The following is a 56,922-nucleotide window of genomic DNA, read 5'->3' on the forward strand; positions in this document are numbered from 1 at the left end:
TGGGTCGGGCAGGCCACACGCACGATCTGGCAGCCCGACGCCGTCAGCTCGGCGATCTGCTGGAGCGTCGCCCCGATGTCGGAGGTGCGGGTGGTGGTCATGGACTGCACCGACACGGGGGCGTCGCCGCCCACCGCCACGGGCCCGACCTGGATCTGCCGGCTCTTGCGGCGCTCCGCGAGCCTGGTCGGAACGTCCGGCATGCCGAGAGAAATCGCAGTCATCTGCTGTGCAACCCCAAGTCGTGGATCAAGGTCCGGCCCCGTTCAGCGGCGGGCTCCGGCATTCGAGATTACGGCACCGACATGAACACCGGGCACGCGGCGTACGGCGGATGCACCCTTTGGCGTCCATCTGCCGGGCGAGCGGAGTGAAGCCCGGTCCGGAGGGACATGCTCTCCGGATCGGGCTTCACATCGGATCGGCGGACGGTCCGCGGGACGGGCCGTCGCTCCCGGGGCCGCGGACGGCCGGCGTCAGGTTATCCGCACGGGGTTGACGACGTCCGCCACCAGCACGAGCAGCGTGAAGCAGACGAAGACGCCCGCCACCACGTAGGCCACCGGCATCAGCTTCGCCACGTCGAAGGGGCCCGGGTCGGGCCTGCGCAGCACCTTGGCCGCGGCGCGGCGCAGCGACTCCCACAGCGCGCCCGCGATGTGGCCGCCGTCGAGCGGCAGCAGCGGGAGCATGTTGAAGAGGAACAGGGAGAGGTTGAAGCCGGCCACCAGCATGACGAACATGGCGAGCTGCTGGGTGGGCGGGATGTCCAGGGTGGCGATCTCGCCGCCGACGCGGGCGGCGCCGACGACGCCCATCGGGGAGTCGGACTCGCGGGGCCCGTCGCCGAAGGCCGCGTCCCACAGGGCGGGGATCTTTGCGGGCAGGGCGGCGAGGTTGTCGACGGCGTCGCCGATCCGGTCGCCCATCCAGGTCACGGACTGGCCGAAGTCCTGTTTCACCACGCCGGTGGCGGAGCTGAAGCCGAGGAAGCCCGCGGTGACGTACTCGCCCTGGACGATCTGACCGTGGGAGTCCTTCTTGGCGACCTTGTTGGTGGCGATGGTCGCGTGGAGGGTGATCTCCTCGCCCTTGCGCTCGACGACGACCGGCACGTCGTCGCCGGGGTTGGCGCGGATCAGGTCGGACAGCTTGTCCCAGTCGTCGGTCCGTACGCCGTCGAAGGCGAGGATCTTGTCGCCGGCCCTGAGGCCCGCCGCGGCGGCCGGGGAGGCGGGGTCGGACTTGGTGCAGTCGTCGCGGTTCTCGCTCTGCGAGATGACGCACTGCGAGACGGAGCTGACGGTGGTGGTCTGCTGCGAGATGCCGAAGCCCATCAGCACCGTGAGGAAGAGCACCACCGCCAGGACGAGGTTCATGAACGGCCCGGCGAACATGACGACGACACGCTTCCACGGCTTGCGCGTGTAGAAGAGGCGCTTCTCGTCTCCGGGCTGCAGTTCCTCGAAGGCGGCCGAGCGGGCGTCCTCTATCATCCCGCGCCAGGGCGAGGTGGAGCGCGCCTCCATGCGGCCGTCGGGGCCGGGCGGGAACATGCCGATCATGCGGATGTAGCCGCCGAACGGGATGGCCTTGACCCCGTACTCGGTGTCGCCCTTCTTCTTGGAGAAGATCGTCGGTCCGAAGCCCACCATGTACTGCGGCACCCGGATGCCGAACATCTTGGCCGTGGACAGGTGGCCCAGCTCGTGCCAGGCGATGGAGAACAGCAGGCCGACGGCGAAGAGGACTATGCCGAGGATGAACATCAGGGTCGTCATGCACGGGCCTCCGCCGTCTGTGCCGCCAGTTGCCGGGCCCGGGCGCGCGCCCAGGTCTCCGCTTCGAGGACGTCCGCGACGGTGAGCGAGGTTCCCGCACGGGGGGTGCCGTGCTCCTCGACCACCCGCGTGACGGTCTCCATGATCCCGAGGAACGGCAGCGCACCGCGGCGGAACGCCTCGACGCACTCCTCGTTGGCGGCATTGAACACCGCCGGGGCCGTGCCCGCGAGCCGCCCTACATGCCGGGCCAGGTTCACCGAGGGGAAGGCCTCGTTGTCGAGCGGGAAGAACTCCCAGGTCGAGGCCTTGCTCCAGTCGAAGGCGGGCGCGGCGTCGGGGACGCGTTCGGGCCAGCCGAGGCCCACGGCGATGGGCCCGCCCATGTCGGGGGGCGTGGCGTGGGCCAGTGTCGATCCGTCCGTGTACTCGACCATCGAGTGGACATACGACTGCGGGTGCACGACCACCTCAATGCGGTCGAAGGGAATGTCGTAGAGGAGGTGGGCCTCGATCACCTCCAGGCCCTTGTTGACGAGGGTGGCGGAGTTGATCGTGATCACCGGGCCCATGGCCCAGGTGGGGTGGGCGAGGGCGTCCTCGACGGTGACCGCGGCCAGCTCGTCCCTGGTACGGCCCCGGAACGGGCCGCCGGAGGCGGTGACGACCAGCTTGCGCACGTCGGCGCGGGTGCCGGCGGCCAGCGCCTGGAAGAGGGCGGCGTGCTCGGAGTCGACCGGGATGATCTGGCCCGGCTTGGCGAGCGCCTTGACCAGCGGTCCGCCGACGATGAGCGACTCCTTGTTGGCCAGCGCGAGGGTGCGGCCCGCCTCCAGGGCGGCGAGGGTCGGAGCGAGGCCGATGGAGCCGGTGATGCCGTTGAGCACGGTGTGGCAGTCGGAGGCGGCGAGCAGGGTGGCCGCGTCCGGTCCGGCGAGGACCTCGGGCAGCGGCTCGCCGGTGCCGTACTGGGCGCCGAGCGCTTCCCTGAGGGCCGGTACGACGTCCTCGCGGGCGACGGCGACGGTCCGCGCCTTCAGCCGGTACGCCTGCTCGGCGAGGAGGGCGACCCGGCCGCCGTTGGCGGACAGGGCGGTGACCCGGAAGCGGTCCGGGTTGCGCAGCACGAGGTCGATGGCCTGGGTCCCGATCGACCCGGTGGACCCGAGGACCACCACGTCCTTCGGGCCGTCGCCCGCCACCGGGTCGTAGACGAGGTGGGGGTCGGCGAGTGGGGCTGGACTGTCGCTCATCCCCCCATTGTGTCCGCAACGGCCCTCCGTGAGGACAGCGCGTCCCTCGGTCGGGTGTCGTGCGCCCACGGGAGGACCGCCGGGCCGGCTCCCCCGGCCGGCTGCTGCCGCCGGGACCCGGCCTCCCGCCGGGCGGCCCGGCTGCTGCGCAGCGGCCCGCCCGAGGGCAGGCCGGCCAGGGCGCGGCGGTGCGCCCGGCGCCGTCTCCGGGCCTGGCCGGGCCCGCGGGTCAGCCGATGGCCCGGCGGACGTTCTCCTTGGCGCTCGCGCCCGGTGTCGCGTCCGCGATCCACGGGCCGTCGCCGGACGGGTCGACGACGCCCTGCTCCAGCCACTCGTACGCGCCGCCCAGCACGCCCTTGACGACCTTGCGGTCCAGGTCGTCGGTGTTGCTCCACAGGCGGCCGAAGAGTTCCTCGACGCGGATGCGGGACTGGTGGCAGAAGGCGTCGGCGAGCTGGTAGGCCTCGCGGCCGTGGTCGTCCTTGGCGCGCAGGTGCTCGGCGCGCACACAGGCTGCGCTCATCGCGAACAGTTCCGCGCCGATGTCGACGATCCGGCCAAGGAAGCCCTGCTTGGTCTCCATCCGGCCCTGCCAGCGGGACATGGCGTAGAAGGTGGAGCGGGCGAGCTTGCGGGCGGTGCGTTCGACATAGCGCAGGTGCCCGGAGAGATCCCGGTGGCCGGCCGGGTGGAAGTCGGCGTACGAGCGCGGGAGTTGGCCGGGTCCGGCGACGAGCTTCGGGAGCCACTTGGCGTAGAAGACGCCGGCCTGCGCGCCCGCCTTCGCCTTGTCGGAGAGGGTCTTGTCGGGGTCGATCAGATCCCCGGCGACCGAGAGGTGGGCGTCGACGGCCTCGCGCGCGATCAGCAGGTGCATGATCTCGGTGGAGCCCTCGAAGATCCGGTTGATCCGAAGGTCGCGCAGGATCTGCTCGGCGGGGACCGCGCGTTCGCCGCGGGCTTCGAGGGAGGCGGCGGTCTCGAAGCCGCGGCCGCCGCGGATCTGGACGAGTTCGTCGGCCATCAGGCAGGCCATCTCGGAGCCGTAGAGCTTGGCGAGGGCGGCCTCGATGCGGATGTCGTTGCGGTCCTCGTCGGCCATCTGGGAGGAGAGGTCGAGGACGGCTTCGAGGGCGAAGGTGGTGGCCGCGATGAAGGAGATCTTGGAGCCGACCGCCTCGTGCAGCGCGACCGGCTTGCCCCACTGCTCGCGCACCGCCGACCACTCGCGGGCGATCTTCAGGCACCACTTGCCGGCGCCGACGCACATGGCGGGCAGCGAGAGGCGGCCGGTGTTGAGGGTGGTGAGGGCGATCTTGAGGCCGGCGCCCTCGGAGCCGATGCGGTTCGCGGCGGGCACACGGACCCGGTGGAAGCGGGTGACGCCGTTCTCCAGGCCGCGCAGGCCCATGAAGGCGTTGCGGTTCTCGACGGTGATGCCCTCGGAGGCGGCCTCGACGACGAAGGCGGTGATGCCGCCCTTGTGCTCCTCGGACTTCGGGACCCGGGCCATGACGACGAGGAGGTCGGCGACGACGCCGTTGGTCGTCCACAGCTTCACGCCGTCGAGGACGTAGTCGTCACCGTCCCGGACGGCGGTCGTGGCGAGGCGCGCCGGGTCGGAGCCGACGTCGGGCTCGGTGAGCAGGAACGCCGAGATGTCGGTGCGGGCGCAGCGCGGCAGGAACGTGTCCTTCTGCTCCTGGGTGCCGAACATCTTCAGCGGCTGCGGCACGCCGATCGACTGGTGGGCCGAGAGCAGTGCGCCGATCGCGGGGTTCGCGGAGCCGACCAGGGCGAGGGCCTTGTTGTAATAGACCTGGGTCAGGCCGAGGCCGCCGTACTTGGTGTCGATCTTCATGCCGAAGGCGCCCAGCTCCTTCAGCCCGGTGATCACGTCGTCGGGGATCCGCGCGTCGCGCTCGATCACCGCGCCGTCGATCTTCGTCTCGCAGAAGTCGCGCAGTTTGGCGAGGAACTCCTCGCCGCGCTGGACGTCCTCGTCGGCCGGGAGCGGGTGGGGGTGGAGGAGGTCGAGGCGGAAGCGGCCGAGGAAGAGCTCCTTGGCGAAACTGGGCTTGCGCCAGTCCTGTTCCCGGGCCGCCTCCGCGACCTGTCGGGCCTCACGTTCGGTGACGGTGGGTCGGGAGGAGGGGGTGGGTGGTGCGGACATGGGGCTCACCTCGCCGCGATTCGTCCTGCACGAACTTGCGGACGTACGTTACTAGTCGGTGCTACCCGATCGTATGTACCCGATCCCGGGCGACCCAGCCACCGTTCGTGCGGCCGTTCGGCCGATACTGCGTGGGGAGGCCGGAAGACGGAAAGCCGGAGGAGAAGACTGTCGAAGCGCTTCGACAGCCTATGGACACCCATCCTCGCTGCGGCTACTGTCGAACCACCCTCACCCACCTGCATTGGCCCCGCGCGCTGTCGAAGCGCTTCACACAACTTGGAGAGCTGGATGGTCACCCTCGCCGAGGTCGCCCAGCACGCCGGAGTCTCGGCCAGTACGGTGAGCTATGTCCTCAGCGGCAAGCGGTCCATCTCCACCACCACCCGGCAGCGGGTCGAGGAGAGCATCCGGAAGCTCGGCTACCACCCGAACGCGGGCGCCCGCGCCCTGGCCAGCAGCAGGTCGAACATCATCGCCCTCATGATCCCGCTGCGCACCGACATGTACGTGCCGGTGATGATGGAGATCGCCATCGCGGTCGCGGCCGGCGCGCGCACCCACGGGTACGACATCCTGCTGCTGACCGGCGAGGAGGGTCCCGACGCGGTGCGCCGCGTCACCGGCAGCGGACTCGCCGACGCGATGATCCTCATGGACGTCGAACTCGACGACGAGCGGCTCCCCCTGCTGCGCGACACTCACCAGCCGTCCGTCCTGATCGGCCTCCCCGCCGACACCGAGGGCCTGACCTGCGTCGACTTGGACTTCCGGGCGACCGGCGCGCTGTGCGTGGAGCATCTGGCGCAGCTCGGGCACCGCGACATCGCCGTCATCGGCGAGGCCGCCGCCGTCTACGAACGGCACACCGGCTTCGCCGAGCGCACCCTCGACGGGCTGCGCTCCCGCGCGCGGGAGCTGGGACTGCGGCTGCTGCACCGGCCCTGCGAGGGCGGGTACGACGCGATGGCCGCGACGCTGGCCCGCGTCTTCGACGAACGCCCGGACACCACGGGCTTCGTCGTCCAGAACGAGTCGGCGGTGGAACCGCTGCTCGCCCTGCTGCGCCAGCAGGGCCGGGCGGTGCCGGAGGACGTGTCGGTGGTCGCGGTCTGCCCCGAGCAGGTCGCCACCCAGGCCTCGGTGCGGCTCACCTCGGTCGCGCTGCCCGCGCAGGAGATGGGGCGACGGGCCGTGGAGCAACTGGTCGCCAAGCTCGACGGGCGCGGGAGCGACGAGGTCGTGCTCCTCGCGCCGGAACTGACCGTCCGGGCCAGCTCGGGACCGGCGCCCGTCCGGCCGTAGTTCACGCCGCTCCGCGCGCGGCCGCCGGTGGTGGCCCCGGCGGAGTGAGCGCGGGGGGCCGGTCCCGGACCGGCCCCCCGCGCCGTGGCGTACCGCGGTCAGCCGCCGCTGACCGTCAGGTTGTCGGTGCGGAAGTCCAGACCGCCGGCGGACGAGGTGATCTCGTAGCCGAACTGCACGTCACCGATGGTCTCGTTGCCCATCCAGCCCTTGGTGTCCTTGATCCACTTCAGGATCGGGAGGATGTTCACCGTGCCGGAGCTGGAGTCCGAGGTGCGCAGGAACGAGAAGACCTCGTTGGCGCCGTTGTCCCCCTTGTAGACGTTCCAGGTGTGGCCGCCGAGGCTGACGGTCCCCTGCGAGGTGCCGAGGGGGCCGACGGCTCCGTTGTGGTTGACCCAGAGCATGATCTCGTAGTCGTAGTCCGTGTCCCAGATGTCGTACGACGTGTTGTACGCGCCGGACGACGGGACCGTGACGGCGTAGCTGCTGGTGAGCGAGGAGAGGGAGGAGATCGGCTTGTTGATCACCTTCTTGGCGTTCGGGTAGGACTTGATGCCCCCGGTGTTCGGGTGGTCGGCCCAGACGCCCCAGTCGGTGCCGGAGTTGGCCCACACGCACTGGCTGCCGGCGCCGGAGCCCCAGATGTTGTTGTAGAGGGTGTAGCCGTTCAGGGTGGTGTTGCCCCACTGGTCGCAGGAGTTCCAGACGGCGGCCTGGGCGGGGGCGGAGGCCAGGCCGACGGTGGCGCCGAGCGCGAGGGCCGGGGCGAGGAGAGCGGTCAGGGTGCGGGTGCGGGCGGTGCGCGTGCGTGGTGCCATGGCTTTTCCTTCCATGGGTGGGGGGAGGTGCGCTGGTGTTACCGCGCCTTGACGCTGATGACGCGGTCCTCCCCGGCGACGAGGTCGAGCGGTTCGGCGCCGGAGGGAGTCCGGAGTTCGACGCGGTGGGTCCGGTCCGGGTGCAGGACGGCCCTCGCGCCGCCGTCCGGTGTCCAGGCGAGGTCGAGCGATGCCCCGAACCTGGTGCGTACGCCCCTGAGTTCGCCCTGCCGGCAGGAGGGCGGGAGGGCGGGCAGCAGGACCAGCCGGCCGGGGGTGGACTGGACGAGCATCTCGATCAGCACGGCGGGCAGGGTGTGCGCGGCGTCCGCGTTGTAGACGTCGCGGCGGGGGTAGTGCGCGCTCATCAGGGAGGCGTGGAAGTAGTCGCCGTCGAGCACCCGGCCGAGCGCGTGGGCGACGCGGGCGCCGTCGCGGAGCCTCGCCGCGACGAGGGCGTGGTGGAGGTGCCCGTGGGCGGAGTCGTTCTCGGCGCCGCGCAGTTCGAGGGCGCGGCGGGCGGCCTCGGCGAGGTCGGGGGTGTCGTAGGGGCTGATCTCGTCGAGCGGCCAGACGCCGTAGAGGTGGCTGAGGTGGCGGTGGTCGTAGGTGTCCACCAGGCCGGGCCACGCCCATTCCGCGAGGGCGCCGTCGGCGTTGACCCGGTGGGCGGGGAGGCGGCCGGCGAGGGCGCGCAGGCGGTCGGCGTGCTCGGGGAGGCGGTCGGCGGCGGTCAGCAGGGCGTGCCGGGCGGCGGAGAGGTCCATGGCGGCGTTCAGCGCGCCCCAGCTCGCGTTCGCGGGACGGTTCTCGGGCGAGTAGGAGGGGACGACGACCAGGTGTCCGTCGTCGTCGGTCCGGGTGAGGAAGTCCTCGTAGAAGAGGGCGACTTCGGCGAGAGCGGCGGTGGTGCGCGGGTCGCGCGTGCCGTAGGTCTCGTCGTGGTCGACGAGGGGCTTGAGCAGCCAGTCGGCGCCCGCGGTCCACAGGTGCAGGGGGTACTCGCGGCTGAAGTGGTACGTGTGGCCGCTCTCGCCGTCGGTGTGCGAGGGCGCGACCGCGCCCCGGGTGCCGAAGACCGCGCGTGCGTTGTCCCGCCAGTGCGGGAGCTGGCGGTGGACCAGGGCGGCGTGGGCCCCGGTGACCTCGGGGAGCGCGGCGGCCGCTGCCGAGGCGGTCTGGAGGTTGAGGTTGGCGTTGGTGGTGAAGGCGCCGGACCAGGCGGTGTTCCAGTCGCCGGTCCACAGACCGGTGAGGCGGGGCGGGAGCAGGCCGCTCGCCGACAGCAGGTGGTAGCGGCCGGCGGCGAAGAGCCGTTCGAGGAGGGCGGCGCTGTCGGGCCGGGTGAGCAGGTCCGAGCCCGGCAGGGCGCGTTCGGCGGGGTCGGCGGCGAGGTCGAGGGTGACGCGGTCGTAGGCGGTGCGGTGGTGGGTCAGGTGCCGGGCGAGGAGGTCGTCGTACGAGCCCGCGTACGGCGCCGCGTCCAGCAGGTCGCGCAGGGCGCGGCTCTCGGCGACGGTGTCCAGCTCGCCGGTGTGGCGGTGCACCCGGGTCAGCAGCAGCACCTCGGTGGCGCCCTCGGTCAGGACGCCGGGCGGCGCGAGCCTCGTGGTGCCGCCGGTGACGGCGACGAGGGTGACGCCCGTGTAGGCGAGGTCGCTGCCTGGGTAGCGGGCGCGCAGGGTGAGCAGGGCGCCCTCGGGGGTGAGGACGGCACCGTGGCCGATGCCCAGTCCGGCGGGGGCACCGGGGAGGTGGGGGTCGAGGGACAGGTCGAGGGTGAGGTGCGGGGCGGTGACGTGCTGGACGATCACGTCGTCGGCGCGGGAGACGAAGACGCGGCTGGTCCAGCCGGCGCGGATGGCGGTCGTCTCGCCGGTGGTGAAGTCGACGGCGCGGCGGTAGGGGGCGTGGGTGTCGTCGCCGGACGGCCGGTTCAGGCGCAGCTGGAAGGCCGGGTGGAAGGGGCGTACCCATCGCAGCGGGCGGCCGTCGGTGAAGGTTTCGGCGGCCGCCGTGTCGCCGGCCAGCAGGCGGTCCTGGAGGGCGGGGAGTTCGGCGGCGAGGGCGGGTGGGCGGCGGTGCGCGTCGTCGCCGTCCGGGCGGACGAGGGTGTGGTGGGTGACGATCACCCGGTCGTTGTCCGGGTCTCCGTGCACGAGGGCGCCGTGGTGGCCGTTCCCGCTCAGGAAGGCGTCCTCCCAGCGGGCGGCGGGCTCGGGCTCCCAGGTGCCGTGGACGGGCGTGGCGTTCATGGTCCCAGCACCGCCACGCCGTAGCGGCCCAGGGTGATCCGGTCGGTCGCCTTCGTCTCCGTCAGCAGGTCGTGGTGGGTGCCCGGGAGGTCGACGGTGACCGGGTCGCGGCCGTGGTTGAGCAGGAACAGCCGGTCGCCGCGCCGGACCGCTTCGACGCCGTCCGGGAGTCCGTCGAGCACCGGACGGACGCCCGCGCCGGCGGCGACGCGGGCCAGCAGGGCGCGCAGCGCGTCCGGCTCGGGGAGCGTGGAGACGTACCAGGCGCGGCCCTTGCGCAGTACGGCCGGCAGTCCGTCGAGTTCGCCGCCCCGGTAGGCGACGGTCTCGTCGGCGGTGCCGTCGGGCTCCAGCTCCTCGGACCACAGGGTGCCGCGCAGGCCGCCCTCGCACTCGGCGCTCTCGCCCGGCCGCAGCGGCCACCACTCGTGCAGGGTGCGGATGCCGAACAGCTCGCGCAGCCGGGCGTCCATGGCACCGGGCCGTACCCGGTCGTCCTGGTCGGCGACGCCGGTCAGGAAGCCGCAGACGAGGGTGCCGCCGCCGCGGACGTAGGCGAGGAGGTTGTCGACGGCGGCGTCGGTGAGGAGGTAGAGCTGGGGGGCGACGACGAGGCGGTAGCCGGTCAGGTCGTGTCCGGGGTGCGCGAAGTCGGTGGTGAGGTGGGCCTGCCAGAGCGCGCGGTGCCAGGCGCCGAGCACGTCCGGGTAGTCGACCTCGCGGGAGGGCCGGGCCTCCTGGTCGCCGGCCCACCAGGAGTGCCAGTCGTGCAGGACGGCGACGTCGGCGTGGACCGCGCCGCCGGTGATGTGCGGGGCGATCCGGGCCAGGTCGGCGCCGAGCTGCCTCACCTCCTGGTACGTGCGTCCCCGCTCGCCCGCGTGGGAGACCATCCCGGAGTGGAACTTCTCCGCGCCCTGCCGCGACTGCCGCCACTGGAAGTGGCAGACGGCGTCGGCGCCGCGGGCCACCGCCTGCAGCGACCAGAGGCGGGCCAGGCCGCGCGGCTTGGGGTGGTTCACCGGGCGCCAGTTGACGGCCCCGGCCGCCTGTTCCATGAGCATCCACGGGCCGCGTGCCTGGGAGCGGGTCATGTCCTGGACGAGGGCGCCGTGCTGGGCGGCGAACGGGTCGCGCGGGTCGGGGTAGAGGTCGACGGAGACGACGTCCTCCTCCTCGGCCCAGCGCCAGGCGTCCTGACCCGACCACAGCGGCATGAAGTTGGTGGTGACCGGGAGGTGCGGGGTGTGGCGGCGGACGATGTCGCGCTCGGCGGTGCAGCACTCCAGGAGCATGTCGGAGGTGAAGCGCCGGAAGTCCAGCACCTGGGCCGGGTTCTTGAGGTAGTGGGTGCGGCGGGCCGGCAGGATCTCCGCCCAGTCGCCGTAGCCCTGGCTCCAGAAGGCGGTGCCCCAGGCCGCGTTGAGGGCGTCGAGGGTGCCGTAGCGGTCCTGGAGCCAGCGGCGGAAGCGGGCGGCGGCCTCGTCGCCGTGGTCGTGGGTGCAGTACTCGTTGTTGATGTGCCACATGAGGAGGGCCGGGTGGCGGGCGTAGCGGGCGGCCAGGGCCTCGGTGACGGCGGCGGCGTGGCGGCGGTAGACGGTGCTGGAGTGCGAGAAGTGCTGCCGGCCGCCCCACCACTCGGTGCGTCCGTCCTCGTCGCGGGGCAGGGTGTCGGGGTGGAGCCGGCCGAGCCACGGCGGGGGCGAGGCGGTGGGGGTGGCGAGGACGACGCCGATGCCGTTGGTGTGCATCAGGTCCATGAGCCGGTCCAGCCAGGCGAAGTCGTGGACGCCGGGGCGTGGTTCGAGCTTCGACCAGGAGAAGACGCCGAGGGTGACGGAGTTGACGCCGGCGGCCTTCATCAGGCGTACGTCCTCGGGCCAGGTCTCCTCGGGCCACTGCTCGGGGTTGTAGTCGCCGCCGTAGAGGATGCGCCCGCCGGTGGCGTCGGACAGGTTCGGCATCAGCCCTTCACCGCCCCGGTGAGCATGCCCTTCCTGAAGTGGCGCTGGACGAACGGCGACAGGACGGCGACCGGCAGCAGGGCCATGACCATGACGGCCATCTGCACGGCGAGGCCGGACAGTTCACCGGTCTTGATGGCCTGGCCGAGGCCGACCGGCGCCTCCTGCTTCTGCACCAGCTGGATCATGACGTTCTGCAGGGGCAGCATGTCCTGGTCGTTGAGGTACAGGGAGGCGTTGAACCAGGCGCTCCAGTAGCCGACGGCGTAGAACAGCGTGATCACCGCGACGACCGCGCGGGACAGCGGCAGCACGATCTGCCACAGGATGCGCAGGTCACCGGCGCCGTCGATGCGGGCGCTGTCGACGAGTTCCTGGGAGATGCCCATGAAGAAGCCGCGCAGCACGAGGATGTTGAAGACGCTGATCGCGCTGGGGAGGATCAGCGCGAGGTAGCTGTCGGTCAGGCCGAGGGACTGCACCAGCAGGTAGGTGGGGATGAGACCGGCGCTGAAGAACATCGTGGCGAGCAGCACCATGAGGATCCAGCGGTGGGCGAGGGAGCCGCTGCGGGAGAGCCCGTAGGCGCACAGCACGGACACCGCCATGGAGAACAGGGTGCCGACGAGCGTGACGCCGACGCTGACGAGCGCGGCGCGGGTGACCTGTCCGCCGCTGAGCAGTTCCCGGTAGGCGACGAAGGTGAGGTCCTTGGGGATCATCACCAGGCCGCCGGCCTCGTCGATGGACTTGCGGGTGGACAGGCTGGTGACGATCACGATCCACAGCGGGAACAGGATGCCCATACAGGCCAGGACCAGCACGAGGCCCTTGCCGGCGAGCCCGGCCCGGCCGGGTTTCTCCTCCCACACGGGGCGGGGCGGGGCCGCCCACCGGCGGGGCGGGCGCACGGGGGTGCCGGCCGCACGGGTCGCTGTCGTTTCCTGCACGGCGGTCACTTCTTGTACACCCCTTGCTCGCCCATGAGGTGGGCCACCTTGTTGGCCGCGAGGACCAGGCCGAGACCGATGACGCCCTTGACGAGGCCGGCGGCGGCCGCGTAGCCGAAGTCCTGGTTGCGTACGCCGTTCCACCACACGAAGGTGTCCAGGACCTCCGCGGCACCCGGTCCGACCGCGCCGCGTTGCAGGAGGATCTGTTCGAACCCGACGGTCAGCGCGTCGCCGACGCGGAGCACCAGCAGCAGGGCGACGACCGGCCGCAGGGCGGGCAGGGTGACGTGCCACATGCGGCGCCAGCGGTTCGCGCCGTCCATCGCGGCCGCCTCGTACAGGTCGGGGCTGACCGAGGCGAGGGCGGCGAGGAAGACGATGATCCCCCATCCGGCGTCCTTCCACACGCTCTGCGCGGTGATCAGGAACTTGAAGGTGTCGGGGTCGGTCATGATGTCGAGCCCGTCGTACCCGTGCTGCCGCAGCAGCTGGGAGAGGAGCCCGGCCCCGCCGAGGAGCTGCTGGAAGACGGCGACGACCAGCACCCACGAGAAGAAGTGCGGCAGGTAGAGGATGGCCTGCGAGACCGCCCGCACCCGGGGCCTGACCACGCTGTTGATGAGCAGCGCGAGCAGGATCGGGATGGGGAAGTACAGCAGGAGCTGGAGGACGAAGAGCACGAGGGTGTTCCGGACCGCGTTCCAGAAGGCGGAGTCCTCGAAGATCCGCTGGAAGTTCTCCAGGCCCACCCACGGGCTGTGCAGGACGGAGACGACGCCGTTGTCGCTGAGGTAGGGGTCGTACTCCTGGAAGGCGACGACGTTGCCGAGGATCGGTACGTAGTTGAAGACCAGGAGCAGCACGACGGCCGGCAGGGTCATCAGCAGCAGCACACGGTCGCGCCGGAACCTCAGCCGCAGGCTCAGCTTCCCGGTGGGCGGCCTGTCCGGGGCGCCCGTGCCGCCGCCGTGCGCCTTCGGGGGCCTCTTCTTGACTTCTTCGGCCTCGGTGTCGGTCCGAGGCACCGTGCTGTGGGACACGGCGGTTCTCCTTGCCTCGGTACCTGGTCAGCCGGCCGCCGAACCGTTCTCGTCGAGGATCTTCCGGTACCAGTCGCGGAGCTTGTCCCCGCCCTTGCTCTTCCAGTCGGAGACGGCCTGCTGCACGTCGCCGATCTTCTTGCGGCCGCGGACGACGTCGTCCTCCAGCTGCTCGAAGTCGTTGGAGAGGTTGGTCCAGCGGGCCGGCTCGGTGATCTGCATGCCGTAGAACGCGGGCTTCCTCGTGACGGCGCCCATGCGCTGCTGCCACTCGACCTGTCCCTTGGCGACCTCGGGGAAGTCGGGGTGGGCGATGGTCGCGGCGGGGCTCGCCACCATGACGTAGGCGTTCATCACGTCGATGTTGCCCTGGTCGGTCTTGGTGGGCACGCCGTCCTCGACGGTGTAGTGGGTGCCCTCCACGCCGTAGTTGGTGGCCATGTACTCCTTGGTGCCGTACGGCGCGGCGGTGACGTTGGCGACGGCCAGCACGTCGCGGATCACGGCCTCGGACGCCTTCTTGTTGACGAAGGCGAAGATGCCCGCCGGGTTCTGCGCCCACAGGGTGGGGGCGCCGCCGTCGTGGCCCCAGATGTCCATGCCCCAGATCTCGAACTCGGGGTTCTGGGTCGCCTGTTCGGCGGTGCGGCTCCACCACTGGGAGGAGTCCTGGTTGTAGATCAGGAACTCGCCGGCGGCGAACTTCGGGCCGGGGTCGGCGGCGTTGGACTTGCCGAGCTCGGCGTCGGGGTGGACGACGCCGGCGGCGAACAGCTTGCGCGTCCACTCCAGGGCCTCGAGGTACTCGTCGGTCTCGATACGGTGGACCAGCTTGCCGTCGACCTCGTTCCAGCCGAGGGACTTCTCGTTGCCGGAGAGCACGCCGAAGGCGTTGAACGCGGTCCACTTCATGTCCAGGCAGGCCCAGCGCTTGGCCCTGGCGTTGGTGGCGTCCTTGGCCAGGGCCATGAACTCGTCGCACGAGCGGGGGACTTCGTAGCCCTGCTTCTCGAAGACGTCCCGGCGGTAGAGCGGGACGATGCCGGTGACGTACGAGGACGGCATGGGCAGGCCGCGCAGCTTGCCGCCGAAGATGGACCGCTGCCAGGCGTCGGTGGGGATCGCGGCGAGGTTCGGGTACTCCTTGACCGCGTCGCCGGAGAGGTAGGGGCCGAGGTCGGCGAACTTGCCGATGATGGCGCTGGGGATCTTGCCGGTCATGTTCCAGCCGGGCACGACCACCACGTCGGGCACCTCGCTGGAGGCGAGGACGGCGCCGAGCTTCTGGTCGTAGGTGTTGCCGTCCTGGTTCTGCCAGACCACGTCGACGCCGATGAGGTCGTTCATCGCCTTGTAGTAGGCGTTGTCCTCCTTGGGCGGCGAACCCCAGAACGGCGACATGACGGTGACCTCGCCGCCCTTGCCGAGCTTCTTGGGCACCGAGGTCTTCAGGCCGGCCAGGTCCAGCTTGCCGGTGAAGCCGACCGCGGATCCGTTCTTGCCGGGGATGTCGGGTGTGACCACGTTGCTCGCCACGTAGGCCGGAAGGATCTTCTTGGCGTCCTTGCCCGACGTGGTGCCGTCGCGCGAGCCTCCGTCGGAGCCGCCGCAGGCGGTCAGCAGCGGCACCCCTCCGGCCACCGCTGCGGTGGCGACCGCGGTGGAGGCGAGGAAACTTCTCCGGCTGGGGCCGGAGGCGGCGTTCGGCGTCATTTGCGTCAACCCTTCGTGCCTTCGTGGCGCACCGGGACACCCGACGGCGGCCGTCGGGTGCGGTGTCTTGAGAGAACTGGGACCAGTTCGTGTCGAAGCGCTTCGATGTTGCAGCGAGGTTAAGTTAACCCCTCGGGGGGCACAAGAGCCGTTCCCAAGATTCCTGCCCGGCGCCGCCGCAACGGGACTTGGCCGGGCATCCGTTCTCCACGTTGCAATGCGGCACGGGTTGGGTCGCGAACCCCCGCAGCGTCTTGACACCCGCCGGGGCCTGCACAGAGCATCGAAGCGCTTCGACGTCCTGCCCGCTCCATCCCGAGGGGACCTCCACGTGACCGCACCCACGCCGCCGTTCCGTGATCCGCACCTGCCGTTCACGAAGCGCGTCGACGACCTGATGTCGCGGCTCACGCTCGACGAGAAGACCGCCTTCCTGCACCAGTTCGCGCCCGCGGTCGAGCGGCTCGGCATCGCGGCCTTCCGCACCGGCCAGGAGGCGCTGCACGGTGTGGCCTGGATGGGTCCGGCGACCGTGTTCCCGCAGGCCGTGGGACTGGGTGCCACCTGGAACGAGGACCTGGTGCGCCGCGTCGGCGAGGCGGTGTCCAAGGAGGCCCGGGCGATGCGCGCGCGGGACGAACGCGTCGGTCTCAACGTCTGGTCCCCGACCGTGAACCTGCTGCGCCACCCCCTGTGGGGCCGCAACGAGGAGGGTTACTCCGAGGACCCGGGGCTGACCTCGGCCATCGCCACCGCGTACACCCGGGGACTGCGCGGCGACCACCCGGTGTACTGGCGCACCGCGCCCGTCCTCAAGCACTGGCTCGCGCACAACAACGAGACCGACCGGGACACCTCCTCGTCCTCGGTCCGTCCGCGCGTCCTCAACGAGTACGACCTGCGGGCCTTCCGCGAGACGGTCGAGGCGGGCGCGGTGGCCGGGGTGATGCCGGCCTACAACCTGGTCAACGGCCGTCCCAACCACGTCTCCCCCCACCTCGGGCGGCACCTGCGCGCCTGGACGGAGGAGGAGCTCCTGGTCTGCTCGGACGCGGGCGCCCCCTCCAACCTGGTCGACTCGGAGCACTACTTCGACACCCACGAGGAGGCCACCGCCGCCGCGCTGCGGGCGGGGGTGGACAGCTTCACCGACCACGGCACCGACTCCTCGAAGATCGTCGCGCGGGTCCGGGGCGCCCTGGAGCAGGGCCTGCTGACGGAGGCGGACGTGGACGCGGCCGTGCGGCGGCAGTTGTCGGTGCGTTTCCGGCTCGGCGAGTTCGACGCCGGGCACGACCCGTACGCGGTGGCGGCGGACGGTGCCGCGGACTTCGACACGCCGGAACACCGGGCGCTCGCGCAGGAGGCGGCCGAACAGGCGGTGGTCCTGCTCAAGAACGACGGCGTGCTGCCCCTGGCCGCCGACACGCGCGTCGCCGTCGTCGGGCTGCTCGCCGACGAGTGCAAGCTCGACTGGTACAGCGGCACGCTCATCCACCGCTCGACCCCGCTGGAGGGCCTGTACGAGCGGTTCGGCGCCGACCGGGTGACCTTCGCGGAGGGCGTGGACCGGGTCAGGCTGCGCACGGCCGACGGTTCGTTCCTGCACGTCCTGCCGTCGGACGACGCACCCGCCGGCGCGCGCGGCACGGAGGGCGCCCTCGACCCGGCCCTGCTCGCCGGCCGCACCGACCTGCCGCCCCTGACCACCGACGCCGTCGGCACCGAACTGGCGCTCGTCGACTGGGGCGAGGGCGTGCTGACCCTGCGCGCGCCCGACGGACGCTACCTGTCCGTCGCCGGGGACGGCTTCGTGCGCGCCTCCGCCGACCAGCCCGGCGGCTGGGTCGTCCAGGAGACCTTCCGGCTGGAACCCCATGGGAACGGTCACCTCCTCAGGCACACGGGAACGGGTCGCCTCGTCCAGGTCGCCGCCGACGGCGTGAAGGTTGCCGACGCCTCGCACGACGCGGACCCCGAGGTCTTCGGGCTGGTCGTCGCCGAGCGCGGCGAGGACGCGGTGACGCGGGCGGCGGCCGGGGCGGACGTGGTCGTGGTGGTCGCGGGCAACGACCCGCACATCAACGGCCGCGAGACCGAGGACCGTACGACGCTGCGGCTGCCCGGCCACCAGGAGCGGCTGCTGCGCGCGGCCCGCGCCGCCAACCCGGCGACCGTCCTCGCGCTGGTGTCCGCCTACCCGTACGCGGTCGACGTCCGCACACTCCCGGCGGTGCTGTGGAGCGCGCACGGCGGCCAGGCGACCGGCACCGCGCTGGCCCGGGTCCTGGCCGGGGACGTCTCCCCGGCGGGCCGGCTCCCGCAGACCTGGTACGCGGACGACGCCGACCTGCCGGATCTCCTCGACTACGACGTGATCGGCGGCCGCCAGACCTACCTGTACTTCGAGGGAACGCCGCTGTTCCCGTTCGGGCACGGCCTGTCCTACGCGTCCTTCGGGTACACGGACCTGACGGCACGGGTGCGGGAGGGGGCGGTGTCCGTGTCCTTCACGGTCGTCAACACCGGTCAGGCGGCCGCCGACGAGGTGGCCCAGCTCTACGTCCGCGCCGCCGAGCCGTCGGTGCCGCGCCCGCGCCGGGAGCTGCTGGCCCACCGCCGGTTCGCCCTGGCCCCGGGCGCCTCGGCCCGGGTCTCCTTCGAGGTCCCGCCGTCCGCCCTGGCGTTCTGGGACGTGGCGCACGGCCGGTGGCGGCTGGAGCCGGGCCCGTACGACCTGCTGGTGGGTGCCTCCAGCGAGGACGTGCGCCTGTCGGCGACCGTCGACATCGACGGCGAGCCCGCCGCACCGCGCCCGGTCGGCGAACGCGGCCTGGAGGCGGCCGACTTCGACGAGCAGAGCGGCACGGAGATCGTCGACCGGACGAGGACGGTGGGCGACGCGGTGACCCCGGCGGCCGGAGGAACCGGCGAACTGCTCTACCGTGCCTGCGACTTCGGCAGCGGTGTGCGGCGGGTGACCGTGTCGGTCGCGGGCGGCGGAACGGTCGAGGTGGCCCTCGACGGGGGCCCGTGGGCGGCGGCGCTGTCACCTGCCGAGCCGACCGCGGGGCCGTACGACTACGTGGAGCTGGACGGAGCCCTCGCCGCCGAGGGCGTCCACGATCTCCGCGTCAGGCTGCGCGGCTCACTGCGGCTCGCGCACGTCGGCTTCTCCGGTTGAGGGTCCGGAGACGGCCGGCACCGGACGGGGTCCGGCACCGGTGGCGGAGCTACCGGTGCCGGACCCCCGACTCGCGGCCCGCCCTGACCAGGCCCAGTTCGTAGGCGACGATCACCGCCTGGGCGCGGTCACGCAGTTCCAGCTTGGCGAAGAGCCGGTTGATGTGGGTCTTCACGGTGTGGTCGGTGATGGTGAGACGCCCCGCGATCTCCGCGTTGGACAGGCCACGCGCGATCAGGGTCAGCACCTCCGTCTCCCGGGCCGTGAGGTCACCGGCCGCGGGGACGGGCAGCCGTGAGCCGCGCGCGTGCACGAACTCGGCGATCAGGCGCTTGGTGATCTCGGGCGACAGCAGTGCGTTGCCGCTTGCCACCACCCGTACCGCGTGCAGCAGTTCGGGGAACGTGGCGTCCTTGAGCAGGAAGCCGCCCGCCCCGGCCGCGAGCGCGTCGTACACGTACTCGTCGAGGCCGAAGGTCGTCAGCATCAGCACCTTGGTGGCGCCCGCGGACGCGGCCAGGATCTCCCGGGCCGCGTCGATGCCGTTCTTGTGCGGCATGCGGATGTCGAGGAGCGCCAGGTCGGGGCGGGTCTCACGGGCGGCCAGCACCGCCCGCGCCCCGTCCTCCGCCTCGGCGACGACCTCGATGTCCTCCTGGGTGTTCAGGAGGTTCACGAACCCGGTGCGGACGACCGCCTGGTCGTCGGCGACCAGTGCCCTGATCACGCGCGGCTCCCTCCCTCGTTCCACACGGCCCGTCCACTCCCCCACGGAAGCTCCGCCTCCACCAGGAAGCCGCCGTCCGGTCCCGCCCCCGCGCTGAGCCGGCCCCCGACCAGGGCGGCCCGCTCCCGCATGCCGGTCAGCCCGTGGCCCGTACCCGGTCCGGAGCCGGGGGCCGCGACGGGGACGGCGTCCGGACCGGAGCCCTGTCCGGTGCCCGTCCCGGCCCCCGGGCCGTCGTCGCGGACGCGGAGGGTGAGCATCCGGTCGGTGCCGTAGTCGACCTCCACCACGGTACGGGCGCCGGGGGCGTGCTTGCGGGCGTTGGTCAGCGCCTCCTGCGCGATCCGGTAGGCGGACAGCTCCCACGCGGCGGGCAGCGCCACCCGCTCCCCGGTGATCCGCAGCTCGGCCGTACCGCCCACCGCCCGGTGCTGCTCGACCAGTTCGGCCAGGTGGTCCAGGGTCGGCTGCGGGGCGGTGAGCGCGGCTTGGCCGGTGTCGCCCTGGGGCGTGCGCAGGACGCCGAGCAGGCGGCGCAGTTCGGCCATCGAGGAGCGCGCGGTGCCGGCGATCTGCTGGAAGCCGTCGCGGGCCTCGGGTGTGAGTCCGGGGGTGGTGTACGTGGCGCTCTCGGCCTGTACGGCGATCATCGACACCGAGTGGGAGACGATGTCGTGCAGTTCGCGGGCGATCGCGGCGCGCTCGGCCTCGGCGGCCTGCTGCCGTTCCATGGCTATCAACTTGGCCTGTGCCAGGCTCCGTTCGGTGCGCGTCTCCTCCCGGGAGCGGACCGCGTCGCCCATCATCACCGCTCCGAAGACGACCACGGTCAGCAGGAACGACTCGGCGAACAGGCTCAGCGACCCCTTCTCCCACAGCGCGGGCACCGGCAGGTCCATCCGCGACCAGGTGTTGATGTGCACCAGGTTCACGCACAGCGCGCCGAGTGCGCCGCCCGCGACGGTGAGGGCCGGGTGCAGTACACGGTTGCGGCCCAGGGAGTAGCAGCCGGTCAGTCCGCTCACCATGATCGAGACGTACAGGTTGACGTCCCCGGCGAAGGCGATCAGTCCCGCCGCTACGGTGAGCATCGCGACGGGCGGGAAGGAACGCCGCCACATCAGCGAGGCGGCGGACACCAGCACCCCGACCGTGGTCGTGACGCCGCCCGGAATGGCGATCAGCTCCACCACCGCGCCCGCCGTCACGGCGCCGCCGGTGATCCAGGGGTAGGCGGGCGCCGCGATCCGGTCGCGCAGCCGCTGTTGGGGCGACGTACTCATGCCCCCATGATCCCGGCCGGGGCGAGGAAGCGCGTCACCGCTCGGGTGGAGTCCGGGACCGGATGTCGTACCACGGGTTGAGTCCCGGGTGCGGAGCCTCGGTTGACGCCCTTCGGCCTGCGGATTCCTAGCGTCGACGGACATGAGGAAGACCTTTGGGGAGCGGGTCGCCGGGTACGCCCGGTGGCCCGTCGAACGGATCGCGTGGGCCGGGTGCGCGGTGGTGGCGACGGGCTTCGCGCTGGTGTCCGACCTGGCGACGCACCGGATGTGGGGATGGTCGGCCGGGGCGGGGTACGCGCTCGCGGCGTTCCTGTCCTCGGGGCCCGCTCAGCGCCGGGCGGCTCGCGCGGTCGCGGTGGCGGGGGCCGTCGTACTGCCGCTCGTCAGCCTGGTGGCGGCGGGGCTCGGGCAGTCGGAGGTCGCCGTGGTCGAACGGTCGGGGCGGCTGCTGGCCGCCACCGGGAGCCCGTACGTCACGACTCCCTCGGCCGTGGGCGACTTCAATCCCTATCTGCCGGGGATGGCGCTCTTCGGCGTCCTGCCGGGCGACCCGCGCTGGTGGCTGGGCGGCGCGTTCGTCGCGTCCCTGGCCGCCGCGGGACTGCGCCGCGCCGGGCCGCTGCTCGCCTGCCCCCTGGTCGCGCTGCCCCTCGCGGTGGGCGGCGTCGACCTGCCGGTGGCCGGCCTGATCTGCCTCGGCCTCGCACTGGCCGGGCGGGGCCGTCCGGGGCGGGCCGGTCTCGCGCTCGGGGCCGCCGCCGCCCTCAAGTGGACCGCCTGGCCCGCGCTGCCGGTGGCGCTGGCCCTGGTCGCCGTACGCCAGGGCGGCCGGCCCGCGTTGCGGTGCGCGGGCGTGGGCCTTGGCACCGGGACGGCCGTGGTCCTGCCCTTCGCGCTCACCGATCCCGCCGGCTTCTTCCGCAACGTCGTGGCCTTCCCGTTCGGGCTCACCGCCACCGCCTCGCCCGCCGGCAGTCCGCTGCCCGGTCATCTGCTCGCGGCTCACGTCCCCGGCGGCACGCTGATCGCGCTGGCGCTCCTCGCGGCCGGCGCGCTGCTGATCGGTGCCTCGCTCGCGGTGCGCCCCCCGGACACGCTGCGGGCGGCGGCCGGACGGCTCGCGCTGGGCCTCGGCCTGGCGACGGCCCTGATGCCGGCGACGCGCTTCGGCTACCTGGTCTACCCGCTGGTCCTGGCCGCGCTGGCGCACGGTACGGCGCACCGCGCCCCCGAGGTCACCGACCATCCCGTCGAGAGGACGTCCGCATGACGAGCGACACCCGCGCCCGGCCCCGCACACTGATCGTCGCCAACGACTTCCCGCCCCGGCAGGGCGGCATCGAGACCTTCGTCCGGGAACTGGCCGACCGCTTCCCGCCCGACGAGGTGGTCGTCCTCACCTCCGCGCCGCCCGCCGCGGCGGAGCCCGGCGAGCCCCGCCCGTACCCGGTGGTCCGGCATCCGGCCCGCACGCTTCTGCCGACTCCCCGCGCGACCGCGCACGCCGCGGCGGTGGCCCGCCGCTACGGCTGCGACCGGGTGTGGTTCGGCGCGGCCGCGCCCCTCGCGCTGATGGCGGGACGGCTGCGGCGCACGGCGGGGATCCGCACCGCGGTGGCCACGACCCACGGCCACGAGGTGTGGTGGGCCCGCACCCCGGGCGCCCGGGGCCTGTTGCGCCGCATCGGCACCGAGGTGGACGCGCTGACCTGGCTGGGCGAAGGCACCCGGGGTCCGATCGAGGCGGCCCTCGCCCCCGGCACCCGCACCGCCCGCCTGGTCCCCGGCGTGGACACCGGGGCCTTCCACCCGGCCGTCGACGGCAACCCGGTCAGGACGAGGTACGGCCTGGGTCACCGCCCCGTGGTCCTGTGCGCGTCCAGGCTGGTCCCGCGCAAGGGCCAGGACACCCTGATCAGGGCGCTGCCCTGGGTGCGCAGAGCGGTCCCCGACGCCGTGCTGCTCCTGGTGGGCGACGGCCCCTGCGCGTCCCGCCTGCGTCAACTGGCCCTGCGCGAGGGCGTCATGGACTCGGTCTTCTTCACCGGCGGCCACCCCCACCACGCGCTGCCGTCCTTCTACGCCGCCGCCGACGTCTTCGCCATGCCCTGCCGCACCCGCAGGGCCGGACTGGAGGTGGAGGGTCTGGGGATCGTGTACCTGGAGGCCGCCGCGTCCGGTCTGCCGGTGGTCGCGGGCGACTCGGGCGGCGCGCCCGACGCGGTGCGGGACGGCGAGACGGGGCACGTCGTCGACGGCCGCTCGGTAGCGGCGACGGCGGACCGGCTGATCCGCCTCCTGCGCGCTCCCCGGCCGGCCCGCGCCATGGGCGACAGGGGCCGCCACTGGGTGCGTACGGCGTGGTCGTGGGACCGCTCGTACGCGACGCTGCGCGACCTGCTGGACGGACGTACGGCGGGCTGCCGCACAGCGGGACTCGGGACCCCGCCCCCACACCGGCCGCCCGCACACCGGCCGACGGCCCCCGGACCGACGCCGCCCCGCACCTGACCGCCCGCCCCGGCTGCCCGGCCGGCGGCCGCGTCCTGGCGGTCACCGGCGCCGAGCCGCCTCCCGGGACGTACGTGTCCGGACGGTTCACCGGCTCGGCGCCGGGCGGAACGAGGAGTCAGAGCGCGAGCCCCGTGAGGACCAGTACCCGCTCGTAGGTGTAGTCGTCCATCGCGAACCGCACGCCCTCGCGGCCCACGCCGGACTGCTTGGCGCCGCCGTACGGCATCTGGTCGGCGCGGTAGGAGGGGACGTCGCCGATGACGACGCCGCCGACCTCCAGGGCGCGGTGGGCGCGGAAGGCGGCCTGGAGGTCGTGGGTGAACACGCCTGCCTGGAGGCCGTACTTGGACTCGTTGACGGCGGCGAACGCCTCGGCCTCGCCGGTCACCTTCTGCACGCTCAGGACGGGGCCGAAGACCTCCTCGTGGGCGAGGGTGGTGTCGGCGGGCAGGTCGGTCAGGACGGTCGGGGCGTAGGAGGCGCCGTCGCGCTTGCCGCCGGTGAGGAGCCTGGCGCCCGCGGTGACGGCCTCCTCGACCCAGGACTCCACGCGCTCGGCGGCGGCCTCGCTGACCAGCGGGCCGACGTCGGTCGCGTCGTCGTTCGGGTCACCGGTGACCTGGGCCTCGACGGCGGCGACGACGCGGGGCAGCAGGCGGTCGTAGACGGCGGCGTCGGCGATGACGCGCTGCACGGAGATGCAGGACTGGCCGCCCTGGTAGTTGGAGAAGGTCGCGATGCGCGCCGCGGCCCGGTCCAGGTCCTCGTCGCTCGCCCAGTCGGCGAGGACGACGGCCGCGCCGTTGCCGCCCAGCTCCAGCGTGCAGTGCTTGCGGGGCACCGAGTCCATGATCGCGTAGCCGACGGTCTCGGAGCCGGTGAAGGAGATGACCGGGAGGCGCTCGTCCTGGACGAGGGCGGGCATGCGGTCGTTGGGGACCGGGAGGATGCTCCAGGAGCCGGCGGGCAGGTCGGTCTCGCCGAGGAGTTCGCCGAGGATCAGGCCGGACAGGGGGGTGGCGGGGGCCGGCTTCAGGATGATGGGGGCGCCTGCCGCGATCGCGGGGGCGATCTTGTGGGCGCAGAGGTTCAGCGGGAAGTTGAAGGGCGCGATGCCGAGGACGACGCCCTTGGGGAAGCGGCGGGTGAGGGCGAGGCGGCCCTGGCCGCCGGCGTCGGTGTCGAGGCGCTGGGCCTCGCCGCCGTTGAAACGGCGGGCCTCCTCGGCGGCGAAGCGGAAGACGGAGACCGCGCGGCCGACCTCGCCGCGGGCCCACTTGACCGGCTTGCCGTTCTCGGCGGAGATCAGGCGGGCGATCTCCTCCGTGCGCTCCACCAGGCGGCGGCTGACGTGGTCGAGGGCGGCGGCGCGGGTGTGGGCGGGGGTGGCGGCGAAGTCCTCGCGGACGGCGTACGCGGCGGCCACGGCCTCCTCGACCTGGGCGTCGGTGGGCAGGCTCACCGTGCCGACGGTGGTGCCGTCCCAAGGAGAGGTGACGTCGAAGCCGGACTCGCCGGTGGCCTGGCGGCCGGCGAGCCAGAAGGCGTGGGTGGAAGTCATTGTCGGGTCCCGGCCCTTCCGCGTTGGGGGTGTTGGTGGTGGTGGCGATGCGGGTGCGGGTCCACGGTAGGGCGGGGTGGGGTGGGGGGCGTTTGTCCGGGGTGTAGTGGTGGGGGTGGGGTGTTCGACGTGGTGGCCAGGTGCGGGAGGGGTGGGTCCCGGGAGGGGTTTCGCCCCCGCCCCCTTCCCTTCCCGTCCCTGGGGGCTGCCGCCCCCAGACCCCCGCTTTCGGCCTGGACGGCCTCGTCCTCAAACGCCGGACGGGCTCACTCGGGGCCCGTTGCCTTCAGGGCCAGCCACAGCTCCATGCGGACGTCCGGGTCGTCCAGGGAGCGGCCGAGGATCTCCTCCACGCGGCGCATCCGGTAGCGCAGGGTGTGGCGGTGGACGCCGAGGTCGGCGGCGGCCGCGTCCCACTGGCCGTGGCGGGAGAGCCAGGCGCGCACGGAGGCGACCAGGTCGCCGCGGCCGGTGGCGTCGTGGTCGCGCAGTGCCCGCAGGAGGCCGTCGGCGAAGGCGCGGACCGCGTCGTCGGCGAGGAGCGGCAGGACGGAGCCGGCCGCCAGGTGTTCGTGCTCGACGCAGACGCGGCCGCGCCGGCGGGCCACCGACAGGGCCTGTTCGGCCTGTTTGTAGGCGGCGGACGCGGCGATCGGCCCGGACGGTGCCGACAGGCCGACGACCAGGCTCTCGTCGTCGCCGCCCGCGAGGGACTCGGACGCCGGGCGGGCGGCCTCCAGGGCGGACGCGTACTCCACGCAGGCGGCGACGGCCGCGCCCCCGTCGGTGGCCAGCGCCACCAGGCGTTCGCCCTCCGGGACGACCAGCACCGCCTCGCCGGAGCGGGCGGCCGCGGACTCCACGATCTCCGTGAGGGTGCCGAGGGGGTCCCCGCCGGTGTCGCCGCCCGGGTCTCCTGCGGACTGGGCGGTGCCCAGGGCCCTGCTCCTCCCCGCCGACTCCGCGACGACGATCCGGAACGGCGCGTCCAGCAGGCCGCCGTACAGGCTGCCGGCGACCGTGCGCGCGTGGTCGGGCTCGCCGGCCAGCAGCATGCGCAGTACGGCCGCGTCGATGCGGAGCCCCGCCTCGTGCAGGGAGCGGGAGCGTTCCGTGGTGAGGGTCAGCAGGGCGATGGCGGAGTGGACGGCGTACCGCTCTGCGGTGCCGAGGGCGGCGGCCGTGCCGACGGCGAGAGCCGAACGGGGCCTGCGGGAGGTGCCCAGGGAGTGCAGCTCGACCCGGTCGGCGTTTTCGGCGTTCTCGGCGTCCCCCCTGCCTCCGACCACGGAGGAGGCCGGCGCGGGACGCTCGCGCAGCCGTTGCACGTCCGCGGTGAGCCGTGCCGCCCTGCGTCCCGCCCACTCCGGCGCGGTGGCGACGACGGCGCCCGAGGCGTCGTACAGCGCCGCCCAGCCGTCGACCTGCGCGGCGAGCGCCGCCAGCAGGCCCTCCGGGCCGTCGGTCAGGGTCCGCCGGGTCAGCTCGCGCTGGGCGGCGAAGCCGGCGGTGACCGCACGGTACTGGTCGGCGGCGATGGCGGCGGAGACGGCCTTGCTGATGGCGAGGAAGGGGGTGCGGCGCGGCACCTCCAGGAGCGGGAGCCCTTCCTCCCGGGCCGCTTCCACCAGGGCCTGGGGGATGTTGTCGTAGTTGACCCCGACGGCGAACCCGAGGCCCACCACTCCCGCGCCCACCAGCCGCTTCACGTACCGGCGCATCACCTCCGGGTCCTCGGCGTCGAGCTTGAGGGCGGTGATCAGCAGAAGTTCCCCGCCCTCCATGTAGGGCACGGGGTCGGCGAGTTCGCTGGCGTGCGCCCAGCGCACCGGCACGTCGAGGCGGTCCTGGCCGGCGCGCACGGTCAGCTTGAGCGCCGAGTGGTGGACGAGCGAGGCGAGCGTCGGGGGCATGGGGCCTTGGCCTTCGGGTCTGCGTCAGGGCGTGAGGCTGTCGCGGGGGCGGTGTGGAGTCTCCGTGATCTTTTGGCCGCGGCGTATGAACGGCCTGTGTCGATTCTGCCTCACTGTACGGTCCCCGGTGCCCGCCCGGGGCCGCACGCCTCACCCGCGCAGATCGACCAGGAGCGGCGGCGCGTGTTCCCCCTCGACGCTGGTCAGCGACAGCACGGCGTGCCCGGCAGGCACGGCGTGCGCCAGTTCGGAGGCCGACCAGCGTTCCCGCTCGACCTGCTTGACGGTCACGGCGTCCGTGGTCACCGCCTTGCCCGTCACCAGCTTGCGCACCGAGTGGATGAAGCGCGTCATCGGCTGATCGGCGAAGACCGTGTGCTTGGCGACCTCCGTCGTCTCCACCCACTCGGTGCCCCAGGCCTGTGCGAACCGACTGCCGTCCCAGGTGGAGACGCCGCAGAAGGCCATGTGGCAGCCCACGGCGCCGAACAGCGGGCCGTGCAGCGCCTCGGGAACGTCGCCGACGGCCCGCAGGGCGAGCAGGACCCCCGCGTTTCGCGAGCGCAGTCGCTGGATCCGGCGCACGGACTCCGGGGTGACCGTGCCCGTCGCGTCGTCCAGGACCAGGCAGGCGAAGTGCTCGCGCCGACCCTGCCCGACGACGGCGTGGAACTGCGCGAGGACCAGCCGGGTGATCAGCCGGGAGGCCTCGTCGTGTCCTCGCTCCGGGACGTCGATCCGGACCCGCAGCGGGTGGTGGGCGATCGCCCGCATGGAGAACGCCCGGGCGCGGTCGCGGCCGCCGAAGAAGTCGGCGAACGCCGGCCGGTTCAGCAGCGCCAGCCGGTCGGCCAGGGCCCGCCCGGCGTCACCGGGTGCGCCGGTGTTCCGCACGCGCGTGTCGAGTTCGCGGCGCATGACGTCGTTTCCGCTCGCCGCGAGGGCCTCGCCCAGCCGGGTCAGTGCCGTCTCCTCGCCCTCCAGCAGCGCGTGCAGTTCCGGCAGGGAGGGAAATCGGCCGTGCACCGCCCGGAAGGGGCCCAGCAGCTGCGCCAACGCGGTGACCGCGCCCTGCGCTCCGACCGTGTCGAGGTCGCCCACCAGGGCTTCGGCGAGAATCGCGGCCGCGTCGTCCGGGTCGTCCGATTCGGCGTACGGGTCCAGGTCGTGCACCGAGGAGGGGTCACCGATGCGCACGATCACGTCGAAGGAGTCGTCCTCGCACACGGGGCTGCCGGGGGCGGACACCGCCACGACGGTGCAGCTCCCGGCGAGCGCCTGCAGCACGAGTGCCTCGGTCACCGGTTCGACGAGGGTGCGAGTCTTGCCCGACCCGGACGGGCCGACCGCCAGCAGCGAGGTACCGAGCACCTCCGGGCCGAGGGCCGCGCCGGCGTCCTGGTACGGCGGCGGGGTGCGGTGGGCGGCCGTCCAGCGGCCGATGCGCACCTGTCCGGCCAGCAGGTCGTGGTGGGCGGTCCGGCGCCGCAGGTCCCGGGCGCCGGACGGGTGGGTCCAGGCCGCGGCCCCCTGGCGCAGCACGGTGTCCCGGAAGGCCTCCAGCGAGCCGCCGCGCCGAGCGGCGGAAAGGACGTTCTCGACGCGGGCGCAGTCGACGTCGTTCATGCCGCCCCGGGTGACCTCGCCGGTGAGCAGGTCGGCGATCTCGTACTGGCCGAGGTCGCGCAGCGCGGGCCACTGAGAGCGGGGGCGTGCGGCCGGGGCGTCCGGTGCGGTCGCGGCCCGGCCGGCGGCGAACAGCGTCCGCGCGTACGGCAACCAGCCTCCGAGGCGGGCGAACGGCCACACCACGAGCAGGGTGACCACCGCGTACAGCGTGTCCGTGTACAGCCGGGACGCCATCAGGTCGTACCCGTCGGAGATCAGCACGGTGAGGGAGAGCAGTGGGTCGACGACCGGTACCGCGGACCATCCGACGAGCGGGAAGGCGTCGGGGAAGACGAGGCTGAGGACGGCCAGGGCGAGGAGGGCCGAGATGAGGGCGCGGGCGGGCTGAGGCCTGCCGATCACGTAGTGCCTGGTGATCGCGGGCCAACTGCCGAGCACGGCCACCAGGAGGACGAGCGCGGCGAAGGCGAGGCCCTCGTAGATCACCAGGGCTTCCGATCCGGGGGAGACCACCGGCCCCTCGACCGTTCGGGGCGACGCCACCGTGCCGGCCCACCACCAGTCGTCCGGCGTGAACAGGCGCAGGGGGGCCAACTGGAACTTCGTGACCCCCTGCTGCCACAGCGACCACGTCAGCATCGCCAGGGCGAGCGGTACCAGCATGCCGACGACCGTCACGGGAGCGATCCGTTCCGGAGTCTCCTCGGGGGGCCGGTAGCCGAACCTCCAGATCCCGGGACGGGCGGCCGGCCTCGCCGTGTCGAGCCAGGTGGCAACGGCGGACGAGGACCGGGCGGCCTGCTCGGGCACGGGAGGCGCCCCCGGCGCCCGCATCGGCCGTGGGGGCACCGCGGGCGCTGCGGCTGGGGGCTCCGGAGGCTTCGCGGGTACCTCGGGGGGCCTCGCCGGGCGCGGTACAGGGTCCGCATGCGTGCCCCGCGTGTCCCGGTTGGCGTCGCCGTCCATCGCCCTTGCCCCCTGACCTGCCGCTCCGTCCACCATCAGCGAGCCAATCTAACGCCCTCCCAAGGGGAGTTCACCGCTTACGCGGCCGGGCCCGCGTGGACGTGTCCGTATGTCGCCGTTCCCGCCACCTGTCCATGTCGGACAACCGGCCCTGCGGACAACGCCCACATGGAGCATGCCCACCCCGCACCGCCGGTCCTAGCCTGCGAGAAAAGAAGGCAAGCATCCGTAAGATCCCGCGGATCCCGCAGGCGCACCAGGGCCCCGCGGACCGTCCCCGCGGATCCGGCACGACCCCAGGAGCCCCCCATGACCGCACTTCCGCAGGAGCGCCGCGTCGTCACCGCCATCCCCGGCCCGAAGTCGCAGGAGCTGCAGGCCCGCCGTACGGCCGTGGTCGCGCAGGGTGTGGGCTCCACGCTGCCCGTCTTCGTCGCGCGCGCCGGCGGCGGTGTCGTCGAGGACGTGGACGGCAACCGCCTGATCGACTTCGGTTCCGGCATCGCGGTGACCTCCGTCGGCGCCTCCGCCGAGGCCGTCGTGCGCAGGGCGTCGGCGCAGCTCGCCGACTTCACCCACACCTGTTTCATGGTCACGCCGTACGAGGGCTACGTAGCCGTCGCCGAGGCGCTGGCCGAGCTGACGCCGGGCGACCACGCGAAGAAGTCGGCCCTGTTCAACAGCGGGGCCGAGGCCGTCGAGAACGCCGTCAAGATCGCGCGGGCGTACACGAAGCGGCAGGCGGTCGTCGTCTTCGACCACGGGTACCACGGCCGGACCAACCTGACGATGGCGCTGACGGCGAAGAACATGCCGTACAAGCACGGCTTCGGCCCGTTCGCGCCCGAGGTGTACCGCGTGCCGGTCGCCTACGGCTACCGCTGGCCGACCGGCGCGGAGAACGCCGGTCCGGAGGCCGCCGCGCAGGCGATCGACCAGATCAGCAAGCAGGTCGGCGCCGAGAACGTCGCCGCGGTCATCATCGAGCCGGTGCTCGGCGAGGGCGGCTTCATCGAGCCGGCCAAGGGCTTCCTGCCCGCGATCCGCCAGTTCGCCTCGGACAACGGCATCGTCTTCGTCGCGGACGAGATCCAGTCCGGCTTCTGCCGCACCGGCCAGTGGTTCGCCTGCGAGGACGAGGGCATCGTCCCGGACCTGATCACGACGGCGAAGGGCATCGCGGGCGGTCTGCCGCTGTCCGCCGTCACCGGCCGCGCCGAGATCATGGACGCCGCGCACTCGGGCGGCCTCGGCGGCACCTACGGCGGCAACCCGGTGGCCTGTGCGGGCGCGCTCGGGGCCATCGAGACGATGAAGGAGCTGGACCTCAACGCCCGGGCGAAGAACATCGAGGCGGTCATGAAGGCCCGCCTGTCCGCCATGGCCGAGAAGTTCGACGTCATCGGCGACGTCCGGGGCCGCGGCGCGATGATCGCCGTCGAGCTGGTCAAGGACCGCGCCACCAAGGAGCCCGCCCCGGAGGCGACCGCCGCGCTCGCCAAGGCCTGCCACGCCGAGGGCCTGCTGGTCCTGACCTGCGGCACCTACGGCAACGTGCTGCGGTTCCTGCCCCCGCTCGTCATCGGCGAGGACCTGCTGAACGAGGGCCTCGACATCATCGAGCAGGCCTTCGCCGGCATCTGAGCGCGACCGTGCGCCGGGCGCCGGGTACGCCGTGCGCGGGGTCGGTCGGGGAGGCGTGCGCGATCATGTGCGCGAGTGTCCGAACGCGCATCTGAGCCGCGTTTCGCACGCCTGGCGCAGCGACCGGCAGAGCGTGTGAAGAACGTGTGCGAGGTGGATGGCAGGACGCCGATGGCCCTGTCCTGAGCGCACCCCCTGCCGTAGGTTCTACGCAGATGAGAGATACACCCGCCCACAGGGGACTGTGGGCGGATCATCAGGACGGGGCTTCCCCAGCTTCGACCTGGTCGTGCCTCGCGCACACAACCGGAGCCCGCGGGTTCCGGCTTCCTCACCGATCGGACGGTCGCCCGCCCCAAACCCCCCGGGGCGCGCGGCGTTCCGGTCAGGACGGCCGCCTCGGCACTCGGGTCGGTGGTTCACGGAAGGGCCGGCACACTCCCCCCCTTGTGCCGGCCCTTCGGTGTTCACTCCCCCGGTTCTCCTTCCCCTCCCCCTCGGGACTCCTCGCGCGGCTCCTCCCCGGTGATGCGGGCGAGCAGGGCACGGGCCTCGCCGGTGCGCGGGTGGGCCGGGTGCAGCCACCGCTCGCAGTCGGCCAGCGACCGTCGTACGGCGTCCTCCGCCTCGGCGCGGCGTTCCAGGCCGTACAGGGCCTCGGCGGTGACCAGGTCCAGGTGGCCGGCGGCGTGGCGGGGCGGCGGGGGCACACTGCGGCGGACCTCGGTCAGCGCCTCCTCGTGGCGGCCCCGACCGTTCAGGCTGCGCGCCAGTGTCGCCTGCAGGACGGCGACGGCGGGTCCGTCCGCCCGGGGCAGGTTGCCGCGGGCGACGGCCTCCGCCTCCTCGTGCCGGGCCAGCCCGCACAGCACGCCGGCCAGGTGCACCAAGGTGTTGACCTCCAGCACCGACACCGGGGCACGGTGGGCGATCCGGCCCAGCTCGCCCAGGACGCCCAGCGCCTCGGTCTCCGCCTCCGCGTACCGCCGCAGTCCGGACAGGGCGACCACCCGGTTGCTGCGGGCGATCAGCCGCAGCATCTGCGAGTTGAGATCGACCGGCTCCAGTTCCGCGATCAGCGTGTCCAGTTCGGCCAGCGCCTCGGCCACGCGGCCGTGCATGACGGCCGTGGCCGTGGCCAGTACCCTCGCCTCCCAGTGCGGCGGACGCCTGCGCCAGGGGCGTCGCGGGAGCGCGGCCAGGGCCCGCGCCTCGGCCTCGACCTCCTCGTACCGGCCCTCCCTGGTCATGCTCCGCAGCCGCGTGAAGGTCTCTTCCCACTGGCTGTCCCGTGCCGTCCGTATGCTCGTCACGGGCGGTGAGACTACGCGACGGCGGCCTGCCAAGCTGGGCCCATGCCGGTCTCCGCCCGCCCTCGCGTCCTGCCCGCCCTCGTCGGGCCACCCCTGCTCCTCTTCGCTCTGATCACCTGGCAGGTCGTCGCCGACGGCCCGCTGACCGGCGCGGACGAGCGGCTGAGCGGGGCGCTCGTCCACCCCGACCGGTTCTCCGAGCTGCTGGCCGACCTCGGCAACGTGCAGGTGGCCGTGCCCGTCCTCGTCGTGGCGCTGGCGTACGCGGCGTGGTGCGGGCGTGCCGCAGGTGTGGACCGCTGGTGGCGGCCACCCCTCGCGGGGGCGGTGGCCATGGTCATGGTGCCCGTGCTGGTCGCCCCGCTGAAGGAGTGGACCGACCGCCCCGGCACCCCGGCGGTGCCGCCCGCGACCGGCTACTACCCCTCCGGCCACACCGCCACGGCCCTCGTCGCGTACGGCGCGGCGACGCTGCTGCTGCTTCCGCTCCTGCGCACGCCCGCCGTACGCCGGGCGCTCGTCGTGCTGTGCGCGTTGCTGGTGCTCGGCACCTCCTACGGGCTGGTGCGCCGGGGTTACCACTGGCCGCTGGACGTGGTGGCCAGTTGGTGCCTGGGGGCGGTGCTGCTGGCCGGGGTCCGGCTGGTGGCCGCCCGGACCCCGGCCGGCGGCCGGACCCCGCGGGAGGTCAGCCGAAGTACGCGTCGAAGTTCTTCTGGAACTCCCAGTTCGAGAAACGGTCCCAGTTGATCGACCACGTCATCAGGCCGCGCAGGGCGGGCCAGGTGCCGTGGGTCGCGTACGAGCCGCAGTCGGTCTTCCTGGTCAGGCAGTTCAGGGCCTTGGTGACCTCGGCCGGGGAGACGTAACCGTTGCCCGCCTGGGTGGAGGCGGGCATGCCGATCGCGACCTGGTCCGGGCGCAGCGGCGGGAAGACGTTGTTCGCGTCGCCCGCGACCGGGAAGCCGGTGAGCAGCATGTCGGTCATGGCGATGTGGAAGTCGGCGCCGCCCATGGAGTGGTACTGGTTGTCGAGGCCCATGATCGAGCCCGAGTTGTAGTCCTGGACGTGCAGGAGGGTCAGGTCGTCGCGCAGGGCGTGGATGACCGGCAGGTAGGCGCCCGCACGCGGGTCCTGGCCGCCCCACTTGCCGGTGCCGTAGTACTGGTGGCCGAGCTGGACGAAGAAGGTCTCCGGGGCCATGGTCAGCACGAAGCCGTCGCCGTACTTGGCCTTGAGGGTCTTCACGGCCGAGACGAGGTTGACGATCACGGGCGTCGTCGGGTTCTTGAAGTCCGTGTCGTCGGCGTTCAGGGAGAGCGAGTGGCCCTCGAAGTCGATGTCGAGGCCGTCCAGACCGTACTCGTCGATGATCGCGGAGACGGACGAGACGAACTTGTCGCGGGCGGCGGTGCTGGTGAGCTGCACCTGGCCGTTCTGGCCGCCGATGGAGATCAGCACCTTCTTGCCGGCCGCCTGCTTGGCCTTGATCGCGGCCTTGAACTCGGCATCGCTCTCCACGTTCGGGCACTCGGCGACCGGGCAGCGCTCGAAGCGGATGTCCCCGGAGGTGACCGAGGTGGGCTCGCCGAAGGCCAGGTCGATGACGTCCCAGCTGTCGGGCACGTCGGCCATGCGGGTGTAGCCGGAGCCGTTGGCGAAGCTGGCGTGGAGGTAGCCGACCAGGGCGTGGGCCGGAAGGTCGGAGGAGCCGCCGCCGTCGTCCGGGCGCTGGGCGGTGGTCGCCGTGACCGTGGCCGAACGCGCGGACTCGCCCGCGTCGTTGACCGCGGTGACCTGGAAGGAGTACGCCGTCGACGGGGCCAGGCCGGTCACGGTGGTGGAGGTGCCGGTGACCGTGCTGACCTTGGCGCCGTCGCGGTAGACGGCGTATCCCGTCGCGCCCGGCACCGGTGACCAGGACAGGGCGACGCCGGAGGAGGTCACCGAGCCGGTCTTGAGGCCACCGGGGGCCGCCGGGGGCCCGCCCGTCTCGCCGCCCGGGCCGGTCAGGGAGATGTCGTCGGCGTGGTAGGCGCCGGTGCCGTACCAGCCGTGGGTGTAGACGGTGACCTTGGTGGTCGACGGGCCGGTGCGGAAGGTCGTCGTCAACTGCTGCCAGTCGGGGGCGGACTGGGCCCAGGTGGAGACGTCGGTGGTGCCGGTGCCGCTCGCGCCGAGGTAGACGTAGGTGCCCCGGACGTATCCGGAGAGCGTGTACTGGGAGTCCGGTTTGACGGACACCGTCTGCGAGCAGCGGGCGTTGTCGGCGCCCGCCGGGGTGGCCTTCAGGGCCGCCGTGCCGCTGTGCACGGGCGAGGTGACGGTCGTGCCCGCCGTACAGGTCCAGCCGTCGAGCGCGGACTCGAAGCCGCCGTTGCGGGCGAGGTCCGCGTCGGCCGCACGGGCGGCCGACGTGAGCGCGGTCAGGCCGGACGCGGCGAGGGCCGCGGCCGTGAGCAGGGTGACGAGGGGGCGACGGGCGAGAGGTCTGGCGCGTTCCACGCGTGCGCGTTCCACAAGTGCCTCCGGACATGGGGGAGATGGGGAGGGTGGAGCGCGCCCAATTTGGTCCAGACCAATTCTGTTGTCAACCCCTTGCGCACCTCGCCGCCCGTTACCCCCCGCTCTCCTCCCCCGCGAGGGCCGCCGCCGCCTCGTGCATCGCCAGCTCCAGGAGCGAGGGGTCGGTGAGGGTGCCGGTCCCGTCCGGCGGGATCAGCCAGCGGGTGCCTCCGGTCGACAGTCCGCCGGGGTACGGCACCACGATCCAGGTGCCGAGCCCGGCGGTCCGGATGCCGGTGCCGACCCAGCGGGCCGCCGTGCCGGCCGGGACGAAGAATCCCGTGCGCGCGTCGCCGAAGTCGGCGAGCACCGGGCCGGGCTGGTCCAGGATGCGGGAGAGCACGTCCAGGGTCGGATATCCGAGCCTGCTCGGCAGGATGAGCACGTCCCAGGCCTTGCCCGCCGGCAGCAGCGCGACGCCCGAGGGGTCGCGCTCCCAGTCCCGGCGGCAGGACTCGGGATCCGGTGCGACGGATGCCAGCCACGCGACCGCCGTCTTCGCACCAGGCATGTGAGACCTCCCTTTCACTCGTCGACGCGGGGTGCGTCACGAGGGAGAGGGAGGTCTCCCGGCGGCATTACGCGGGTTGCCGTGCCCCGTTGGGGTGAACCGGGTCACACGCCCGCGCCGTGAGGGCCCTAGCTGTCGAAGCCGAGCCCCAGGCGGTCCATCGTGCGCAGCCACAGATTGCGCCGGCCACCCCGCGCGTCCGCGCGGGCCAGCGACCACTTGGTGAGGGCGATGCCGGTCCAGGCGAAGGGCTCGGGCGGGAACGGCAGCGGCTTCCTGCGCACCATCTCCAGTTCGGTGCGCTCCGTCCGCTCCCCCGACAGCAGGTCGAGCATCACCTCGGCGCCGAACCGGGTCGCGCCCACACCGAGGCCGGTGTACCCGGCCGCGTAGGCCACCTTGCCTCGGTGCGCGGTGCCGAAGAACGCGGAGAAGCGCGAGCAGGTGTCGATGGCGCCGCCCCAGGCGTGGGTGAAGCGGACGCCCTCCAGCTGCGGGAAGCAGGTGAAGAAGTGCCCGGCGAGCCTGGCATAGGTCTCGGGGCGGTCGTCGTACTCGGCGCGCACCCGGCCGCCGTACGGGTAGATCGCGTCGTAGCCGCCCCACAGGATCCGGTTGTCGGAGGACAGCCGGAAGTAGTGGAACTGGTTGGCGCTGTCCCCGAGGCCCTGCCGGTTCCGCCAGCCGATCGACGCGAGCTGCGTGTCGGTGAGCGGCTCGGTCATCAGGGCGTAGTCGTAGACGGGCACGGTGTACGGGCGCACCCGCCGGACCAGGTTCGGGAAGATGTTGGTGCCGAGCGCGACCGTGCGGGCGCGGACCCCGCCGTAGGGGGTGCCCACGGTCATGCCGGCGCCGTACGGCTTGAGGGTGAGCGCCGGGGTGTGCTCGTACACGCGGACGCCGAGGGCGAGACAGGCGCGTTTGAGTCCCCAGGCCAGCTTGGCCGGGTTGACCATCGCCACACCCCGCCGGTCCCAGAGGCCGGCCCGGAAGGTGGGCGAGTCGACCTGCTCGCGAACGGCGTCGGCGTCCAGGTGGTCGATGCCCTCGGCCAGGCCCTTGGCGCGGATCTCCCCGTACCACTCCTCCAGTTCGCGCGCCTGGTGGGGCTCGGTGGCGACGTCGATCTCGCCGGTGCGTTCGAAGTCGCAGTCGAGGCCGTGACGGGCGACCGCCTCCTCGATCGCGTCGAGGTTGCGGGCGCCCAGCTCCTCCAGCTGGTGGATCTCGTCGGGCCAGCGGGTGAGGCCGTTGGACAGTCCGTGGGTGAGGGAGGCCGCGCAGAATCCGCCGTTGCGGCCGGAGGCGGCCCAGCCCACCTCGCGGCCCTCCAGCAGCACCACGTCCCGGCCCGGGTCGCGCTCCTTGGCGATCAGCGCGGTCCACAGCCCGCTGTACCCGCCGCCCACGACCAGCAGGTCGCAGGTCTCGGCGCCGGTGAGGGCGGCCTCGGGGCGGGGGCGGCCGGGGTCGTCCAGCCAGTACGGGACCGGCTGGGCGTCGGAAAGGGATTTCGTCCAGTCGTTGCTGCGGCTCATGGCACCAGGGGCCATGATTTCAACTCCCTACGAATACAGCGGATGTGCTTATGCCTTGCGGCGATTTCGGCGGTTGCCGACGGCCATGGAGGCCAGAACGAACAGTACGGCGACGACGAACATGGCCGTACCGACGACATTGATCTGGACGGGCGTTCCGCGCTGGGCCGATCCCCAGACGAACATGGGGAAGGTGACGGTGGAACCCGCGTTGAAATTGGTGATGATGAAATCGTCGAAGGACAGCGCGAAGGCGAGCAGTGCGCCGGCCGCGATGCCGGGGGCGGCGATCGGCAGCGTGACCCGGACGAAGGTCTGGAAGGGGCCGGCGTACAGGTCCTGCGCGGCCTGCTCCAGGCGCGGGTCCATCGACATCACGCGCGCCTTGACGGCGGTCACGACGAAGCTGAGGCAGAACATGATGTGGGCGATCAGGATCGTCCAGAAACCGAGCTGAGCACCCATGTTGAGGAAGAGGGTGAGCAGCGAGGCCGCCATCACGACCTCGGGCATCGCCATCGGCAGGAAGATCAGCGAGTTGATCGCGCCCCGCGCACGGAAGCGGTAGCGCACCAGCGCGAAGGCGATCGCGGTGCCGAGCGCGGTGGCGCCCAGCGTCGCCCACAGGGCGATCCGGAGGCTGAGCGAGAGCGAGCCGCACAGCCCGGCGACCCCGCACGGGTCCTTCCAGGCGTCCGTGGAGAACTGCTGCCACTCGTAGTTGAAGCGTCCGTTCGGCTTGTTGAACGAGAACACCGTCACGACGACGTTGGGCAGCAGCAGATACGCGAGCGTCAGCAGTCCGGCGATCACGACGAGATGGCGCTTGAACCAGTTCTTGGACGAAATGACGAAGGCCATTTAAACCAGATCCTCCGTCCCGGACCGGCGAATGTAGAAGGTGACCATGGCGAGAATGGCGGCCATGAGGATGAACGAGAGCGCGGCCGCCGTCGGATAGTCCAGCACCCTGAGGAACTGGGACTGGATCACGTTTCCGATCATTCCGGTGTCGGCCGAGCCCAGCAGGGAGGCGTTGACGTAGTCGCCGGTGGCCGGGATGAAGGTCAGCAGGGTGCCGGAGACGACGCCCGGCATCGACAGCGGGAAGGTGACCTTGCGGAAGACCGTGGAGGGCTTCGCGTACAGGTCCCCCGCCGCCTCGTGCAGCCGGCCGTCGATGCGCTCAAGGGAGGTGTAGAGCGGCAGGATCATGAAGGGCAGGAAGTTGTACGTCAGGCCGCAGACCACCGCGAGCGGGGTGGCCAGCACACGGTCGCCGGAGGTCCAGCCGAGCCAGCCGGTCACGTCCAGGACGTGCAGCGTGTTCAGGGCGCCGACCACCGGGCCGCCGTCCGCGAGGATCGTCTTCCAGGCCAGGGTGCGGATCAGGAAGCTGGTGAAGAACGGCGCGATCACCAGGATCATGATCAGGTTGCGCCAGCGCCCCGCGCGGAAGGCGATCAGATACGCGAGCGGATAGCCGAGCAGCAGGCACAGCACGGTCGCGGAGGCCGCGTAGGCGACCGAGCGCAGGAACTGCGGCCAGTACTCGGACAGCGCGTCCCAGTAGGTGACGAAGCGCCAGGCGACCTTGTAGCCCTCCTCCAGCGAGCCCGTCTGCACGGACGTGGAGGCCTGGTAGATCATCGGCGCCGCGAAGAAGACGACCAGCCACAGGATGCCGGGCAGCAGCAGCCAGTACGGCGTCCAGCGGCCCCTCTTGCGCGGGGGCTTCGTCCCGGGCGTGGCCGGGGTCAGGGGCGGTGGCGCCTCGGTCAGGGTGGACATCAGGCGGCCTCGCCCTCGGCGAGGCCCGCTTCGCCCACCGTCCCGGCAAGCACGGACTGGTCGGCGTCGAGGCCGAAGGTGTGCGCCGGGTTCCAGTGCAGGACGACCTCGGCGCCGGGCGCGAGGCGGGGGTCGCGGTCGATGTTCTGGGCGTAGACCTCGAACTCGGGGCAGGCCGCGCAGTCCACGACGTACTGGGTGGAGACGCCGATGAAACTGGTGTTGGTGATCCTGCCGGTGATGCGGTTGCGGCCCTCTGGGACGGAGCCCGCGTCGTCCGCGTGGGTGAGGCCGATCTTCTCGGGGCGGACGCCGACCAGGACCTTGCCGCCCGCCTTCGCCGGGGCCGAACATCGGGCGCCGGGCAGCACCAGCTTGTCGCCGGCCGCCTTCACGACGACGTCGTCGCCGCTGCGGGTGTCCACCTCGGCCTCGATGAGGTTGGAGGTGCCGAGGAAGTTGGCGACGAACGTGGTCCGCGGGTTCTCGTACAGGTCGGCGGGGGCGCCCAGTTGCTCGACGCGGCCCGCGTTCATCACGGCGACCTGGTCGGCCATCGTCATGGCCTCCTCCTGGTCGTGGGTGACGTGCACGAAGGTGATGCCGACCTCGGTCTGGATGCGCTTGAGCTCCAGCTGCATCTGGCGGCGCAGCTTGAGGTCGAGGGCGCCGAGGGGTTCGTCGAGAAGCAGCACCTTGGGATGGTTGATCAGGGCGCGGGCGACCGCGACGCGCTGCTGCTGGCCGCCGGAGAGCTGGTTCGGCTTCTTGCGGGCCTGCTCGCCGAGCTGCACCAGGTCGAGCATCTCGGCGACCTGCTTCTTCACGCTCTTGATGCCGCGCCGGCGCAGACCGAAGGCGACGTTCTCGTAGATGTCGAGGTGCGGGAAAAGGGCGTAGGACTGGAAGACCGTGTTGACCGGCCGCTTGTAGGGCGGCAGCGCGGTGACGTCCTGGTCGCCGAGGTGGACCGTGCCGCCGCTCGGCTCCTCCAGTCCGGCGATCATGCGCAGGGTCGTGGTCTTGCCGCAGCCGGAGGCGCCGAGCAGGGCGAAGAAGGATCCCTGGGGCACGGTCAGGTCCAGCGGGTGCACGGCGGTGAAGGAGCCGTAGGTCTTGCTGATGCCGGCGAGGCGGACGTCGCCGCCGCCGTCGGTCGCGGCCGTCTGGTTCTTCGTCGTATGCGTCGTCATCGTCGTCACGCCCCGGTCAGCTTCGCGAACTTCTCTTCGTATGCCGTCTCTTCCTTCGAGCTCAGGGAGCGGAAGGAGTGCGACTTGGCCTGCATGGCCTGGTCGGGAATGATCAGCGGGTTGTTCGCCGCGTCCTCGTCGATCTTCGCCAGGTCGTCCTTCACGCCGTCGACCGGGCAGACGAAGTTGATGTAGGCGGCGAGTTCCGCGGCCGGGCCCGGCTCGTAGTAGTAGTCGATGAGCCGTTCGGCGTTCGTCTTGTGCCGCGCTTTGTTGGGGATCAGCATGTTGTCGCTCGACGTGACGTAGCCGCTGTCCGGGATGACGAACTCGACGTCCGGATTGTCCGCCTTGAGCTGGACGATGTCGCCGGCCCAGGCCAGACAGGCCGCGAGGTCGCCCTTGGTGAGGTCGGACGTGTAGTCGTTGCCGGTGAAGCGGCGTATCTGACCGCGGTCGACGCCCTTCTGGAGCCGGGCGATCCCCGCGTCGTAGTCGTCGTCGGAGAAGCGGGCCGGGTCCTTGCCCATGTCGAGCAGCATCATGCCCATGGTGTCGCGCATCTCGGTGAGGAAGCCGACCCGGCCCTTGAGCTTCGGGTTGTCCAGCAGATCGGAGACCGACTTCACCTCGATGCCGTCCAGTGCCTTCTTGTTGTAGGCGACGACGGCGGAGATGCCCTGCCAGGGGTAGGAGTAGGCCCGGCCCGGGTCCCAGTCGGGGGTGCGGAACTGGGGCGACAGGTTCGCGAAGGCGTGCGGCAGGTTGGCCGGGTCCAGTTTCTGGACCCAGCCGAGGCGGATCAGGCGGGCGGCCAGCCAGTCGGTGAGGACGATGATGTCCCGCCCGGTCTCCTGGCCGGCGGCGAGCTGCGGCTGGATCTTGCCGAAGAACTCGCTGTTGTCGTTGATGTCCTCGGTGTACGTGACCTTGACGCCGGTGCGCTTGGTGAACGCCTCCAGCGTGGGGTGGCGGCGGCCGCTCCCGTCGACGTCCATGTACTCGGTCCAGTTGGAGAAGCGAACCTGCCTCTCCTCCTTGGAGTGGTCCTCGGCCAAGACGCCGCCCTCGGTCTTGCCGGCCGCCGGGATGCCGCAGCCGCTCAGCAGGCCGAGTCCGCCGGCCGCGAGCGCGCCGCCCGTGGAGGCGCGCAGCAGCGAGCGGCGGGTGAGGGCGGCCCTGCCGCTCCTGAGACTGCGCCGCATGGCGGCCGCTTGGGCCGGGGACAGGCGGTCGGGCTCGTACTGCTCCATGCGCGTGGTTGCCCTTTCGGGTGGGTCGGCCGTGGTCGGCGGCCTCTCGTCGTGACTATCGGTCCCCGAAGACGGTGCGGTGCCAGTCCTTGGCCGCCACCGCGGTGTTGTCGAACATGACGTGCTTGACCTGCGTGTACTCCTCGAAGGAGTAGGCGGACATGTCCTTGCCGAAGCCGGAGGCCTTGTAGCCGCCGTGCGGCATCTCGCTGATGATCGGGATGTGGTCGTTGATCCACACGCAGCCCGCCTTGATCTCGCGGGTGGCGCGGTTCGCGCGGTACACGTCCCGGCTCCAGGCGGAGGCCGCGAGCCCGTACGGCGTGTCGTTGGCGAGCCGGATGCCCTCGTCGTCGGTGTCGAAGGGCAGGACGACCAGGACGGGGCCGAAGATCTCGGACTGCACGGCCTCGCTGTCCTGCGCGGCGTCCGCGACGAGGGTGGGGCGGTAGTAGGCGCCGTCCTTCAGGTCGCCCCGCGGTGCCTCGCCGCCGGTCACCACGCGCGCGTAGGAGCGGGCCCGGTCGACGAAGGCGGCGACGCGGTCGCGTTGTACGTGGCTGACCAGCGGGCCGAGGTCGGTGCCGGGGGCGAAGGGGTCGCCGACGCGGACGGTGTCCATGAGGGCGGCGGTCCGCTCGACGAACGCCTCGTACAGGGGCCGCTGCACGTACGCGCGCGTGGCGGCCGTGCAGTCCTGGCCGGTGTTGATGAGCGCGCCCGCGACCGCTCCGTTGACGGCGGCGTCGAGGTCGGCGTCGTCGAAGACGAGGAAGGGGGCCTTGCCGCCCAGTTCCAGGTGGAGGCGCTTGACGGTGGCGGTGGCGACCTCGGCGACGCGCTTGCCGACGGCGGTGGAGCCGGTGAAGGAGGTCATGGCGACGTCGGGGTGGGCGACGAGGTGCTCGCCGGCCTCCCGCCCGGTGCCGCTGACGATGTTGATCACGCCGTCGGGGATGCCCGCCTCGGTCGCGGCCTGGGCGAACATCAGGGAGGTCAGCGGGGTGATCTCGGCGGGCTTGAGCACGATGGTGTTCCCCGCTGCGACGGCCGGGAGGATCTTCCAGGCGGCCATCTGGAGCGGGTAGTTCCAGGGCGCGATCGACCCGACCACGCCGATCGGCTCGCGGCGGACGTACGAGGTGTGGTCGCCGGAGTACTCCCCCGCCGACTGCCCCTGGAGGTGCCGGGCGGCCCCGGCGAAGAAGGCCGCGTTGTCGACCGTGCCCGGCACGTCGAACTCACGGGTCAGCTTGAGCGGCTTGCCGCACTGCAGGGACTCCGCGCGGGCGAATTCCTCGGCACGCTCGGCGAGGACGGCGGCGAACCGGTGCAGGGCGTCGGAGCGCTCGCCGGGGGTGGCGCCGGCCCAGCCGGGGAACGCCTCCCGCGCGGCGGCGACGGCCGCGTCGACGTCCTCGGGACCGGCCAGCTCGTAGGTCAGGACCTCCTCGCCGGTCGCCGGGTCGACGACGGTGTGCGTGTGTCCGGAGGTGCCTCTGGTCAGTCGGCCCGCGATGTACTGGGCCCCGTCCGCGAAGCGGTCCTGGGCCGGGAATCGGTCCGGGGTGGCGTTGCCCGGGTTGTGCATGTCGGCTCTCCTCGGTCTCCCCGTGGTGGGGGCCGGCGTGGCTCAGGCTCGATGTGAGTGCCGATCCTGACAGAGCACTAGGCCTCCAACAAGTGATTCCGTTGTTGCCATTTGGTTACGCGACGGAATCTGTCGACCAGGTGTCGAGTCGCCACGGAAAAGGACGGACGGAGTGTCAGTGGCGCGTGCCACACTCGCGTGCATGGAGAAGATCACGGGGGCGGAGCAGGTTCCGGAAGTGCGCGGGAGCGCGGGGGCGGCCACGGAGGGCGTCGACGGCCGGGAAGCGCTGGTGGCGCGGGTCCGGGCGGGCGAGCGGATCAAGTACCTGTACTTCTGGGGGCACCGTCCGCTCCCGGACGGCAGGGTCGGGCCCAGCTGTCTGAGCCAGTGGTGGCCGTCTCCCTTCACGGTGGCCGGGGTGGAGTACGCGACGGCCGAGCACTGGATGATGGCGGGCAAGGCCCGGCTCTTCGGGGACGCGGAGGCCGAGCGGCGGGTGCTGGCGGCCGCCCATCCCGCCGAGGCCAAGAAGGCGGGCCGCCTCGTGCGCGGTTTCGACGAGGCGGTGTGGGAGCGGGAGCGCTTCCGGATCGTGGTGGAGGGCAGCGTCCACAAGTTCGCCGCCGACCCGGCGCTGCGGGCGTTCCTGCTGGCCACCGGCGACAGGGTGCTGGTGGAGGCGAGCCCGGTGGACCGGGTGTGGGGCATCGGACTGGCCGCGGACGACGAGGCGGCGAGGGATCCGGAGCGCTGGCGGGGGCCGAATCTGCTGGGCTTCGCGCTGATGGCGGCCCGGCAGCGGCTGCGAGCACGCTGAGAGCGGCACACGGCGCGCCCGAGCCCGCGCGGTACCACTCCGCCAGCAGGAAGGCCAGGTCCAGCGCGTGTGCGTGGTTGAGCTGCGGGCCGCACGCCGTCTCGTACCGGTGCGGCAGGTGGTCGAGGCCGACGGTGCTGCTTCCGCTCGGGCACTCGGTGACGTCGTCACCGGTGAGTTCCAGGTGGACGCCGCCCGAGTGGCGGCCGAGGGCGCGGTGCACCTCCACGAAGCCCCGGACCTCGTCGGCGATCGCCTCGAAGTGCCGGGTCTTGTGACCGCTCGGTGCGACGAACGTGTTCCCGTGCATCGCGTCCGAGACCCAGCAGACGAGGGCGCCCTCCGCGCCGGCCTTCTCCACCAGCGGCGTCAGCAGGTCCCGGACCCGCTCCGCCCCCGTCCGGACGACGAAGGTCAGCCGGCCAGGCTCCCGGTCCTGTACGGCTCATCGTGATCCGGCAGCACTTCCTCCGGGGCGAGTCGCTGCTGGTGCGCACGCTGGAGTCCCTGCCCTCCCTGCGGATCGCGATGGAGCAGTTGGCGGACGAGTCACCCGCGTTGCAGGCGCTCCACCATCCGGGCAGCGGCAAGGCGTTGATGGCGATTCACGGCTCGTACCGCGAACCGTGGACGGTCGAGTCGCCGGCCCGCGAGGCGGGCCTGTCCCACTCGGTGTTCGCCCAGTTGTTCCGGGAGCTGGTCAGCCGCCCATGCGGCACCTGACGCTGCGACGGCTCCAGAAGGCCAGGCGGCAGCTCGCGGAGACCTCCGTGCCGCTTCAGGAGATCGCCCGGTTCATCGGTTGCGGCAGTCACGTGGGCTGCCACCTCGCGTTCCGCAAGGAGTACGCGATGACGCCCGGCGAGTACCGGAACAGGACCGCGCCCGCCCCGGTGCCCGTCACGACGTGAGGATCACCGGGGCGGGGCAGGGCGGGCCGGGCTCAGGCGATGCTCATCAGGCTCGCGAAGGCGAGGAAGCCGAGCAGCGGCAGGATCACGGTGGCCGTGATGCCGAGCACGAGACCGGCGGTCGCGGAGCCCTTGTTGGTGGCCTCGCCCCGGGTCGCCTTCCCCCGGCCGATCGCGCCGAAGATGATCCCGAGGATGCCCAGGATCACGCCGAAGAACCAGAGGAAGAAGGTCAGGCTGCACACCACGCCGATGATGCCGAGGACCAGTCCCGTGGTGCCCATGCCGTTGCTCGGCTGCATCGGCATGCCGTAGCCCGCGCCCTGCGGGTAGCCCACGGGCGGGGCGGCCGGGTAGGACGCCGCCTGGTTCGGGTAGCCGTAGCCGGGTGCGGACTGCGGGTGGGCGTAGCCCCCGGCGGGCGGCTGACCGGGCTGCGGCGGCCCGTAGCCCCCGGGCCCGGGATTGGTGTGCGACATGAACTGCTCTCCCCTCGTTGGAACTTGACATCGTAGAGGCAACGCTTCGGGGAGGAGCTCAGCTTTCCGCCGTCACGGAGACCGGCACGGGGCGCGCGGAGCCGTAGTAGGGGTCGTCGTAGTCCGACTCCTCGTTGATCGCGGCGGTGATGCCGATGGCGACCAGCACGATCACGGCGACGCCGAGGACGATGCCGACGATGCCCATGACGAAACCGGCCTGCGCCTGCCCGTGGTTGGTGGCCAGGCCGCTCTCCGCCTTCCGGCGGCCCTTGACGCCGAAGACCAGGGCGAGGACGCCGAGCACCACGGAGACCACGCCGTACAGGCAGAACAGGGCGCAGGCGAGGATGCCCAGCACCATCGACGCGGTACCCAGCCCGTTCTGCGGGGCCATCGGCATGCCGGGCCAGCCGTAGCCCTGGCCGTACCCGGGGTAGCCGTACCCGACCGGGACACCGGCGCCGTCGGGCGCGACCGGCGGGGGCGGCACCGCGGAGTCGGGGGCGGCGTAGCCGGCGCCCGGCATCGAGGTGACCGTGGCCTGGTCGTGCACGCCGGGCGGCGGCTGCCAGGGAGGCGGCGCGTCGGCGACGGGCGGCCGGGGCGGCTCCTGCGCCGGTCCGGGCCCGGCGCCCTTGTCCAGCGACGGCCCGCTCTGAGGGGGCGCCCAGGGGTCGTGATCACCGGCGGAGTCCCCGTCCGGTCGTATCTCGTCCGTCATGCCTCGTCCCCCCGGGGTCGTTCGTGCCCGCCATGCTACGGTCCCCGGCCGCCGGCCGTGCGAGCGGCCTACGATGATCCCCGAACGACCGATCAGCCGATCACCCGCGTCCCACCGCCGCCGCGCGCGGCCCGGGGCGCCGCCCCGGGGAGGAACCCATGACCGAGCACCTCGTCGACCCCGACGTCCCGCGCGACCTGCACGCCTTCATCGCCGGACTGCCGAAGGCCGAACTGCACGTCCACCACGTCGGCTCCGCCTCCCCGCGCATCGTCTCCGAACTGGCCGCGCGCCACGCCGACTCCAAGGTCCCCACCGACCCCGAGGCCCTGGCCGACTACTTCACCTTCACGGACTTCGCGCACTTCATCGACGTCTATCTGTCCGTGGTCGACCTGATCCGCACCCCGGAGGACGTCCGGCTGCTCACCTTCGAGGTGGCCCGGGACATGGCCCGGCAGCAGGTGCGGTACGCCGAGCTGACCATCACGCCGTTCTCCTCCACCCGGCGCGGCATCGACGAGGGTGCCTTCATGGACGCGATCGAGGACGCCCGCAAGGCGGCGGAGGCCGAGTTCGGGACCGTGCTGCGCTGGTGCTTCGACATCCCGGGCGAGGCCGGTCTGGAGTCGGCCGAGGAGACGGCGCGGCTGGCCACCGACGACCGGCTGCGCCCGGAGGGCCTGGTCTCCTTCGGGCTCGGCGGGCCCGAGATCGGGGTGGCCCGCCCGCAGTTCAAGCCGTACTTCGACCGGGCGATCGCCGCGGGCCTGCACTCGGTGCCGCACGCCGGCGAGACCACGGGACCGCAGACCGTGTGGGACGCCCTCACCGACCTGCGCGCCGAACGCATCGGGCACGGCACCAGCTCGGCGCAGGACCCGAAGCTCCTCGCCCACCTCGCCGAGCGGCGCATCCCGCTGGAGGTGTGCCCGACCTCGAACATCGCCACCCGTGCGGTGCGCGCCCTGGACGAGCACCCGGTCAAGGAGTTCACCCGCGCCGGAGTGCTGGTGACGATCAACTCCGACGACCCACCGATGTTCGGCACCGACCTCAACAACGAGTACGCCGTCGCCGCCCGGCTCCTCGGCCTCGACGAGCGGGGCCTGGCCGCCCTGGCGAAGAACGGGGTCGAGGCGTCGTTCCTCGACGCGCGGGGCAAGGCCGGGATCATCGACGAGATCGACACGTACACCGCCGCCTGGCTCGCCTCCTGAGAGTTGCCACCACCATGGACACCCAGCGCGCCCTGACCGCCGTCGCCCACCGCGGCGACCCCTACCGGCACCGCGAGAACACGATCGTCTCGCTGCGGTCCGCCCTGGACCGCGGCGCGGACGCGGTCGAGACCGACGTCCGCCTCACCCGGGACGGCGTTCCGGTGCTGCTGCACGACGAGACGCTGAAGCGCCTGTGGCAGCACGACCGGCCGCTGCGCTCCCTGTCCGCCGAGGAGGTGCGCGGGCTGACGGCGGGCGGGGTGCCGACGCTGGCCGAGGCGCTGGCCGCGACCGGGGACAGCCGGCTGATGCTGGACCTGCCGGGCGGGCCGGACGAGCGGGCGGTACGGCGCATCGTGGACGTGGTCCGCGAGTGCGGGGCGCGGGACCGCGTGTACTACACGGCGGGCGCCGCCGCCATGCTCGCCGTGCGGGCCGCCGACCCCGCCGCCGAGATCGCCATGACCTGGACGACGGCGGCCCCGCCCCGGCCCGCGCTGCTGGCGGCGGTCCGGCCGAGGTGGCTCAACTACCGGTTCGGGCTGGTGAACCGGGCGCTGGCCGAGCGCGTCCACGCCGACGGTCTGCTGCTGTCCGTCTGGACCCCGGACACCCGCCGCACCATGCGCCGGCTGCGCGCCCTGGGCGTCGACTCGATCACCACCAACCGCATCGACACCCTGCGCGCGCTGCGCGACACCGGCGGAGCCGGCGCCTCGGCCCCGTAGGGGACGCCCCGCACAACTCCGGTTCCCGGTAGGGGAGTTCCCCGAGCCCGGTTACGGGGCGGGCACCCTACTCACCGACGATCCGCCAGGAGGCGCGGCGTACAAGGATGATCAACGATCCTTCCGCCGCAACCGCCTTCACCCCGGGAGCCGTCGATGCGTGTCCGTACCCACTCCGTTCTCGCCGCCTCGGTCGTCCTGGCCCTGGCCGCCGGCCCGTTGGCGGCTCCCGCCTTCGCCGCGCCGCCCGCCCCGCCCGCCCCGGCCGCCGCCTCCGTCGGTCGGGACGGGCCGAACGGGGAAGCGCTGCGTGCGGCCCTCGACGGGCTGCCGAACCAGTACGCCACCGCCGCCCTCGTGCGGGTCGGCACCACGGGCGGCGACTGGCACGGCAGCGCGGGGGTGCGCGACCTGGCCAGTGGCCGGCCGGCGCACCCGGACGCCCGCTTCCGCGCCGGTTCGATCACGAAGGTCGTCACCGCGGCCACCGTCCTGCGCCTCGCCGCGCAGGACGAGATCGACCTGGACGCACCGGTCCAGGGATACCTCCCCGATCTGTTCACGCCGGACTTCGATCAGCCGATCAGCGTGCGCCGGCTGCTGAACCACACCAGCGGCATCAAGCCGGGCGACGGATTCGGCGACGACTTCGCGGAGGTGTACGCGCACCGGTACGAGACCCTCACCCCCCAAGAGGTCGCGGCGTCGGCGATCGCCAAGGGGCCGGAGGACTTCGCCCCGGGGACACGGCAGCAGTACCTGAACATCAACTACACGATCCTCGGCCTGCTGATCGAGAAGGTCACGGGACGCTCGTACGCCGCCGAGGCCACGCGTCTCGTCCTGCGCCCGGCCGGCATGCACCACACGTACTTCCCGGGCACCGATCCCCGCATCCGGGGCCCGCACAACCGGGGCTACCAGACGGTGGAGCGGCCGGACGGCACGACGCGGCTGGTCGACGTGACCGAGTGGAACCAGGCGGACCGCTGGGCGGCGGGCGACATGATCTCCACCACCGCCGACCTGGAGAAGCTGCTCACGAAGCTGTTCCGGGGAAAGATCGTGCCGCAGCCCGAGCTGGAGGAGATGTTCACGACTCCGGCGGGCGTTCCGGGCGCGGACCGCAGCGCCGGCCTGGAGTGCCGGGAGGTCGGCGGCCAGGTCTTCTGGGGCAAGTCGGGCTCCCGCTACGGCTACAGCGCCGTCGTCGCCGGCACCCGCGACCTGAGCCGCACGCTGGTCTACTCGGTCAACTCCACGGACGCCAAGAGCGCGGGGCCGAAGCCGGTCGCCGACGCGATCGCCGCGGCCGCGCTGCAGTAGCCGTCCCCGTGCGCCGTCAGGTCTTCGTAAGCCGCCGCGCCACCGTGTGCGCCGCGACCGTCGCCGCCCCCGCGAAGCCCAGGCCCAGGGCGAGGGCCCGCGGGCGGGTGGCGCGCAGGACCCCGGCGCGGCGCAGGCGCCGGCGGGCCCAGAGGGCGAAGGGGACGACGATCAGGGGCGAGGTGGCCGACCCGGGCGTGTAGCCGCGGACCAGCCCCGCCTGGACGAGGTGGACCAGGCCGTGCAGGCCGAAGGCGTTCAGCGCGGTCTGGTACGTGGCCGAGCGGCCGCCGGTCAGCCGTCCCGCGACGGAGGCGGCGGCCACGACCGCGGCCATCGCGCCGACCGCCGCGGCGAACTCCCGCCCCTCGACGGACCCGGCCCGCCGCCACACGGTCTCCGGCACGGCCGGGTACCGCTCGTGCAGGGCGGGGAGGTTGCGCCGCCACCAGCCCGGCACGGTCGCCAGCTCCTCGATGTCGTGCAGGGCCCAGGCGGCCAGCAGGCCCAGCGTGACCGCGCCCCCGACCGCTTGTTCATCACCCGGTGAATTCAACACGTGATCAGTCTGCTACACGCCGACGATCCCGTTCCACCGCTTCGCGAATTCCGCCCGCTCCCCCGCCGCGATGTCCCGCGCGATGGCGAGCCGCCCGCGCATCGCCGCGTCCGGGAAGATCAGCGGGTCCTCGGCCAGGGCGGCGGTCTCCTCGTCGTCGGAGGAGGCGAGCACGTCCCGGGCGGCGGGGACCGGGCAGACGTAGTTGACCCAGGCGGCCAGCTCGGCGGCGACCTCGGGCCGGTAGTAGTGGTCGATCAGCCGCTCGGCGTTGGCCTTGTGGCGGGCCAGGTCGGGGATCATGAGGGACTCCGCCCACAGTTCGGCGCCCTCCTCCGGCACGACGAACTCGATGTCCGGGTCGTCCGCCTGGAGCTGGATCACGTCACCGGAGTAGGCCTGGCAGGCGAGGACGTCGCCGCTGGAGAGGTCCTTGATGTAGTCGTTGCCGGTGAAGCGGCGGATCTGCCCCTTGGCGACCTGCTTCTCCACCTGGTCGCAGATCAGGTGGAAGTCGTCCGTCCGCCAGTCGGTGATGTCCACGCCGTTGCCCTGCATCAGCAGCGCGAAGGCCTCGTCCATGCCGGACAGCAGCGTGACGCGGCCCTTGAGGTCGGCGGCCCACAGGTCGGAGACGTGCCGGATCTCCCGGCCGAGCCTGCGCCGGTTGTAGGCGATCCCGGTGATGCCCGACTGCCAGGGCACGGTGAACTTCCGGCCGGGGTCGAAGGCGGGCGAACGGAGCAGCGGGTCCAGGTACTTGGTGACGTTCGGCTGGTGGGAGCGGTCCATCTCCTGGACCCAGCCCAGCCGTACGAACCGTCCGCACATCCAGTCGCTGATGACGATCAGGTCGCGGTCGGTGGGCTGGTGGTTCATCAGGGAGGGGCTGATCTTGCCGAAGAACTCGTCGTTGTCGTTGATCTCCTCGATGTAGTCGACGGAGATGCCCGTCTCCTTCCGGAACGCCTCCAGCGTGGGCCGCCGGCTGGGGTGCTCGTCGTCGGTGTCGATGTAGAGCGGCCAGTTGGCCCAGATCAGCCGGCGTTCGGCGGCGGACCGGTCGGTGGCGGCGCGGTCGCCCGGGGCGACGTACGCGGCGGGGACACCGCAGCCGGCCAGGGCGCCGAGCCCGGCGGATCCGCCCAGGCCGCGCAGCAGGGTACGACGGGAGAGCGGGGGCGTCTTCGGGAGCAGGAGCATGGCACGAGGATCCCGTCCCGTGCCCACCGGGACAATCGACGCTGCGTCGAGCGGGTCCGGCCAGGCCCGACACCCTGTCGAGCGCCGGGAGTTCAGGCGTACGCACCGCGGCCCCGGACACAGGCGCACGCCTGCGTCCGGGGCCGCACACCCGCGTACGGGACGGTCACCCGTCCAGCGACGTCATCACGTGCTTGATCCGCGTGTAGTCGTCGAAGCCGTAGCCCGACAGATCCTTGCCGTAGCCGGACTTCTTGAAGCCGCCGTGCGGCATCTCGGCGACCAGCGGGATGTGGGTGTTGATCCACACGCAGCCGAAGTCCAGCCTCCTGGACATCCGCATCGCGCGCCCGTGGTCCTTGGTCCACACCGAGGAGGCCAGCGCGTACTCCACGCCGTTGGCCCACTCGACGGCCTGGTCCTCGTCGCGGAAGGACTGGACGGTGATGACCGGACCGAAGACCTCCTGCTGGATGATCTCGTCGTCCTGCTTGAGGCCGGAGACGACGGTCGCGGCGTAGAAGTAGCCCTTGTCGCCGACCCGGTGGCCGCCCGCCTCGACCTTGGCGTGCGCGGGCAGCCGCTCGATGAACCCGGAGACCTGCTTCAGCTGGTTCGGGTTGTTCAGCGGGCCGTAGAGCACGTCCTCGTCGTCCGGCTGACCGGTCTTGATCTCGGACGCGGCCTTGGCGAGCGCGCTGACGAACTCGTCGTGGACCGACTCGTGCACCAGCACGCGGGTGGCGGCGGTGCAGTCCTGCCCGGCGTTGAAGTAGCCCGCCTCCGAGATGCCCTCGACGGCCTTGGGGATGTCGGTGTCCTCGAAGACGACGACCGGGGCCTTGCCGCCCAGCTCCAGGTGGACCCGCTTGAGGTCCTTCGACGCCGACTCGGCGACCGACATGCCGGCCCGCACCGAACCGGTGATGGAGGCCATCGCCGGGGTCGGGTGCTCGACCATCAGGCGGCCGGTGTCGCGGTCGCCGCAGACGACGTTGAAGACGCCCTTGGGCACGATCGAGCCGATGATGTCGGCCATCAGGGCCGTGGAGGCGGGTGTGGTGTCCGAGGGCTTGAGGACGACCGTGTTGCCCGCGGCGAGCGCCGGGGCGAACTTCCACACGGCCATCATCATCGGGTAGTTCCACGGCGCGACCTGCGCGCAGACCCCGATGGGCTCGCGGCGCACGAAGGAGGTCAGTCCCTCCATGTACTCGCCGGCGCCGCGGCCCTCCAGCATCCGCGCCGCGCCCGCGAAGAAGCGGATCTGGTCGACCATCGGCGGGATCTCCTCGGAGCGGGTCAGCCCGATCGGCTTACCCGTGTTCTCCACCTCGGCCGCGATCAGCTCCTCGGCCCGCTCCTCGAACGCGTCCGCGATCTTCAGCAGGGCCTTCTGCCGCTCGGCCGGGACCAGGTCCCGCCAGGCCGGGAAGGCCGCCGCGGCGGCCGCCATCGCGGCGTCCACGTCCGCCTGCCCGGACAGGGGGGCGGTCGCGTACGCCTCGCCCGTGGCGGGGTTGACCACTTCCGTGGTCCGTCCGTCGGCGGCGTCCCGGAACTCACCGTCGATGTAATTGCGCAGACGACGCAGCTCGGTGCTCACTGCCGGCCCTCCAAGTTCGGGTGTCCATTGACTGAGACACCCACCCTAGACGGAGTGCCGACGTTTTCAACACCCCCACTCCCCTCAGGGATGCGATATCCGCAGTTTGAAGCGACTCAGACAACGAATTTCATCGATACGACCTTGCGAAACTGTCGATACGTCGTGCACAGTGAAGCCGTGGCCAGTCGAAGCGCAGACCAGAAGGACTCCCGCGAGTCCAGGAACGGCGGTCCCCGGTTGGACGCCGTCTCCCTCGCCATCATCGAGCAGCTCCAGGAGGACGGCCGCCGGCCGTACGCCGCCATCGGCAAGGCCGTGGGCCTGTCGGAGGCGGCCGTGCGCCAGCGCGTCCAGAAGCTGCTCGACCAGGGCGTGATGCAGATCGTCGCCGTCACGGACCCGCTCACCGTGGGGTTCCGGCGCCAGGCGATGGTCGGCGTCAATGTCGAGGGCGACGTGGAGTCCGTCGCCGAGGCGCTGTCGGCCATGTCCGAGTGCGAGTACGTGGTGATGACCGCGGGCTCCTTCGACCTGATGGTGGAGGTCGTCTGCGAGGACGACGACCACCTCCTGGAGGTCATCAACCGACGCATCCGGGCCGTGCCCGGCGTGCGCTCCACCGAGAGCTTCGTCTATCTCAAGCTCAAGAAGCAGACCTATATGTGGGGAACCCGATAATCGTGAGCACCGACAGCCCCAAGGACCTCAGCCGCACCGCGTACGACCACCTGTGGATGCACTTCACCCGCATGTCGTCGTACGAGAACGCCCCCGTCCCCACCATCGTCCGCGGTGAGGGCACCCACATCTACGACGACAAGGGCAGGCGCTACCTCGACGGTCTCGCCGGCCTGTTCGTGGTCCAGGCCGGACACGGCCGCACGGAGCTGGCCGAGGCCGCCGCCAAGCAGGCGCAGGAGCTGGCCTTCTTCCCGGTCTGGTCCTACGCCCACCCCAAGGCCGTCGAGCTGGCCGAGCGCCTGGCGAACGAGGCTCCCGGCGACCTCAACAAGGTCTTCTTCACCACCGGCGGCGGCGAGGCGGTCGAGACCGCCTGGAAGCTCGCCAAGCAGTACTTCAAGCTGACCGGCAAGCCCACCAAGTACAAGGTGATCTCCCGCGCGGTGGCCTACCACGGCACCCCGCAGGGCGCCCTGTCCATCACCGGCCTGCCCGCCCTCAAGGCCCCCTTCGAGCCGCTGGTCCCCGGCGCGCACAAGGTGCCGAACACCAACATCTACCGCGCCCCGCTCTTCGGCGACGACCCCGAGGCCTTCGGCCGCTGGGCCGCCGACCAGATCGAGCAGCAGATCCTCTTCGAGGGCCCGGACACGGTCGCGGCGGTCTTCCTGGAGCCGGTGCAGAACGCGGGCGGCTGCTTCCCGCCCCCGCCCGGCTACTTCCAGCGGGTGCGCGAGATCTGCGACCGGTACGACGTGCTGCTCGTCTCGGACGAGGTCATCTGCGCCTTCGGCCGCCTCGGCACGACCTTCGCCTGCGACAAGTTCGGCTACGTCCCGGACATGATCACCTGCGCCAAGGGCATGACCTCGGGCTACTCCCCGATCGGCGCCTGCATCGTCTCCGACCGCCTGGCCGAGCCGTTCTACAAGGGCGACAACACCTTCCTGCACGGCTACACCTTCGGCGGCCACCCGGTCTCCGCCGCGGTCGGCGTCGCCAACCTGGACCTGTTCGAGCGCGAGGGCCTCAACCAGCACGTGCTGGACAACGAGGGCGCCTTCCGCGCCACCCTGGAGAAGCTGCACGACCTGCCGATCGTCGGCGACGTCCGCGGCAACGGCTTCTTCTACGGCATCGAGCTGGTCAAGGACAAGGCCACCAAGGAGTCCTTCGACGAGGAGGAGACCGAGCGGGTCCTGTACGGCTTCCTTTCCAGGAAGCTCTTCGAGAACGGCCTGTACTGCCGGGCCGACGACCGCGGCGACCCGGTCATCCAGCTCGCCCCGCCGCTGATCTCCAACCAGGAGACCTTCGACGAGATCGAGCAGATCCTGCGCGCCACGCTGACGGAGGCGTGGACGAAGCTCTGATCATCCTCTCAGAGGATCATCACCGGCCCCGGCGCCGCCCGTTCGAGTGAGACACGGCGGCCCGGGGCCTCGTGCTGTCCGGGCTCCGCGCGGGGACTGCTTAGCGTGCCCAGTGACCGATCGGCCCCGTCTTCGTTCCCCCGGAAGGGGGACAAGACCGGGGAAATACGGATCAGAACCGAGGTGTACGCCCATGGAGGCCCCGCCGGACAACGACGTGCTCTGGGCCCGCGCCCTGCACTTCCAGCACCACGACGGCTCCCCCGCGCTGCAAGGCGTGTCGCTCGGTGTGCGCGAGGGCGAGATCCTCGCCGTGAGCGGACCCCGCGGCAGCGGCAAGACCACACTGCTGCGGTGCCTGTCCGGACTGGTCAAGCCGCAGGACGGCGAGGTGTGGTTCAACAGCGTGCCGGTGCACACCATGGGGCCCATCAGCCGCGAACGGCTGCGCCGCGACCGCTTCGGCTGGATCGATCCGGCCCCGGCGCTCGTCCCGGAGCTCAACGCCTGGGAGAACGCCGCGCTCCCCCTCATGCTGCGCGGCACCGGCCGGCGCCGGGCCAAGAGCGCCGCCCTGGACTGGCTGGACCGCCTCGACGTCGGCGACAAGGCGCGCAGGCGCCCGCACGAACTCCGGCAGGCCGAGCGGCAGCGCGTCTGCATCGCCCGCGCGCTCGCCGTCGCCCCGGCGGTCCTCTTCGCCGACGAGCCGACGGCCCCCCTGCACCGCGCCGACCGCGCCCAGGTGCTGCGAACGCTCACCACGGCGGCCCGCTCGCACGGCATCACCGTCCTGCTCGCCACGCACGACGCGCAGACCGCCGCCCTGGCGGACCGCGCGGTGGCGCTCCTGGACGGACGACGGGTACGGACCGTGCACCTCCCCCCGCTCGCCGAGACCACGGTGGCCACGGGTGCCGCCGGGACTCCCGGAACGGAAGGCCGGGCGGCGTGCTCGCTCTCCGCCTGACCCGCACCGCCCACCTCGCCGTCCACCTGCGCCGCCTGCTGGTCGCGGTGGCCTCGGCGGGCACGGGCTTCCTGCTGCTGTGCGCCCTCGGCCACGCGCTGAGCCACCCGGACGCGCCCGGCGCCTCCGCCCTCCGCCTGGCCTGGTGCACGGCGCCGCTGGCCGCCACGGTGTACCTCGCGGTCGCCGTGGCCCGCACCGATCCCGGTACCCGGCCCCGCTCGGGACTGTCGGCGATCGGCCTGGGTCCGGGCCGCCTGATGGCCGTGTCGGCGACGACCACGGCCCTGTCCGCCGCGCTCGGTTCGGCGGCGGCCCTGTTCCTCTTCCTGCACCTGCGCGGTGACCTGACGGGCGGGCGGCCCTCCGGCCGCGTGTCGGCCGACGCCCTGGCCGTCGGCCAGTCCCTGCCCGCCCCGGCCGTCCTGACCCTGCTGGTCCTCGTGCCGGCCTTCGCGTCGGCCGCGGTGGCCCACACACTGCGCCCCCGCGACCCCCGCCCCGCCCCGACCACCGCCCCCCGCGGCTACGGCCGCTTCGGCGCCTACGGCTGGGGCAAGGCCCGCGAAACCTTCGGCGCCTACGGCCGCTTCGGCTCCCGCACGGCCCAGCCCGCTGCCGCCGCCGCTGCTCCTGCGGGCAGTCGTGCCGCTGGGGAGGCACGGGTGGGCGCGGGCGGCGCCCTGCGAACGCAGGCCAGTGCTCCCCAGCCCCCAGCCCCGCCGGACGGCGCCACGCAGACGCCGGACACGCCGGACACGCGGCCCGGGCCGACCCCCCGCCCCCAGAACACCACCAGCCTTCCCTGGGGCATCGCCGTACTCGCCGCAGGCCTCACCGTCGAGACCTACACCGGCAACGCCTCCACCGCCCCCGCCCCGGGCACCGTCCCCTCCGCCGGCGTCCTGATCGGCTGGGTCCTCACCGCCCTGGGCCTCGCCCTCGCAGGCCCCGGCCTGACCCACCTGTGCGGCCGCCTGCTCCAGGCCGTCCGCCCCGGCGCCCTGCGCCTCCTCGCCGGCCGCGTCCTCATGGAGGAGTCCCACCGCGTCGGCCGCCCCCTCGGCGTCGTGGCCGCCGTCGCCGCCGCGGCCTACGTGGCCGCCACGGTGTACGACGGCGACGGATGGGCGTTCGGCCCGCTCGCCACCCTGGGCGCCCTCCTCGTGGCCGGCTGCACGGTGGCCACCCTCCTCACCGCCGCCGTCGCCGCCAAACACGCCCGCGCCGACACCACCGACGCCCTCCTGCGCCTCGGCGCGCCCCCGGCGACCCTGCGCGGCGCCGCCGCCGTGCGTGCCGCCGCCCTGCTCGCCCTGTTCGGTCCGCTGACGCTGGTCGTCGCGGTACTGGCGGCGCTGCCGCTGGATCACTGAGCCGCGGAAGTCCTTCGGAGAAAGTCCGCGGACCTGCGATGAGTTCCGGGGCCCCCTCCCGTCTACCTCTTCGAACGCCACGACACACGAACCGCACGGCAACGGCGGCACGTCAAACGGGAGAGGCCCCCATGTACCAGCAGATGATCTTCGTGAACCTGGCCACCAACGACCTCGACGCCTCCAAGAGGTTCTTCACGGGGCTGGGCTGGGAGCTCAACGCCCAGTTCAGCGACGACAGCACCGCCTCGTTCCCGGTGAGTGACACCATCGTCGTGATGGTGCACACGCCGCAGAAGTACCTCCAGTTCACCAAGAAGGAGATCGCGGACTCGACGAAGTCCAGCGAGGTGCTGATCGCGCTGAGCGCCGAGAGCCGCGAGAAGGTCGACGAGCTGGTGGACAAGGCGGTCGCGGCCGGCGGCTCGGTCTCCGGCGAGACCCAGGACCACGGCTTCATGTACGGCCGGGCCTTCGACGACGTCGACGGTCA

46 protein-coding genes and 1 pseudogene (1 of these 47 only partly in view) are annotated in these 56,922 nt (G+C 72.3%); 17 read left to right on the forward strand and 30 right to left on the reverse strand.

Annotated elements, in window-relative coordinates; all coding sequences use genetic code 11:
* From ACIQFU_RS18790 to ACIQFU_RS18805, 4 genes are all read right to left on the reverse strand, one after another.
* Positions 1 to 224, reverse strand: a 224-nt coding sequence (locus ACIQFU_RS18790; RefSeq protein WP_402552809.1) for a flavodoxin-dependent (E)-4-hydroxy-3-methylbut-2-enyl-diphosphate synthase, incomplete at its 3' end; no start/stop codon positions are given.
* A 252-nt stretch (positions 225 to 476) separates the two neighbouring features.
* The gene (locus ACIQFU_RS18795; protein WP_402553112.1) at positions 477 to 1,769 is read right to left on the reverse strand and encodes a M50 family metallopeptidase; all 1,293 of its coding nucleotides are present in this window, start codon (positions 1,767 to 1,769) and stop codon (positions 477 to 479) included.
* 8 nt (positions 1,770 to 1,777) lie between these two features.
* Positions 1,778 to 3,034, reverse strand: coding sequence for a 1-deoxy-D-xylulose-5-phosphate reductoisomerase (gene dxr, locus ACIQFU_RS18800; RefSeq protein WP_402552811.1), 1,257 nt, complete (start codon positions 3,032 to 3,034; stop codon positions 1,778 to 1,780).
* Positions 3,035 to 3,263: 229 nt separating this feature from the next.
* Complete coding sequence (locus ACIQFU_RS18805; protein ID WP_402552813.1) at positions 3,264 to 5,210, reverse strand: acyl-CoA dehydrogenase family protein; 1,947 nt, start codon at positions 5,208 to 5,210, stop codon at positions 3,264 to 3,266.
* Positions 5,211 to 5,501: 291 nt separating this feature from the next.
* Here ACIQFU_RS18805 and ACIQFU_RS18810 point away from each other — a divergent pair, with 291 nt between their 5' ends.
* Complete coding sequence (locus ACIQFU_RS18810) at positions 5,502 to 6,515, forward strand: LacI family DNA-binding transcriptional regulator (protein WP_402552814.1); 1,014 nt, start codon at positions 5,502 to 5,504, stop codon at positions 6,513 to 6,515.
* Positions 6,516 to 6,613: 98 nt separating this feature from the next.
* Here ACIQFU_RS18810 and ACIQFU_RS18815 read toward each other — a convergent pair whose 3' ends face one another.
* From ACIQFU_RS18815 to ACIQFU_RS18840, 6 genes are read right to left on the reverse strand one after another with little or no spacing between them, the layout of a single operon-like run.
* Positions 6,614 to 7,336, reverse strand: coding sequence for a hypothetical protein (locus tag ACIQFU_RS18815; RefSeq protein WP_402552815.1), 723 nt, complete (start codon positions 7,334 to 7,336; stop codon positions 6,614 to 6,616).
* A 38-nt stretch (positions 7,337 to 7,374) separates the two neighbouring features.
* The gene (locus tag ACIQFU_RS18820) at positions 7,375 to 9,591 is read right to left on the reverse strand and encodes a glycosyl hydrolase family 95 catalytic domain-containing protein (RefSeq protein ID WP_402552817.1); all 2,217 of its coding nucleotides are present in this window, start codon (positions 9,589 to 9,591) and stop codon (positions 7,375 to 7,377) included.
* Positions 9,588 to 11,558, reverse strand: coding sequence for a beta-galactosidase (locus ACIQFU_RS18825; RefSeq protein ID WP_402552818.1), 1,971 nt, complete (start codon positions 11,556 to 11,558; stop codon positions 9,588 to 9,590). The genes ACIQFU_RS18820 and ACIQFU_RS18825 overlap by 4 nt, the downstream gene beginning before the upstream one ends.
* Positions 11,558 to 12,508, reverse strand: a complete 951-nt coding sequence (locus ACIQFU_RS18830; protein WP_402552820.1) for a carbohydrate ABC transporter permease — start codon at positions 12,506 to 12,508, stop codon at positions 11,558 to 11,560. The genes ACIQFU_RS18825 and ACIQFU_RS18830 overlap by 1 nt, the downstream gene beginning before the upstream one ends.
* 5 nt (positions 12,509 to 12,513) lie before the next feature.
* On the reverse strand, positions 12,514 to 13,551 hold the full coding sequence (locus ACIQFU_RS18835) for an ABC transporter permease (protein ID WP_402552821.1): 1,038 nt from the start codon (positions 13,549 to 13,551) through the stop codon (positions 12,514 to 12,516).
* Between the two features lie 27 nt (positions 13,552 to 13,578).
* Complete coding sequence (locus ACIQFU_RS18840) at positions 13,579 to 15,264, reverse strand: extracellular solute-binding protein (RefSeq protein ID WP_402552823.1); 1,686 nt, start codon at positions 15,262 to 15,264, stop codon at positions 13,579 to 13,581.
* A 331-nt stretch (positions 15,265 to 15,595) separates the two neighbouring features.
* Between ACIQFU_RS18840 and ACIQFU_RS18845 the strand changes: the two genes are divergently transcribed.
* The gene (locus tag ACIQFU_RS18845; protein WP_402552825.1) at positions 15,596 to 18,448 is read left to right on the forward strand and encodes a glycoside hydrolase family 3 C-terminal domain-containing protein; all 2,853 of its coding nucleotides are present in this window, start codon (positions 15,596 to 15,598) and stop codon (positions 18,446 to 18,448) included.
* A 49-nt stretch (positions 18,449 to 18,497) separates the two neighbouring features.
* Here ACIQFU_RS18845 and ACIQFU_RS18850 read toward each other — a convergent pair whose 3' ends face one another.
* Positions 18,498 to 19,175, reverse strand: a complete 678-nt coding sequence (locus ACIQFU_RS18850) for a response regulator (RefSeq protein ID WP_402552826.1) — start codon at positions 19,173 to 19,175, stop codon at positions 18,498 to 18,500.
* Positions 19,172 to 20,458 (reverse strand): sensor histidine kinase, encoded by a 1,287-nt coding sequence (locus ACIQFU_RS18855; RefSeq protein ID WP_402552828.1) that lies wholly within the window; start codon positions 20,456 to 20,458, stop codon positions 19,172 to 19,174. The genes ACIQFU_RS18850 and ACIQFU_RS18855 overlap by 4 nt, the downstream gene beginning before the upstream one ends.
* A gap of 142 nt (positions 20,459 to 20,600) precedes the next feature.
* Here ACIQFU_RS18855 and ACIQFU_RS18860 point away from each other — a divergent pair, with 142 nt between their 5' ends.
* A complete protein-coding gene (locus ACIQFU_RS18860) occupies positions 20,601 to 21,731 on the forward strand; it encodes a glycosyltransferase 87 family protein (RefSeq protein ID WP_402552829.1) in 1,131 nt (376 codons plus the stop codon).
* Positions 21,728 to 22,972, forward strand: coding sequence for a glycosyltransferase family 4 protein (locus tag ACIQFU_RS18865; protein WP_402552830.1), 1,245 nt, complete (start codon positions 21,728 to 21,730; stop codon positions 22,970 to 22,972). The genes ACIQFU_RS18860 and ACIQFU_RS18865 overlap by 4 nt, the downstream gene beginning before the upstream one ends.
* A gap of 118 nt (positions 22,973 to 23,090) precedes the next feature.
* Here ACIQFU_RS18865 and ACIQFU_RS18870 read toward each other — a convergent pair whose 3' ends face one another.
* The 3 genes from ACIQFU_RS18870 to ACIQFU_RS18880 form a co-directional block, all read right to left on the reverse strand.
* A complete protein-coding gene (locus ACIQFU_RS18870; protein WP_402552832.1) occupies positions 23,091 to 24,536 on the reverse strand; it encodes an aldehyde dehydrogenase family protein in 1,446 nt (481 codons plus the stop codon).
* A gap of 266 nt (positions 24,537 to 24,802) precedes the next feature.
* A complete protein-coding gene (locus tag ACIQFU_RS18875) occupies positions 24,803 to 26,449 on the reverse strand; it encodes a PucR family transcriptional regulator (protein WP_402552833.1) in 1,647 nt (548 codons plus the stop codon).
* 150 nt (positions 26,450 to 26,599) lie between these two features.
* A complete protein-coding gene (locus ACIQFU_RS18880) occupies positions 26,600 to 29,044 on the reverse strand; it encodes an ATP/GTP-binding protein (protein ID WP_402552835.1) in 2,445 nt (814 codons plus the stop codon).
* A 309-nt stretch (positions 29,045 to 29,353) separates the two neighbouring features.
* Between ACIQFU_RS18880 and gabT the strand changes: the two genes are divergently transcribed.
* Complete coding sequence (gabT, locus tag ACIQFU_RS18885) at positions 29,354 to 30,688, forward strand: 4-aminobutyrate--2-oxoglutarate transaminase (RefSeq protein ID WP_402552837.1); 1,335 nt, start codon at positions 29,354 to 29,356, stop codon at positions 30,686 to 30,688.
* A 467-nt stretch (positions 30,689 to 31,155) separates the two neighbouring features.
* On the opposite strand, the gene ACIQFU_RS18890 is transcribed toward gabT, so the two are convergent.
* On the reverse strand, positions 31,156 to 32,001 hold the full coding sequence (locus ACIQFU_RS18890) for a hypothetical protein (protein WP_402552839.1): 846 nt from the start codon (positions 31,999 to 32,001) through the stop codon (positions 31,156 to 31,158).
* Positions 32,002 to 32,043: 42 nt separating this feature from the next.
* Here ACIQFU_RS18890 and ACIQFU_RS18895 point away from each other — a divergent pair, with 42 nt between their 5' ends.
* Positions 32,044 to 32,751 (forward strand): phosphatase PAP2 family protein, encoded by a 708-nt coding sequence (locus ACIQFU_RS18895; protein ID WP_402552841.1) that lies wholly within the window; start codon positions 32,044 to 32,046, stop codon positions 32,749 to 32,751.
* On the opposite strand, the gene ACIQFU_RS18900 is transcribed toward ACIQFU_RS18895, so the two are convergent.
* The 8 genes from ACIQFU_RS18900 to ACIQFU_RS18935 all read right to left on the reverse strand — a co-directional run bounded on the left by ACIQFU_RS18900 (position 32,690) and on the right by ACIQFU_RS18935 (position 42,447).
* Positions 32,690 to 34,507 carry a chitinase gene (locus ACIQFU_RS18900; RefSeq protein ID WP_402552843.1) on the reverse strand — a complete coding sequence of 606 codons (1,818 nt, stop codon included), beginning with the start codon at positions 34,505 to 34,507 and terminating at the stop codon, positions 32,690 to 32,692. The genes ACIQFU_RS18895 and ACIQFU_RS18900 overlap by 62 nt on opposite strands.
* A 112-nt stretch (positions 34,508 to 34,619) precedes the next feature.
* Complete coding sequence (locus tag ACIQFU_RS18905; protein ID WP_402552845.1) at positions 34,620 to 35,078, reverse strand: hypothetical protein; 459 nt, start codon at positions 35,076 to 35,078, stop codon at positions 34,620 to 34,622.
* Between the two features lie 128 nt (positions 35,079 to 35,206).
* Positions 35,207 to 36,634, reverse strand: a complete 1,428-nt coding sequence (locus tag ACIQFU_RS18910) for an NAD(P)/FAD-dependent oxidoreductase (RefSeq protein WP_402552846.1) — start codon at positions 36,632 to 36,634, stop codon at positions 35,207 to 35,209.
* Positions 36,635 to 36,667: 33 nt separating this feature from the next.
* Positions 36,668 to 37,480 (reverse strand): ABC transporter permease, encoded by an 813-nt coding sequence (locus ACIQFU_RS18915; protein ID WP_402552847.1) that lies wholly within the window; start codon positions 37,478 to 37,480, stop codon positions 36,668 to 36,670.
* Positions 37,481 to 38,410, reverse strand: a complete 930-nt coding sequence (locus ACIQFU_RS18920; protein WP_402552849.1) for an ABC transporter permease — start codon at positions 38,408 to 38,410, stop codon at positions 37,481 to 37,483.
* Positions 38,410 to 39,603 carry an ABC transporter ATP-binding protein gene (locus tag ACIQFU_RS18925; RefSeq protein ID WP_402553114.1) on the reverse strand — a complete coding sequence of 398 codons (1,194 nt, stop codon included), beginning with the start codon at positions 39,601 to 39,603 and terminating at the stop codon, positions 38,410 to 38,412. Before ACIQFU_RS18925 ends, ACIQFU_RS18920 begins: the two co-directional genes overlap by 1 nt.
* A 5-nt stretch (positions 39,604 to 39,608) precedes the next feature.
* Positions 39,609 to 40,856, reverse strand: coding sequence for a PotD/PotF family extracellular solute-binding protein (locus ACIQFU_RS18930; RefSeq protein ID WP_402552850.1), 1,248 nt, complete (start codon positions 40,854 to 40,856; stop codon positions 39,609 to 39,611).
* Between the two features lie 55 nt (positions 40,857 to 40,911).
* Positions 40,912 to 42,447 carry a gamma-aminobutyraldehyde dehydrogenase gene (locus ACIQFU_RS18935; RefSeq protein WP_402552851.1) on the reverse strand — a complete coding sequence of 512 codons (1,536 nt, stop codon included), beginning with the start codon at positions 42,445 to 42,447 and terminating at the stop codon, positions 40,912 to 40,914.
* 178 nt (positions 42,448 to 42,625) lie between these two features.
* On the opposite strand from ACIQFU_RS18935, the gene ACIQFU_RS18940 reads away from it, so the two are divergent.
* Positions 42,626 to 43,267, forward strand: coding sequence for an NADAR family protein (locus ACIQFU_RS18940; RefSeq protein WP_402552852.1), 642 nt, complete (start codon positions 42,626 to 42,628; stop codon positions 43,265 to 43,267).
* Between the two features lie 28 nt (positions 43,268 to 43,295).
* On the opposite strand, the pseudogene ACIQFU_RS18945 reads toward ACIQFU_RS18940, so the two are convergent.
* A pseudogene (locus tag ACIQFU_RS18945) lies at positions 43,296 to 43,703 on the reverse strand (3-deoxy-7-phosphoheptulonate synthase); the annotation flags it as partial.
* A 14-nt stretch (positions 43,704 to 43,717) separates the two neighbouring features.
* Between ACIQFU_RS18945 and ACIQFU_RS18950 the strand changes: the two are divergent.
* Both ACIQFU_RS18950 and ACIQFU_RS18955 read left to right on the forward strand, forming a co-directional pair.
* Positions 43,718 to 43,990, forward strand: a complete 273-nt coding sequence (locus ACIQFU_RS18950; protein WP_402552854.1) for a hypothetical protein — start codon at positions 43,718 to 43,720, stop codon at positions 43,988 to 43,990.
* Positions 43,978 to 44,178, forward strand: coding sequence for a helix-turn-helix domain-containing protein (locus ACIQFU_RS18955; protein WP_402552856.1), 201 nt, complete (start codon positions 43,978 to 43,980; stop codon positions 44,176 to 44,178). Before ACIQFU_RS18950 ends, ACIQFU_RS18955 begins: the two co-directional genes overlap by 13 nt.
* Positions 44,179 to 44,210: 32 nt before the next feature.
* On the opposite strand, the gene ACIQFU_RS18960 is transcribed toward ACIQFU_RS18955, so the two are convergent.
* Both ACIQFU_RS18960 and ACIQFU_RS18965 read right to left on the reverse strand, forming a co-directional pair.
* Positions 44,211 to 44,657 (reverse strand): DUF4190 domain-containing protein, encoded by a 447-nt coding sequence (locus ACIQFU_RS18960; protein WP_402552857.1) that lies wholly within the window; start codon positions 44,655 to 44,657, stop codon positions 44,211 to 44,213.
* 58 nt (positions 44,658 to 44,715) lie between these two features.
* Positions 44,716 to 45,381, reverse strand: coding sequence for a DUF4190 domain-containing protein (locus tag ACIQFU_RS18965; protein WP_402552859.1), 666 nt, complete (start codon positions 45,379 to 45,381; stop codon positions 44,716 to 44,718).
* A 158-nt stretch (positions 45,382 to 45,539) separates the two neighbouring features.
* Here ACIQFU_RS18965 and ACIQFU_RS18970 point away from each other — a divergent pair, with 158 nt between their 5' ends.
* The 3 genes from ACIQFU_RS18970 to ACIQFU_RS18980 all read left to right on the forward strand — a co-directional run bounded on the left by ACIQFU_RS18970 (position 45,540) and on the right by ACIQFU_RS18980 (position 48,658).
* A complete protein-coding gene (locus ACIQFU_RS18970) occupies positions 45,540 to 46,601 on the forward strand; it encodes an adenosine deaminase (protein WP_402552861.1) in 1,062 nt (353 codons plus the stop codon).
* A gap of 14 nt (positions 46,602 to 46,615) precedes the next feature.
* Complete coding sequence (locus tag ACIQFU_RS18975) at positions 46,616 to 47,332, forward strand: glycerophosphodiester phosphodiesterase (RefSeq protein ID WP_402552862.1); 717 nt, start codon at positions 46,616 to 46,618, stop codon at positions 47,330 to 47,332.
* A gap of 156 nt (positions 47,333 to 47,488) precedes the next feature.
* Positions 47,489 to 48,658 carry a serine hydrolase domain-containing protein gene (locus ACIQFU_RS18980; RefSeq protein WP_402552863.1) on the forward strand — a complete coding sequence of 390 codons (1,170 nt, stop codon included), beginning with the start codon at positions 47,489 to 47,491 and terminating at the stop codon, positions 48,656 to 48,658.
* A 16-nt stretch (positions 48,659 to 48,674) separates the two neighbouring features.
* Here ACIQFU_RS18980 and ACIQFU_RS18985 read toward each other — a convergent pair whose 3' ends face one another.
* From ACIQFU_RS18985 to ACIQFU_RS18995, 3 genes are all read right to left on the reverse strand, one after another.
* Positions 48,675 to 49,217, reverse strand: a complete 543-nt coding sequence (locus tag ACIQFU_RS18985; RefSeq protein WP_402552865.1) for an HXXEE domain-containing protein — start codon at positions 49,215 to 49,217, stop codon at positions 48,675 to 48,677.
* Positions 49,218 to 49,229: 12 nt separating this feature from the next.
* A complete protein-coding gene (locus tag ACIQFU_RS18990) occupies positions 49,230 to 50,420 on the reverse strand; it encodes a spermidine/putrescine ABC transporter substrate-binding protein (protein ID WP_402552867.1) in 1,191 nt (396 codons plus the stop codon).
* Positions 50,421 to 50,586: 166 nt separating this feature from the next.
* On the reverse strand, positions 50,587 to 52,026 hold the full coding sequence (locus ACIQFU_RS18995; RefSeq protein WP_402552868.1) for a gamma-aminobutyraldehyde dehydrogenase: 1,440 nt from the start codon (positions 52,024 to 52,026) through the stop codon (positions 50,587 to 50,589).
* Between the two features lie 165 nt (positions 52,027 to 52,191).
* On the opposite strand from ACIQFU_RS18995, the gene ACIQFU_RS19000 reads away from it, so the two are divergent.
* The 5 genes from ACIQFU_RS19000 to ACIQFU_RS19020 all read left to right on the forward strand — a co-directional run.
* Entirely contained in the window at positions 52,192 to 52,707 is a 516-nt protein-coding gene (locus ACIQFU_RS19000; protein WP_402552869.1) for an Lrp/AsnC family transcriptional regulator, read from the forward strand.
* Between the two features lie 2 nt (positions 52,708 to 52,709).
* Positions 52,710 to 54,083 carry an aspartate aminotransferase family protein gene (locus tag ACIQFU_RS19005; protein ID WP_402552871.1) on the forward strand — a complete coding sequence of 458 codons (1,374 nt, stop codon included), beginning with the start codon at positions 52,710 to 52,712 and terminating at the stop codon, positions 54,081 to 54,083.
* Positions 54,084 to 54,276: 193 nt separating this feature from the next.
* On the forward strand, positions 54,277 to 55,053 hold the full coding sequence (locus ACIQFU_RS19010) for an ABC transporter ATP-binding protein (RefSeq protein ID WP_402552873.1): 777 nt from the start codon (positions 54,277 to 54,279) through the stop codon (positions 55,051 to 55,053).
* Positions 55,035 to 56,429 carry a hypothetical protein gene (locus tag ACIQFU_RS19015; RefSeq protein WP_402552875.1) on the forward strand — a complete coding sequence of 465 codons (1,395 nt, stop codon included), beginning with the start codon at positions 55,035 to 55,037 and terminating at the stop codon, positions 56,427 to 56,429. Before ACIQFU_RS19010 ends, ACIQFU_RS19015 begins: the two co-directional genes overlap by 19 nt.
* A 131-nt stretch (positions 56,430 to 56,560) precedes the next feature.
* Positions 56,561 to 56,922 carry the 5' portion of a VOC family protein gene (locus ACIQFU_RS19020; RefSeq protein WP_402552877.1) on the forward strand. The gene runs 46 nt beyond the window's last position, so only the first 362 of its 408 coding nucleotides appear in the window; it begins with the start codon at positions 56,561 to 56,563; the stop codon falls past the right edge of the window.

Origin of the sequence: Streptomyces sp. NPDC093065, assembly GCF_044754585.1 — a bacterium.
Taxonomy (GTDB): domain Bacteria; phylum Actinomycetota; class Actinomycetes; order Streptomycetales; family Streptomycetaceae; genus Streptomyces.

Excerpts from the sequence above, each read along its gene's own strand:
- ACIQFU_RS18930 (WP_402552850.1), bottom strand. The coding sequence starts at position 40,856 with ATGGAGCAGTACGAGCCCGACCGCCTGTCCCCGGCCCAAGCGGCCGCC.
- ACIQFU_RS18860 (WP_402552829.1), top strand. The coding sequence starts at position 20,601 with ATGAGGAAGACCTTTGGGGAGCGGGTCGCCGGGTACGCCCGGTGGCCC.
- ACIQFU_RS18815 (WP_402552815.1), bottom strand. The coding sequence starts at position 7,336 with ATGGCACCACGCACGCGCACCGCCCGCACCCGCACCCTGACCGCTCTC.
- ACIQFU_RS18875 (WP_402552833.1), bottom strand. The coding sequence starts at position 26,449 with ATGCCCCCGACGCTCGCCTCGCTCGTCCACCACTCGGCGCTCAAGCTG.
- dxr (WP_402552811.1), bottom strand. The coding sequence starts at position 3,034 with ATGAGCGACAGTCCAGCCCCACTCGCCGACCCCCACCTCGTCTACGAC.
- ACIQFU_RS18855 (WP_402552828.1), bottom strand. The coding sequence starts at position 20,458 with ATGAGTACGTCGCCCCAACAGCGGCTGCGCGACCGGATCGCGGCGCCC.
- ACIQFU_RS18965 (WP_402552859.1), bottom strand. The coding sequence starts at position 45,381 with ATGACGGACGAGATACGACCGGACGGGGACTCCGCCGGTGATCACGAC.
- ACIQFU_RS18915 (WP_402552847.1), bottom strand. The coding sequence starts at position 37,480 with ATGGCCTTCGTCATTTCGTCCAAGAACTGGTTCAAGCGCCATCTCGTC.
- ACIQFU_RS18805 (WP_402552813.1), bottom strand. The coding sequence starts at position 5,210 with ATGTCCGCACCACCCACCCCCTCCTCCCGACCCACCGTCACCGAACGT.
- ACIQFU_RS18955 (WP_402552856.1), top strand. The coding sequence starts at position 43,978 with ATGCGGCACCTGACGCTGCGACGGCTCCAGAAGGCCAGGCGGCAGCTC.
- ACIQFU_RS18920 (WP_402552849.1), bottom strand. The coding sequence starts at position 38,410 with ATGTCCACCCTGACCGAGGCGCCACCGCCCCTGACCCCGGCCACGCCC.
- ACIQFU_RS18910 (WP_402552846.1), bottom strand. The coding sequence starts at position 36,634 with ATGGCCCCTGGTGCCATGAGCCGCAGCAACGACTGGACGAAATCCCTT.
- ACIQFU_RS18810 (WP_402552814.1), top strand. The coding sequence starts at position 5,502 with ATGGTCACCCTCGCCGAGGTCGCCCAGCACGCCGGAGTCTCGGCCAGT.
- ACIQFU_RS18990 (WP_402552867.1), bottom strand. The coding sequence starts at position 50,420 with ATGCTCCTGCTCCCGAAGACGCCCCCGCTCTCCCGTCGTACCCTGCTG.
- ACIQFU_RS18840 (WP_402552823.1), bottom strand. The coding sequence starts at position 15,264 with ATGACGCCGAACGCCGCCTCCGGCCCCAGCCGGAGAAGTTTCCTCGCC.
- ACIQFU_RS18905 (WP_402552845.1), bottom strand. The coding sequence starts at position 35,078 with ATGCCTGGTGCGAAGACGGCGGTCGCGTGGCTGGCATCCGTCGCACCG.
- ACIQFU_RS18825 (WP_402552818.1), bottom strand. The coding sequence starts at position 11,558 with ATGCCGAACCTGTCCGACGCCACCGGCGGGCGCATCCTCTACGGCGGC.
- ACIQFU_RS18970 (WP_402552861.1), top strand. The coding sequence starts at position 45,540 with ATGACCGAGCACCTCGTCGACCCCGACGTCCCGCGCGACCTGCACGCC.
- ACIQFU_RS18925 (WP_402553114.1), bottom strand. The coding sequence starts at position 39,603 with ATGACGACGCATACGACGAAGAACCAGACGGCCGCGACCGACGGCGGC.
- ACIQFU_RS18795 (WP_402553112.1), bottom strand. The coding sequence starts at position 1,769 with ATGTTCATCCTCGGCATAGTCCTCTTCGCCGTCGGCCTGCTGTTCTCC.
- ACIQFU_RS18870 (WP_402552832.1), bottom strand. The coding sequence starts at position 24,536 with ATGACTTCCACCCACGCCTTCTGGCTCGCCGGCCGCCAGGCCACCGGC.
- ACIQFU_RS18960 (WP_402552857.1), bottom strand. The coding sequence starts at position 44,657 with ATGTCGCACACCAATCCCGGGCCCGGGGGCTACGGGCCGCCGCAGCCC.
- ACIQFU_RS18880 (WP_402552835.1), bottom strand. The coding sequence starts at position 29,044 with ATGGACGGCGACGCCAACCGGGACACGCGGGGCACGCATGCGGACCCT.
- ACIQFU_RS18895 (WP_402552841.1), top strand. The coding sequence starts at position 32,044 with ATGCCGGTCTCCGCCCGCCCTCGCGTCCTGCCCGCCCTCGTCGGGCCA.
- ACIQFU_RS18975 (WP_402552862.1), top strand. The coding sequence starts at position 46,616 with ATGGACACCCAGCGCGCCCTGACCGCCGTCGCCCACCGCGGCGACCCC.
- ACIQFU_RS18820 (WP_402552817.1), bottom strand. The coding sequence starts at position 9,591 with ATGAACGCCACGCCCGTCCACGGCACCTGGGAGCCCGAGCCCGCCGCC.
- ACIQFU_RS18980 (WP_402552863.1), top strand. The coding sequence starts at position 47,489 with ATGCGTGTCCGTACCCACTCCGTTCTCGCCGCCTCGGTCGTCCTGGCC.
- ACIQFU_RS18935 (WP_402552851.1), bottom strand. The coding sequence starts at position 42,447 with ATGCACAACCCGGGCAACGCCACCCCGGACCGATTCCCGGCCCAGGAC.
- gabT (WP_402552837.1), top strand. The coding sequence starts at position 29,354 with ATGACCGCACTTCCGCAGGAGCGCCGCGTCGTCACCGCCATCCCCGGC.
- ACIQFU_RS19010 (WP_402552873.1), top strand. The coding sequence starts at position 54,277 with ATGGAGGCCCCGCCGGACAACGACGTGCTCTGGGCCCGCGCCCTGCAC.
- ACIQFU_RS18865 (WP_402552830.1), top strand. The coding sequence starts at position 21,728 with ATGACGAGCGACACCCGCGCCCGGCCCCGCACACTGATCGTCGCCAAC.